The organism is Pseudomonas asiatica, from assembly GCF_040214835.1.
Taxonomy (GTDB): domain Bacteria; phylum Pseudomonadota; class Gammaproteobacteria; order Pseudomonadales; family Pseudomonadaceae; genus Aquipseudomonas; species Aquipseudomonas putida_Z.
Map to the genome: position 1 here is coordinate 5,461,180 of NZ_CP157874.1, position 57,671 is coordinate 5,518,850.

Below are 57,671 nucleotides of genomic sequence, written 5' to 3' on the forward strand. Positions count from 1 at the left end.
ACGCCGTTGACTTCGCGGATGATCACTTCAGGGCGGCCTACAGCCATCTCGAAGCCTTCACGACGCATGGTTTCGATCAGAACCGACAGGTGCAGCTCACCACGGCCGGAAACCTTGAACTTGTCAGCCGAGTCGCCCTCTTCAACGCGCAGTGCAACGTTGTACAGCAGCTCTTTGTCCAGACGTTCCTTGATGTTACGGCTGGTGACGAACTTGCCTTCCTTGCCGCAGAACGGCGAGTCGTTGACCTGGAAGGTCATCGAAACGGTCGGCTCGTCAACGGTCAGTGGCTTCATCGCCTCGACGTTGTTCATGTCGCACAGAGTGTCGGAGATGAACAGCTCGTCGAAACCGCTGATGCAGACGATGTCGCCAGCCTGGGCTTCTTCAACGTCGACGCGGTGCAGGCCGTGGTGGCCCATCAGCTTGAGGATACGGCCGTTACGCTTCTTGCCTTCGGTGTCGATGGCAACAACCGGGGTGTTCGGCTTGATACGACCACGGGCGATACGGCCAACGCCGATAACACCGAGGAAGCTGTTGTAGTCCAGAGCGGAGATCTGCATCTGGAACGGGCCATCGACGTCAACGTTCGGCGCCGGTACGTTGTCGACGATCGACTGGTACAGCGGGGTCATGTCTTCGGCCATGTCGGTGTGGTCCAGGCCGGCGATGCCGTTCAGGGCCGAGGCGTAGACAACCTGGAAGTCCAGCTGGTCGTCGGTGGCACCGAGGTTGTCGAACAGGTCGAAGATCTGGTCCAGAACCCAGTCAGGACGCGCGCCCGGGCGGTCAACCTTGTTGATCACGACGATCGGCTTCAGGCCAGCTTCGAAAGCCTTCTTGGTCACGAAGCGGGTTTGCGGCATCGGGCCGTCCTGGGCGTCGACCAGCAGCAGCACGGAGTCGACCATCGACATTACACGCTCAACCTCGCCACCGAAGTCGGCGTGGCCGGGGGTGTCGACGATGTTGATGTGGTAGCCGTTCCAGTTGATGGCAGTGTTTTTCGCCAGAATGGTAATGCCGCGCTCTTTTTCCTGGTCGTTGGAGTCCATCACGCGCTCGTCGTTGAGCTCGTTACGCTCCAGGGTGCCGGACTGGCGCAGGAGTTTGTCGACCAGGGTGGTTTTACCATGGTCAACGTGGGCGATGATGGCGATGTTACGCAGATTTTCGATCACAACTGTATCTCGATCAGAGGATTCGGTTGCCGCCAGTGTAGGCGGCGAATATGTACGGTTTGAGGCTCAGCGGGCCCGATGGTCGGGAGGGCGATGGCGGATGCTGCCGCCATACAGCCCTGGCGTCTTATGTCGGACGATAAACACGCACATTGGCATGTCCCTCACTGAGCAGGTGGTGTGCGTGCAGACGGCTCATCACACCTTTGTCGCAATACAGCAAGTACTGGCGGTTGGCATCCAGCTGCTTGAACTTGCTGTTGATGGCATAGAACGGCATGGCCTGGACTTCGATACCGTCGAGCACCAGAGGTTCGTCTTCCTGGGCATCGGGGTGACGAATGTCGATGACGATCTGGCCGGGCAGCGCCTCGGTCACTTCCTCGATTTCGATGTCCTTGCCCAGTTCGTCGATCACATGGTCGATGGAGATCAGCCGGGCGCGTTCCAGAGCGCGCTCCAGCACGGCCATGTCGAACTGCTTCTCTTCATGCTCCATGCGGTGGCGCTTGGCGTGGGTGGTCGGGTTTACCGAGATCACGCCGCAGTATTCTGGCATGTGCTTGGCGAAGTCGGCAGTGCCGATCGCATAGGCCTGGTCGATGATGTCCTGCTTGTGGCTGGCCAGCAGCGGGCGCAGCACCAGCTTGTCGGTGGCCGAGTCGATGATCGACAGGTTCGGCAGGGTCTGGCTGGACACCTGGGAAATCGCCTCGCCGGTGACCAGCGCGTCGATCTCCAGGCGGTCGGCCATGTGCGCGGCACCGCGCAGCATCATGCGCTTCAGGGTCACACCCATGTAGCTGTTGTCGACCTTGTTGAGGATCTCGCCGACCACTTCCTCGAACGGCACGCTGATGAACAGCACGCGCTGGCTGCTGCCGAACTTCTTCCACAGGTAGTGGGCCACTTCCATCACGCCCAACTCGTGGGCACGGCCGCCGAGGTTGAAGAAGCAGAAGTGGGTCATCAGGCCACGGCGCATCATCTGGTAGGCCGCCACGGTGGAGTCGAAGCCGCCGGACATCAGTACCAGGGTCTGCTCCAGGGCGCCCAGCGGGTAGCCGCCGATGCCCTGGTGCTGGTTGTGGATCACGTACAGGCGCTGGTCGCGGATTTCGATGCGCACCAGCACTTCCGGGTTTTTCAGCTCGATGCCGGCTGCGCCGCACTGCTGACGCAACTGGCTGCCGACATAACGGTCGACGTCCATCGAGGTGAAGTCGTGGTGGCCGCCGCGCTTGCAGCGCACGGCGAAGTGCTTGCCGGCCAGCAGATGACCGAAGTGCTGCTTGCACTTGGCGACGATGTCGTCGAAGTCGCCGAGCGGGTATTCCTCTACCTGCAGGAAGTGGGTGATACCCGGGGTGCAGGTGAGGCGCTCGATCATCTCGCGCTGGACTTTTTCGTCTTCGACGCGGGTGACCACTTCGAGATTGTCCCAGACACCATCGACCACGAGCTCAGGGTCAAGGTCCTTGAGCACGTTGCGGATGTTCTTGCCGAGCTGGCGGATGAAGCGCTTGCGCACCGGCCGGCTCTTGATGGTGATTTCTGGGAAGACTTTGACGATAAGTTTCATTGGTTAACAGCGCGCGCAGGGCCTGCCGAAAATGAGGGGCGCGAATTATAGCGGAAATTGCTCAGGATTTGACCAACTTTTGTACAGAAGGTCGGATTTATATTGCCTGCACCGGCCTCATCGCCGGCAAGCCAGCTCCCACAGGCCATCCGCAGCTCTCAAGACTTACGCCCTACCTGTGGGAGCGGGCGAGCCCGCAAAGAGGCCCTCAAAGAAAGCACATAATTCAAGCAATGCACACTATTGGTGCACAACTACCAAAATTCGCATCTTAAGGGTGCATTTTTACCCGCCAACTCTGCGCCCAATGCCCGCAAACGCCCCCTTTTATCCCGCCCTCGCCATTTTCGGGCACTGGCATGCAATTTGCTCCCTTGTGAGGCAGGTAAGCTTGGCCGACTATCCGCGCCCGGCAACACCCTTTTTCCAGGGCAGCGGCCCACCGCGCTCTAGACCATCCGGAGGACAACATGTCGAAGTCGGTTCAACTCATCAAAGATCATGACGTCAAGTGGATTGATCTGCGTTTCACGGACACCAAAGGCATTCAGCACCACGTGACCATGCCGTCGCGTGATGCGCTGGAAGACGACTTCTTCGAAGTCGGCAAGATGTTCGACGGTTCCTCCATCGCTGGCTGGAAAGGCATCGAAGCTTCCGACATGATCCTGATGCCGGTCGACGAAACTGCCGTACTGGACCCGTTCACCGAAGAGCCAACCCTGATCATCACCTGCGACATCGTCGACCCGTCGAGCATGCAGGGCTACGATCGTGACCCTCGCGCCATCGCCAAGCGCGCCGAAGAGTACCTGAAGAGCACCGGCATCGGTGACACCGTATTCGCCGGCCCGGAGCCAGAGTTCTTCATCTTCGACGAAGTTAAGTTCCAGTCGGACATCTCCGGCTCGATGTTCAAGATCTTCTCCGAGCAAGGCTCGTGGATGACCGGCGCTGATGTGGAAGGCGGCAACAAAGGCCACCGTCCAGGCGTGAAAGGCGGCTACTTCCCGGTTCCGCCGTTCGACCACGACCACGAAATCCGTACCGCCATGTGCAACGCACTGGAAGAAATGGGTCAGACCGTCGAAGTTCACCACCACGAAGTGGCGACTGCCGGCCAGAACGAAATCGGCGTCAAGTTCAACACCCTGGTGAAGAAGGCTGACGAAGTACAGGCACTGAAGTACGTCGTGCACAACGTTGCCGACGCCTACGGCCGTACCGCCACTTTCATGCCGAAGCCTCTGTACGGCGACAACGGCTCGGGCATGCACGTGCACATGTCGATCTGGAAAGACGGCAAGAACACCTTCTCGGGTGAAGGCTATGCCGGCCTGTCCGACACCGCCCTGTACTTCATCGGCGGTATCATCAAGCACGGTAAGGCCCTGAACGGCTTCACCAACCCGTCGACCAACTCCTACAAGCGTCTGGTCCCAGGCTTCGAAGCCCCGGTAATGCTGGCCTACTCGGCTCGCAACCGTTCCGCCTCGATCCGTATTCCTTACGTCGGCAGCCCGAAAGCCCGCCGTATCGAAGCTCGCTTCCCGGATCCATCGGCCAACCCATACCTGGCCTTCGCGGCCCTGCTGATGGCCGGCCTGGACGGTATCCAGAACAAGATCCACCCAGGCGATGCTGCCGACAAGAACCTGTACGACCTGCCGCCTGAAGAGGCCAAGGACATCCCGCAGGTTTGCGGCAGCCTGAAGGAAGCTCTGGAAGAGCTGGACAAGGGCCGTGCGTTCCTGACCAAGGGCGGCGTGTTCTCCGACGACTTCATCGATGCCTTCATCGAGCTGAAGAGCGAAGAAGAAATCAAGGTCCGCACCTTCGTTCACCCGCTGGAATACGAGCTGTACTACAGCTGCTGATCTGATCGGCGCCTGGCGCCGATGACATGATCACGAACGGCCTCCTTCGGGAGGCCGTTTTCGTTTCCGTGGCTGCCTCATCGATTTCATACAGAACCAGCAGATGCCGCTGACATTTCGCCGCCCCTTCAGCACGCAGGGTAGGCGTCCCTTCAGTCGACGGACATCACGCCATGCGCAAACTTCTACCTGCAATGATTACCGTATCCGCCCTCCTCGCCGGCTGCGCCAGCAACGGCACCGCGCCAGGCCAGGCAACGTCACAGGTGCTTCACCGCGCCACCGGCAGTTGGGACGGCACCCCCTATCGCGATTACCCCGAAGGACGACCAGTGCTGTCGCTGGTGAAAGTCAGCATCCCCGCCCACACAACCCTCGGCTGGCACTGCCATCAGGCCCTCAATCTGGGCTATCTGGCGGAGGGCAGACTTGAGGTGGAAACCCGCGACGGCAAGCGCACAAGCCTGGTTGCAGGCCAGACGCTGGCAGAACTTCAAGGGGAAGTGCACCGCGGGCACACCACCGCGCAGCCCGCCACTGTCATGGTGTTCCACGCAAGCAATGAAGACCTGGCGTTTTCAACGCCAGAAGCCGAATGCCCGCCAACTGTGCGATAAACCCTGAAACCACCTATGCTCCATATTGGTGCATTCTGAGAGCTAACGCCCCCGAATGCACCCCAAAAGCGATCACATGAACCGTTTAATCAGTTCATTCTGGTGCGGTTTTTCCCGTTTTCAGGGCTTTATCGGCAAATTCCGCTTCTTTTCGGAGCCTTGGTTTGGTTCTTGCATTTTTTGCCCAAAGACTGGAATCAGCGGATCCACCGCGCGCCCGACCATGGCCGCGCCCATGCCCGACACGCGCCAAAAGAGGTCGACGACGCCCTATGACCATCAGCGATGCCCAGCACCGTCTGCTTCTGGACAACCTGACCACCGCCACGCTGCTGCTCAACGCCGAGCTGCGCCTGGAGTACATGAACCCGGCCGCGGAAATGCTCCTGGCGGTCAGTGGCCAGCGCAGCCATGGGCAGTTCATCAGCGAACTGTTCACCGAGTCGACCGAGGCGCTCAGCTCGCTGCGCCAGGCGGTCGAGCAGGCGCACCCGTTCACCAAGCGCGAAGCGCAGCTCACCTCGCTGACCGGGCAGGCCATCACCGTCGACTACGCGGTAACGCCGATCCTGCACCAGGGCCAGACCCTGCTGCTGCTGGAGGTGCACCCACGCGACCGGCTGCTGCGCATTACCAAGGAAGAGGCCCAGCTGAGCAAGCAGGAAACCACCAAGATGCTGGTGCGCGGCCTGGCCCACGAAATCAAGAACCCCCTTGGCGGCATCCGCGGCGCAGCCCAGCTGCTGGCCCGCGAACTGCCTGAAGAAGGCCTGCGTGACTATACCAACGTGATCATCGAGGAAGCCGACCGCCTGCGTAACCTGGTCGACCGCATGCTCGGTTCGAACAAGCTGCCGTCGCTGGCCATGACCAACATCCACGAAGTGCTGGAGCGGGTCTGCAGCTTGGTAGAGGCCGAAAGCCAGGGCTGCATCACTTTGGTGCGCGACTATGACCCCAGCCTGCCGGATGTGTTGATCGACCGCGAGCAGATGATCCAGGCCGTGCTCAACATCGTGCGCAATGCCATGCAGGCGATCAGTTCGCAGAACGAACTGCGCCTGGGCCGCATCACCCTGCGCAGCCGTGCCCTGCGCCAGTTCACCATCGGCCACGTGCGCCATCGCCTGGTGGCGCGGGTCGAGATCATCGACAACGGCCCGGGCATCCCGCCGGAACTGCAGGACACCCTCTTCTATCCCATGGTCAGCGGCCGCCCGGACGGTACCGGGCTGGGCCTGGCCATCACCCAGAACATCATCAGCCAGCACCAGGGCCTGATCGAGTGTGAAAGCCATGCAGGCCACACCGCCTTCTCGATCTACCTGCCCCTGGAACAAGGAGCCACCGCCTCATGAGCCGAAGTGAAACCGTATGGATCGTCGACGATGATCGCTCCATCCGCTGGGTCCTGGAAAAAGCCCTGCAACAGGAAGGCATGACCACCCAGAGCTTCGACAGCGCCGATGGCGTGATGGGCCGCCTGGCACGCCAGCAACCGGACGTGATCATTTCCGACATCCGCATGCCGGGCACCAGCGGCCTCGACCTGCTGGCACAGATCCGTGAGCAGCACCCGCGCCTGCCGGTCATCATCATGACCGCCCACTCCGACCTGGACAGCGCCGTTGCGTCGTACCAGGGCGGTGCATTCGAGTACCTGCCCAAGCCATTCGATGTGGACGAGGCGGTCTCGCTGGTCAAGCGCGCTAACCAGCACGCCCAGGAGCAACAAGGGCTGGATGTGCCGCAGAGCCTGGCGCGCACCCCGGAAATCATCGGTGAAGCACCGGCAATGCAGGAGGTGTTCCGCGCCATCGGCCGCCTCAGCCACTCCAACATCACCGTGCTGATCAACGGTGAGTCCGGTACCGGCAAGGAGCTGGTGGCCCACGCCCTGCACCGCCACAGCCCGCGTGCGGCCTCACCGTTCATCGCACTGAACATGGCAGCCATCCCCAAGGACCTGATGGAGTCCGAGCTGTTCGGCCATGAAAAGGGCGCCTTCACCGGCGCCGCCAACCTGCGCCGAGGGCGCTTCGAGCAGGCCGACGGCGGCACCCTGTTCCTCGACGAGATCGGCGACATGCCCGCCGACACACAGACCCGCCTGCTGCGAGTGCTGGCCGATGGCGAGTTCTATCGCGTGGGCGGCCACGTGCCGGTCAAGGTCGATGTGCGCATCATCGCCGCCACCCACCAGAACCTGGAGTCGCTGGTACAGGCCGGCAAGTTCCGCGAGGACTTGTTCCACCGCCTGAACGTGATTCGCATCCACATCCCACGGCTGGCCGACCGCCGCGAGGATATCCCCGCCCTCGCCCGCCACTTCCTCGCCCGCGCCGCCCAGGAGCTGGCGGTCGAGCCGAAGATCCTCAAGCCGGAAACCGAGGAATTCATCCGCAACCTGCCGTGGCCGGGCAACGTACGGCAAATGGAAAACACCTGCCGCTGGATCACCGTGATGGCCTCCAGCCGCGAAGTGCTGATCGGCGACCTGCCGCCAGAACTGCTGAACCTGCCACAGGACGCCGCGCCGGTAACCAACTGGGAGCAGGCCCTGCGCCAGTGGGCCGACCAGGCGCTGGCGCGCGGGCAGACCAGCCTGCTGGACAGCGCAGTGCCGAGCTTCGAGCGGATCATGATCGAAACGGCGCTCAAGCACACTGCAGGCCGTCGGCGCGATGCGGCACTGTTGCTGGGTTGGGGGCGCAACACCCTGACGCGCAAGATCAAGGAGCTGGGGATGAATGTGGCGGGTGGCGATGATGAGGAAGGGGACGATCACTGAGTTCCAGGTAAACCCATAGTTCTTTGGGGCTGCTGCGCAGCCCATCGCGACACAAGGCCGCTCCTACAGGAGAATGCGATCCCCTGTAGGAGCGGCCTTGTGTCGCGATGGGCCGCAAAGCGGCCCCAAACATTTCAGCCCTTCGATGCACCGATCCTGTGCCCGATGCACCTCTCGAAGGCACAAATCCCCCGCAAAAACGGCCAAATCACCCTGAAAACCCATAATTGACGGGCTTTTCAAAACTGGCACGCCCCCTGCAATAACCCATACATATCCAGTTTCGGGGGCCCTGGTACAGGCAGGCCGGGTGAACCCCTCTTTTATTCGCAACATCGCCAGTTTTGGGGACCTCGGTACAGGCAGGCCGGGCCATCCCCCCTTTATACGCAGTACCCCTTTCGGGGACCCTGGTACAGGCAGGCCGGGATATCCCCTCTTTTATTCGTGCAGTTTCACCTGCAACCGCCAGCGCCCAGCGTCCTCTGCACCGGCCCACTCGCCGTGCAGGGGGCGCGCGGCCACCACCGTCAGCAACAGACCTTCCTTGCTATTCTGCACCCGCCAGCTCACAGGCTTGCCCTGCAGGCTCAGTTGCCCTTGCCGGGCCTTGCCCTGGGCCTGGAACAACAGTGCTACCGTACCTTCCACATTCTCGCCATGCAGCTGAGGCTCTTCGTTGAACCACAGCTCCAGGCCATCCTGCACCACCTCCACCTGCTGCAGCTCGCGCTCGTCGGGCGTGGTCAGGCGGCCAATCATCAGCCCCACCATCAAGCCGACGATCGCCAGCGACAGCATCACCCGCGGGAACGCCTTCGAACGCAGGTCCGGTTCGGGGGTAGAATGCCCGTCATCTTCACGCTTGGAGCCGTGCATGTTTCACGTCATCCTTTTTCAACCAGAAATTCCGCCGAATACCGGCAACATCATTCGCCTGTGCGCCAACAGCGGCTGCGACCTGCACCTGATCGAGCCCATCAGCTTCGAACTGGACGACAAGCGCCTGCGGCGCGCGGGGCTGGATTACCACGAGTATGCCACGCTCAAGCGCCACGAGAGCCTGGCCGGATGCCTGGAAAGCCTGGGCAACCCACGGCTGTTCGCCTTCACCACCAAGGGCTCGCACCCGTTCCACGAAGTGGCTTACCAGCCGGGTGATGCCTTCCTGTTCGGGCCAGAAAGCCGCGGCCTGCCGGCCGAAGTACTGGACAGCCTGCCGGCCGAACAACGCCTGCGCCTGCCGATGCGGCCGGGGTGCCGCAGCCTGAATCTGTCCAATACCGTGGCTGTGACGGTGTATGAGGCGTGGCGGCAGAATGGGTTTGCCGGGAGCTGAGCTGTAGCCTGTGCCGGCCTCTTCGCGGGTAAACCCGCTCCCACAGGAACCAAACCAACCTCAAGGGCGGCGCTGTACCTGTGGGAGCGGGTTTACCCGCGAAGGGGCCGGCACAGGCAACAAAAAAGCGCCCCTTGAGGCGCTTTCTTGATACCAGCAGCTATTACTGCACAGTCGGCGCTTCGCCGGCTTCCTGCATGCGCTGCATTTCCTGCGCGTACAGGGCGTCGAAGTTGACCGGCGACAGCATCAGGGCCGGGAACGAACCGCGGGTCACCAGGCTGTCCAGGGTCTCGCGGGCGTACGGGAACAGGATGTTCGGGCAGAACGCACCCAGAGTGTGGCTCATCGAAGCCGCGTCCAGGTTCTTGATCAGGAAGATACCGGCCTGCTGCACTTCAGCGATGAAGGCCACTTCGTCACCGTTCTTGACGGTAACCGACAGGGTCAGCACCACCTCGTGGAAGTCGCCTTCCAGGGCTTTCTGCTTGGTGTTCAGGTCCAGGGCAACGCTCGGCTCCCAGGTCTGGCGGAAGATCTGCGGGCTTTTCGGGGCTTCGAACGACAGGTCGCGCACATAGATGCGCTGCATGGAGAACTGAGGGCTGTTGTCTTCTGCAGCAGCGCCGTTGGTCTGTTGGTCAGTCATGGCAGATCCTTATCCTAATGTTTTTGAATGCAGTGCAAATCAGGCCGCCAGCAGCGCGTCGAGCTTGCCGGCGCGCTCCAGGGCATAAAGGTCATCGCATCCACCGACGTGGGTGCTGCCGATCCAGATCTGCGGCACAGATGTACGGCCGGCCTTCTGGCTCATCTCGGCACGAACCTGTGGCTTGCCGTCGACCTTGATTTCCTCGAAGGCCACGCCCTTGCTCTCGAGCAGGTACTTGGCGCGCATGCAGTAGGGGCAGTAGTCGCTGGAATAGACGATGACGGGCTTCATATCACTTCACCAGGGGCAGGTTATCGGCTTTCCAGCTGGAAACGCCACCGCTCAGTTTGGCGGCGTTGTAACCAGCCTTGAGCAGCTCGCGGCAGATGGTGCCGGACTGCTGGCCCATCGAGTCGACGACGATCAGGGTCTTCTCTTTGTGCTTGTCCAGCTCGCTCATGCGGTTGACCAGCTTGTCCTGCGGGATGTTCACCGCACCGACGATGTGACCGGCGGAGTATTCCTTGGTCGGGCGGATGTCGATGACCAGGGCTTTCTCGGCATTGACCAGGGCAGTCAGCTGGCCGTTGCTCAGGCTCTGGCCGCCGCGACGGATTTCGTTGACCAGCAGCGCGACCAGCAAAACAACGAAGATCGCCACCAGGATGTAGTGGTTTGTCGCAAATTGAATCAGGTTAGCAACCATCTGGGGTGTTCCACGCGATTGAAAATGCCGGCCAGTATACACAGCCCCCCAGTGCCACCAAAGCCCGACGGGCCGGCCGGAAAGGTACCTTCATGTTGCCGCATTGGCCACGCTGGTCAGGGAACAGGACGAATATTCGCCGCCGGTGGCGCATTTGCCCTAAAATGCGTGTCTTTATCATCTTTGAACAACCGTGAGTTTGATTGATGACGAGTACGCCCAAACCCCTGGTCCTGATCATCCTGGATGGCTTCGGCCACAGCGAAAGCCCCGAATACAACGCCATCTACGCCGCCAACACACCGGTCTATGACCGCCTGCGCGCCAGCCAGCCGCATGGCCTCATTTCCGGCTCGGGCATGGATGTCGGCCTGCCGGACGGGCAGATGGGCAACTCCGAAGTCGGTCACATGAACCTCGGCGCCGGCCGCGTGGTGTACCAGGACTTCACCCGGGTGACCAAGGCCATCCGCGACGGCGAGTTCTTCGAGAACCCGGTTCTGACCGGCGCCGTGGACAAGGCAGCCAGTGCCGGCAAGGCCGTGCACATCCTCGGCCTGCTGTCCGACGGCGGCGTACACAGCCACCAGGACCACCTGGTAGCCATGGCCGAACTGGCCGCGCAGCGCGGTGCGGAAAAGATCTACCTGCACGCCTTCCTCGATGGCCGCGACACGCCGCCACGCAGCGCACAGTCGTCCATCGAACTGCTCGACGCCGCCTTCGTCAAGCTGGGCAAGGGCCGCATCGCCAGCCTGATCGGCCGCTACTACGCCATGGACCGCGACAACCGCTGGGACCGCGTCAGCGCCGCCTACAACCTGATCGTCGACAGCGCTGCCGAATACACCGCCGACACCGCCCTGGCCGGCCTGGAAGCGGCCTACGCCCGCGACGAGAGCGACGAGTTCGTCAAGGCCACGCGCATCGGTGAAGCAGTCAAGGTCGAAGACGGCGATGCGGTGATCTTCATGAACTTCCGCGCCGACCGCGCCCGCGAACTGTCGCGCGTGTTCGTCGAAGCCGACTTCAACGAATTCCCGCGTGCCCGCCTGCCAAAACTGGCCGCCTACATCGGCCTGACTCAGTACTCGGCGAAAATCCCGGCCCCCGCCGCCTTCGCCCCGGCCAGCCTGAACAACGTGCTGGGCGAGTATCTGGCGAAGAACGGCAAGACCCAGCTGCGCATCGCCGAGACCGAGAAGTACGCCCACGTCACCTTCTTCTTCTCCGGCGGCCGCGAAGAGCCGTTCGAAGGCGAAGAGCGCATCCTGATCCCGTCGCCGAAGGTCGCCACGTACGACCTGCAGCCGGAAATGAGCGCACCGAAAGTTACCGACCGCATCGTCGAGGCCATCGAGCAGCAGCGTTATGACGTGATCGTGGTCAACTACGCCAACGGCGACATGGTCGGCCATACCGGCGTGTTCGAAGCGGCGGTGAAAGCCGTCGAAGCCCTGGATGGCTGCGTCGGGCGCATCGTCGAGGCGCTGGACAAGGTCGGCGGCGAAGCGCTGATCACCGCCGACCACGGCAACGTCGAGCAGATGGAAGACGAGTGCACCGGCCAGGCGCACACCGCGCACACCACCGAGCCGGTGCCGTTCATCTATGTCGGCAAGCGCAACGTCAAGGTGCGTGACGGCGGCGTGCTGGCCGATGTGGCGCCGACCATGCTGAAGCTGCTGGGGCTGGAAAAGCCGGTGGAAATGACTGGTACCTCGATCCTGGTCGACGCCTGATTCTGTATATTGGGGCCGCTCTGCGGCCCTTCGCGGGCATGCCCGCTCCCACAAAAGCAGGTTGTGCCGCTGATTCTGTGGGAGCGGGCGAGCCCGCGAAGGGCTGCACAGCAGCCCCAACAACACATGAATTCCAGACAAACGCCCCTCTGCACCCACAGCGAGGCGTTTTTTTTGCCCGCCCGCGCGGGCATACTAGGCCAGTCTCCATCCTTGGTACGCCAAACCCCATGCTTCGCGCCCTGATCCTCCTAGCCCTGTCTTGCCTGCTCAGCCCGGCCTTTGCCGATGAGCGTGCGCAGACCCAGCAGCAACTGGACGCCACCCGCCAGGATATTGCCGAGCTCAAGAAGACGCTGGGCAAGCTCCAGGAAGAAAAGGCCGGTGTGCAAAAGGACCTCAAAGCCACCGAGACCGATATCGGCAACCTGGAAAAGCAGGTGGAGGCCCTGCAGCAAGAACTAAAAAAGACCGAGGGCGAGCTGGAGCGCCTTGATACCGAGAAAAAAAAACTCCAGAGCGCCCGCGTTGAACAACAGCGACTGATCGCCATCCAGGCCCGTTCGGCCTACCAGAATGGCCGCGAGGAATACCTCAAGCTGCTGCTCAACCAGCAGAACCCCGAGAAGTTCGCCCGCACCCTCACCTACTACGACTACCTGAGCAAGGCGCGCCTGGAGCAACTGCGCACCTTCAACGAGACCCTGCGCCAGCTGGCCAACGTCGAACAGGAAATCGCTACCCAGCAGCAACAGCTGCTGGCCCAGCGCGCCGACCTCGACAGCCGCCGCCAGGCCCTGGAAACCGAGCGCGGCAAGCGCCAGCAGGTGCTGGCCAAGCTCAACAGCGACATGAAGGACCGCGACCAGAAGCTGCAATCGCGCGAGCAGGATCAGGCCGATTTGTCCAAGGTACTCAAGACCATCGAGGAAACCCTCGCCCGCCAGGCCCGCGAGGCCGAAGAAGCGCGCAAGAAGGCCTTGCTGGCTCAGCAGGAAGCGGAAAAACGCCGCCAGCAGGAAGCCTTGGCCGCCGCTGCCGCCCGCGAACAGGCCCGCGAACCGGTGGAGCCACCGAAAAAGGCCCGCACCACCCTGGGCCCGCTGGTTTCCAGCGACGGCGCGAACTACGGCGGCGCATTTTCTGCCGCACGGGGAAAACTTCCCTGGCCAGTCAATGGTCGATTGCTGGCACGTTTCGGTGATGCCCGCGGCAGTGATGCCCGTGCCAAGTGGGACGGGGTGATGATCAGCGCCAACCCGGGCACCCAGGTCCGTGCCGTGCACGGCGGGCGCGTGGTGTTCGCCGACTGGTTGCGCGGTGCCGGGCTTCTGGTCATTCTCGACCATGGCAACGGTTACCTGAGCCTGTACGGCCATAACCAGAGCCTGCTCAAGAGCGCCGGTGATATCGTCAAGGCTGGCGAGGCCATTTCCACCGTTGGCGACAGCGGCGGCCAGGACGCTGCCGGCTTGTACTTCGCCATCCGCCAGCAGGGCCGGCCTACCGACCCTTCGCAGTGGTGCCGGGGCTAGTCAAATTTCTACGGGGTAGCCCACGGGCTGCGCCGATGCTCCCCAGGGAGCGCTTACAGGATCAGGAGTTCGTTCGACATGCTGCACTCGCCTCGTCTCACCCAGCTGGCCCTGTCCATCGCCCTGGCGGTCGGCGCGCCCCTGGCCACTGCCGCGGAGCCGGCCAAGCCGGCCGCAGCACCGGCCACCGAGGTGACCGCCAAGGCGCCACTGCCGCTTGAAGAGCTGCGCACCTTCGCCGAGGTCATGGACCGCATCAAGGCGGCCTATGTGGAGCCGGTGGATGACAAGACCCTGCTGGAAAATGCCATCAAGGGCATGCTCAGCAACCTCGACCCGCACTCGGCCTACCTCGGCCCAGAGGACTTCCAGGAACTGCAGGAAAGCACCAGCGGCGAGTTCGGCGGGCTGGGCATCGAAGTAGGCCAGGAAGACGGCTTCATCAAGGTGGTCTCGCCGATCGACGACACCCCGGCATCGCGTGCCGGCGTGCAGGCCGGCGACCTGATCGTCAAGATCAACGGCGCCCCGACCCGTGGCCAGACCATGACCGAAGCGGTCGACAAGATGCGTGGCAAGGTGGGCGAGAAAATCACCCTGACCTTGGTGCGTGACGGCGGCACCCCCTTCGACGTGACCCTGGCCCGCGCGGTCATCCAGGTCAAGAGCGTGAAGAGCCAGCTGCTGGAGAACGACTACGGCTACATCCGCATTACCCAGTTCCAGGTCAAGACCGGCGACGAAGTAGGCAAGGCCCTGGCCAAACTGCGCAAGGACAACGGCAAGAAGCTGCGCGGCGTGGTGCTGGACCTGCGCAACAACCCGGGCGGCGTGCTGCAGTCGGCGGTGGAAGTGGCCGACCACTTCCTGACCAAGGGCCTGATCGTCTACACCAAGGGCCGCATCGCCAACTCCGAGCTGCGCTTCTCGGCCGACCCGGCCGACGCCAGCGACGGCGTGCCACTGGTGGTGCTGATCAACGGCGGCAGTGCCTCGGCCTCGGAAATTGTCGCCGGCGCCCTGCAAGACCAGAAACGCGCCGTGCTGATGGGCACCGACAGCTTCGGCAAAGGCTCGGTGCAGACCGTGCTGCCACTGGCCAACGACCGTGCCCTGAAGCTCACCACCGCGCTGTACTTCACCCCCAACGGCCGCTCGATCCAGGCCCAGGGCATCGTCCCCGACATCGAAGTGCGCCCGGCCAAGCTCACCGCCGAAGCCGACACCGACAACTTCAAGGAAGCCGACCTGCAGGGCCACCTGGGCAACGGCAACGGCGGTGCCGACCGCCCGACCGGCAGCGGCAAGCGCAAGGAGCGCCCGCAGGATGACGACTTCCAGCTGAGCCAGGCTCTGAGCCTGCTCAAAGGCCTGAACATCACCAAGGGCGACTGATCCACTCCATGCGTTATCTGCTGTGTCTGCTGTTCTGCCTGATGGCAGGGGTCGCGCAAGCGGCGCCGGCCGGCAAGGCCTACATGAGCATCATCATCGACGACCTCGGCCAGAGCAGCGAGCGCGACAGCCGCACCTTGGCCCTGCCCGGCCCGGTAACCCTGGCGATCATGCCGGACACTCCGCATGCCACCACGTTTGCCCGGCAGGCGCACAAGGCCGGCAAGACAGTTATCCTGCACATGCCCATGGACCCGGCCACCGGCCCTTACGCCTGGCACCCGGGCACGCCCCTGCCGGAGCTTGCCCACCGCCTGGACACCGCCCTGGCGCAGGTGCCTTACGCAGTCGGTATCAACAACCACATGGGCAGCCGCATGACCGCCCAACCCGAAGCGATGGCCATGCTGATGGCCGACCTGCAACGCCGACACCTGTTTTTTGTCGACAGCCGCACCAGCGCTGCCACGGTGGCTGCATTCCAGGCTCAGGCCCAGGGCCTGGCACAGGTATCCCGCGATGTCTTTCTGGACAACGTACGTACGGTCGAGGCCATCGGCAGCGAATTGCAGCTCGGGGTCGAACTGGCTCGCAAACAAGGCTCAGCCGTGCTGATCGGCCACCCTTATCCGCAAACCCTCGAAGTGCTCGAACGCGAACTGCCCCGACTGAAGCGCCAGGGCGTAGAGCTGATCGGCCTGGAACAGATGATTGCCGAGCGGGGCAATCAGACGATGCCCGCGCATGCCAAGCACCATCCCACCGCCCCCGTTGGCCGACTCAATGGAAAGGAATGATTCCTCGGGCCTGTGCCAGAGTAAGGGCTCCCCTGTGCAATCGCTGTTTCGAGTCTGCAGCGGCCTTGCTACTCAAACGACGCTGGCTCCAGGTCTTGAGGTGACCCACCGTGAAATCCTCTGCAAACGCATCTGGCGAGCTGAAATGAAAGTGCGCAGCCCAGAGGTTCCGCTTGCTCGGTAGACGAACGATCCGGTATTCGTCAAAAGCGCTGCCATCCTGCATGGTGCGCCGTTCCACATATTCGACCTGTATCAGGTGCTTTCCGTGGAGATACTGCAAACCTTCGGCCGACGGATACTTGGTGTCGGTATAGAGCCTGGTCATCTGAAATGTTTTATCCGCCTCCAACTTGTCCAGATCCACTTCCAGCGTCCTGATCAGCTTGTCGTTTCCTCCGGCATCACGCACCACACTGAGTGCCTGATTCAGCTTTTCCAGATGCTGATCGAACAACTGCTTGAGCAACGCCCCTTTGATGTCGTGCTTGACATAGTCCTTGGCCTGCTCCCTGACTGCATCGCTCTCGTCCAGAAGCGCCTGTACCCACATGGGCAGGTCAGTTGGAGCAGCTTCGTCCGCCAATGAAGGGCGCTTGCTTTCACGCTGTCGCCATTCCCCATCCACCAGGTCGAAGGTTGCCAGTACTTCTTCACTGAACGTCTCCCGCACTTCAACGATCTGGCTTTCGTCTATCGTCCTTTCCACCCCGATCATCAACTGCCCAGCAAGGTTGCGCACCACTCGCTGCTCTTCGGTAGACACCTTGTAGGGTCTGCGCTTTTGCGCGACCGTTCCACCCTCCTGCTCCGAGATCGCGGCAACCAGCCGCTGTCCTGCATCTTCCTTCAGTTGCTTTACATGGTTGCGATACCGCTCGAGCATCACGGGTTCGATCAGTTCGCCACCTTCACGGAGAATGCGGGCACTGTTGAGTAATGCGGCAGAGTACTCATCCCATGCCTCTTGCAGGATCACGATGCGGTCGTCTGCCGACAGATTGGCGAAGTCAAGCTCCCCATGAGTCTCTGCGGCATTGCGCAAGGCCATGCTGACCAGTTCGTCCCGGTAGCGGGCGACTGTCTGGAGGCCGCCGGGAGCATTGAGGTGCAAGGCCAGGTCTGCCAGGTTCTGCACCTGATGGAAGCGCATCTGCACGGTCGAAAACGGTCTTTCGTCGATCAGATGCCCCACTGTGCGATGGTCACCAGGGGGGTTGGAAGGTATGACAAGCTCAACCGGCGACTCGGCCAGCAAATTGTCCAGGTGCACTCGTATGGCAAGCATGCGGTCCTGATACTCAGCCACATGCTCCAGCTTGATACGAAACGCAGCATATTGTTCGCCGACTTCAGCCAATGGCTTACCATCAATAGCCCGTTGCAGCGCGGCAAGTTGCGGATAGTCCGTAAGGCTCCAGAGCTCGTTGTAAACGAAGACACAATCGCGAATCAGCTCTGTGCGAGCATTCTCTTCATGCTTGGCAACAGGCTTATCCAACCCATCTTTTTGGCGTTGCCCGGCATATTTGGGTTCCGCCATCGTGATCAACAGCTTTAGCTGTTCGTCTTCCTTGCCAATGGCCTCTTCAAGCAGCGAAACGATTTGCTCACGCTGCTGGGCGATACTTTCCCGCGCATCCATCGCTCGTTGTTCATACTGCGCGGTCAGTGACCGGAGAGCTGTCGTATCGGTACCTGCCGGGGCCGAATTCACATCCTCCTGCGCCTTTGCCTTCAACGCGTCCATTTTGACGAGGCTCTGGTGCAAAGCCATCATCTGCTGACTCGCTGCCTGAACCGTCGACTTCAACTTCGGGATTTCCGCATCCAACTGGACGACGCGGTCGTAAAGTTTCTTGAATCGGACCGATACCGAAGTTCTGGGGCTGGGAGCCCCTCCTGCAAGGCGCAATTTCGTATCCACCCGCCAAGCCCCGTCGACAAATGCCAACCAGGGCCCGTAACCGCCAGTCGCATCGACTACCCGAACTCCCTCAGCCAGCAACTCCACGCTATAGAGGTCACCAGCCATGGCCGCGTAGTAGTTCTTATCGATCTGGTACAGGCCTTCACCATCGCCCGCTGTCAAAGGCTTCAACCCATTGACAGAGACGCTGGAGCGCATGGCTTGCAACCTTTGCCGCTGTTGCGCGGGCAGCCAGTTGAACCCATGCTGGCCGCGCCAGGAAAAGTCCAGCACCTGGCTGCCCAGTTCGCCCAGCGTGCCTTCCGGTTCTTCACGCGCCTCGATAGCTAGTTCGGCAAACGCGCCGTTTTGCCGGTCAGGTCCTTCGAACAGTGAAACATCAGGCAGCCGCCTTGTGGGCACTGTCTCCTGCTTCGGTTGATGGGCATGCAGCAGCGTCATCCCGAGGTTGAGCAAAAAGTCGGCCACTGCAGCAGACCGATCGAACTCACCACCCTGCTCCAACGCGGTCAAGTCGTTTTGCAGCGAAGCCAGAAACTGTACCAACCAGGCCACAGACGCGACCGGACCGCGTATCGCCTGAGTCACCACATCGAACAACAGCCAGGCGCCTTCGCACAGGAGCTGCCAGCGGCTCTCGGCGTCAGATACCGATTCCAGCCCTGCCAGCTCGACCAGCAGATCTCGATTGGCCTGGTAGATTTTCTCGTCAACCTTGTTGCGCCACAGCTTCAGGTCGAGCATCGCCGGCTCCGGCTTGGCCGGGAGCGTATAAGGGTCGATACCAATACTCACAATGTGCGGCTCGCTGAAACCACCCTCTGCATATACGTCGCGCGCGGTCGGGTCGATCCAGTCAAGAATGCTCTCTTGGAAGAGAGCCGACTCACGAATATGTGCAAGCAAGGCCTCAAGGCTTGCGTACTCGCGAACCGTGTCCTGTCGATATAGCGGGCGGTACACCAGAACCTTTGCCGGCTCGGCGCAGAACAGCAAGTACATGCCGCGCACAGTGTCTTTCTTGCACGAATGGCGGCTGCGCCTGAAAGCCAAAGGGATCAGTGACATGCGCGGAACCAAGGGGTCCTGATGACCTGCGCAAAAATCGACCACGCACTGTAAACCCACCTCGGAGACTTTAGCGTCGAGCCTGGCCGAAATGGCGCTGGAAAGAAACGCGCTTCGCCACTCCCTGCCCAAAAGCTCGACGCGCTCGGCACGCATGGCCTGATCATCCAACTGTCCGGCAACATAGGCCGGGTAGCGGCCACCAATGTCTACCTGGGTGACCAATCGCTTCGCTGCATCGGCATTCAGCCACTTCGGAAGCTTGATGCTCTTCTGATGGCGGACCTGCTTGATGTACGCGCCCTTGAGCGAAGCAAGGTTACCAATGGCGAATTCGGTAAGCGACTTGGTGCCCACGAACGCCAGTGGCTCGCCACCGCCGGCTCCAGTCGCAGCGCCACCAGGCACACCCCGGGCGATGTACAGGTCAAGAAGCACCTGATCTGGAGAAATTTCGTCCCCGTGCTCGCTTTTTATCTGCTCGGTCAGTTGCTGCGCGGTATACGCCGTCAATGACTGGATGCCGTCCAGCACCGAAACACCTCCGGCATCCAGTTGGTCGAGGGAGAGTTGCAACAACGCGGCGCGACAGGCAAAGCTGTCCTGCGGGGCGCTGGCCCTGAGCCCCGGCGGGGCTACGGTGGCTGGCGTGTCGTCTTCGTAGCGCACGAACCAGGCCGCCGGGTCGCTCAGCTCGGCAAAACGTTGCTCCAGCGAAGCCAAATCCGCCAAGCCACTGAAGCGCATCTGGTCGAAAGCCAGGAACATGGACTCAAGCAACAGCGAAACCTGTTGGGCAAAGACGTTGCCCTCGACCGGCTGACGCGTCCACGACAGGCTTTGGAAGCTGTAGTGCCGCGCCAGTTCGTTGCGCAGCGCGTTACCGAAATCGATCAACGAGGCGAAGCTGCGCGTGATACCGGACGGGGCGCACCAGAGCACCACTTGCCGCTCATCGTAATCGGCAGTGACCAGCAGGTGACTGAGCATCTGGTCGTATTGAATCGACCCACAAGTCAGGCTGGCTTTGACGAAATAGACCGAGGGCTGGGCAGCGCCACCGCGGATCAACCCGCGGATGCAGGCCTGCTCCTGAACATCCAGCCCTTGCAGTGGCAGGCCGCGCAAAAGCGTAGTCTTGAGCAGTAATTGCAGCCACTGGTCACGGCTCACTCCCGCACTGCCCTTGTCACTCCAGTACTTGAGCTGTGCCTCGCAGAACAGCCGTGGCAACCGTTGCACCAGTTCGTCGAGTGCATCGGACAGGCCGCTCAGTTGACGGGTGTCGAACGCGCTGTCCGAGCCAGGAAAACGGTATGAGGAGGTCAATGCAAGATTGTGATGCCGCTCACCGACAGGCTCGATGTCCAGCGGCTGTGCTTCGAGCAATGCCTGGAGCACACGGTCGACCAGCGGTTGCGTGGTCCAGTAAGGCGTGCTGGGGTCGGGACTATCCAGCATGAGAGGGTCGGCGTTGGACAGCGCCGGCTTCACAAAGGCAAGCCAGGACAGCTTCTCCTGCAGCACGGTCCACAGCTGCTCGCTGGTCACCTGCCGCAATGTTGGCCGACCACTGAACTGACTGGCTGCAGCGTACTGAAAATCGAATGTGGGAATAACGGGACGTTTCATAAAGCATGCCTCCGGAAGAAAACCGGCAGGCTGAAGCAAACTTGTCCGTTACCCGGGCTAATTATTGCTTGCCCATGAAAAAGGCCCTGCGTCCTGCAGGGCCTCCTCACCGCTCAAGAATCAGCTGTACACACGCCCCAGCAACTGGCGGTGGCTTTCGAACTGGTCCAGCACATCACGCACGATCTGCTCCGGCGCAAAGCCCATCAGGTCGTACTCCTGGCTGCCATCGTGCAGGTATACCTCGGCGCGGTAGAAGCGCTGGCGCACCTCCGGCTCACCTTCCACCGGCGCTTCGCTCGGCGCGGCCAGGTAGCCATCCAGGCTCACTTCATAGACGAACGGGTTGCCCTCTTCCATCATCACCCGCAGGCCCATCATGTTGCGCGACTGGCCAACCCGGGTTTCCACCTCGAAGCCCAGGGTCTGCAACTGCGCGGCAGCTTCTTTCAGCGCCGGGCTGACCTGCTTGTCCATGAAGCGCTGTACAACGGCCTGGGTCGGCTGCAGCTCCAGCTGGGTCAGGCGCTCGCTGAAGCCACGACGGCCACGTGCGGCCAGCTCGGCACGCTCCTGCTCCACCGCCACGTCCTGCTTCATGGCCTTGTACAGGCCGAACATGAACAGCACCAGCACCACCGAGAACGGCAGACCCGCCAGCACCACCATGGTCTGCATGGCTTCGAAGTTACCGGCGAACAGTAGGCCGATGGTGACCAGGGTGATGACCACCGACCAGAACACCACCATCCAGTGCGGGGCGTCTTCGTCGACCTTGCCACCTTTGCACGACAGGTTGGCCATCATCACCGCGCCGGAGTCGGCCGGGGTGAGGAACAGCACGAAGCCGACGAACACCGCTACACCGATCACGATCTTGGCCGCCGGGAAGTATTCCAGCAGCTGGTAGATCGACATCGACGGCTGTTCAAGGGCGGTCTTGCCCAGTTCCACGGCGCCTTGGTTGATCACCAGGTCCAGCGCGGTGTTGCCGAAGATCGACAGCCAGGCCAGGGTGAAGCCCAGCGGGATCAGCAACACGCCGCTGACCAGCTGGCGCACGGTGCGACCCTTGGAGATACGGGCAATGAACATGCCGACGAACGGGCCCCAGGAAATCCACCAGGCCCAGTAGAACACGGTCCACAGGCCCAGCCAGCGTTCGGACTTGCCAGCTTCGCCTTCATATACGTAGAGGTCGAAGGTTTTCAGCACGATGCCGTTGAGGTAGTCACCGATGTTCTGCACGAAGCCGTTAAGCAAGTGCAGGGTTTCGCCGCCCAGCAGGACGAAGATCAGCAAGCCGCTGAACAGCACGATGTTGAGGTTGGACAGGCGGCGAATGCCGTTTTCCACACCCGAGACCGCCGCCACGGTGGCGACGCCGGCCATGACCAGGATCACCACCAGCAGGTTGGTCTTGCTGTGATCCATGCCGAACAGGTATTCCAGCCCGGAGGCCACCTGCATCGAGCCGATGCCCAGGTTGGTCACCAGGCCCAGCAGGGTTACGAACATGCCGAAGATGTCCACGGCATTGCCCGCAGCACCCTTGACCCAACGCTCACCGACCAGCGGGTACAGCGCCGAGCGCAGGGCCAGTGGCTGATTGTGGCGGTAGGCGAAGTAACCCACGGCCAAGCCGACCAGGGCGTAGATCGCCCAGCCGTGCAAACCCCAGTGCAGGAAGGTCAGCTGCAGGCCCTGACGCGCTGCGTCGAGGCTGGCAGAAGTGCCTTCCGGTGGGTTGAAGTAGTGGTCCAGCGGCTCGGAGGCGCCGAAGTACAACAGCGAAATGCCGATACCGGAGGAGAACAGCATGCCGGCCCAGGCGCCATAGCTGAAGTCGGGCTGGTCATCCTTGCCGCCAAGCTTGAGCTTGCCGTAGTCGGAGAAGGCCAGGTAGATGACGAACAGCAGGTAACCGCCGATCACCAGCATGTAATACCAGCCGAAGGTGCGCGTCAGCCATTTCTGGGCCACGCCCAGCACTTGGCCGGCGGTTTCGGGTACAGCGATAAGCAAGGCAGTCAAAACGAGAATCATCAGCGCGGAGGTGAAGAACACCACGCGGTTGACCCGTACCCTCTCGGCCGGAGGGTTGGTAAGTGAGGCAGAACTCATTGCACGAATGCTCCGGGCAGTGCGGCTGTGGAGGCTAATCAATCTTTCCCGAGCAATTGGTGGAATATCCCCACTGCATCAGGTGTTATAAAAGCACCCTTGGAAACCGTGATCCCGAATCGATACGTTGCAAAAAACAGACAGGTGGCCTGCTGCAAATGCCACGCCTCAGCTGAGGTGCGCGCATTGGTCACAGATCACCCCGCCCGCTCCAAGGGCCCGCCGCAGGGTCTAAGACCGCACGGCAGAATCTGCATTTCGCATCGCTCATGCCCGTCAACGCCTTGTATTCAGGGGGTTACGCGATTTCCTGGGGTGTCAATCCGTGCCTTCTCGACCGCCTTAAAAACTGTCAATGGCACAAATTGTCGCAGAGCTTATTCTTTATTGATTGAACGTTCAATCAAAACAAAATAGACTGGCCTTCGCCGAGTCAGCCGCCCGTCGTCTGCTCGCAGGCCTGAGGAGAACGCAAGATGCCCAAGGTCGGTATGCAACCCATCCGCCGCCAGCAGTTGATCGAAGCCACGTTGCAGGCGGTCGATCAGGTCGGACTGGGTGACGCCAGCATTGCGCTGATTGCCCGTTTGGCCGGTGTGTCGAACGGCATCATCAGTCACTACTTTCGGGACAAGAACGGCCTGATAGCAGCGACGATGGGTTACATCATGAACATGCTCAACGAAGGTGTCAGAGCACGTCGCCAGGCCCTGACGGACGACAGCCCGCGCGCCCACCTGAAAGTGATCATCGAGGGCAACTTCGATGCCAGCCAGGTAAACGGCCCGGCGATGAAAACCTGGTTGGCCTTCTGGGCTTCCAGCATGCACCAGCCCGATTTGCACAGGTTGCAGCGGATCAACGACCACCGCTTGTATTCCAACCTGTGCTGCCAGTTCCGCCGCGCGCTGCCGCTCTACCATGCGCGCAAGGCAGCCCGCGGCCTGGCAGCTTTGATCGACGGCTTGTGGCTGCGTGGCGCCCTGTCGGGTGATGCATTCGACACCGACCAGGCGATACGGATTGCTTACGAATACATGGATCTACAACTGGCTAAACAGCACACCCTGGGTACAAACGACCAGGCCGCTGAACAACCGCGCACGGCCCTTGCCAACCCAGCAGGAGCGTGACGCGCAAGCCAAACCACACACTGCACTTGCGAGGACACTATGGCCCGTTTCGGAACGCAAAAACTCTACATTGATGGCGCTTACGTCGACGCTGGCAGCGATGCCACCTTCGAAGCCATCAACCCGGCTACCGGCGAAGTCCTCGCCCACGTGCAACGTGCCACCGAGGCTGACGTCGAGAAGGCCGTCGAAAGCGCCGAGCGAGGCCAGAAGGTCTGGGCCGCGATGACCGCCATGCAGCGTTCGCGCATCCTGCGCCGCGCCGTCGAGATCCTGCGCGAGCGCAACGACGAGCTGGCCATGCTGGAAACTCTGGACACCGGCAAGTCGTACTCGGAAACCCGCTACGTCGACATCGTCACCGGCGCCGACGTGCTGGAGTATTACGCTGGCCTGGTTCCGGCCATCGAAGGCGAGCAGATCCCGCTGCGTGAATCGTCCTTCGTCTACACCCGCCGCGAGCCGCTGGGCGTGACCGCCGGTATCGGTGCCTGGAACTACCCGATCCAGATCGCCCTGTGGAAATCCGCCCCGGCCCTGGCCGCCGGCAACGCGATGATCTTCAAGCCGTCGGAAGTCACCTCGCTGACCACCCTGAAACTGGCCGAGATCTACACCGAAGCCGGCTTGCCGAACGGCGTGTTCAACGTCCTGACCGGCAGCGGCCGTGAAGTCGGCACCTGGCTGACCGAACACCCACGCATCGAAAAAGTCTCCTTCACCGGCGGCACCACCACCGGCAAGAAGGTTATGGCCAGCGCCTCGAGCTCGTCGCTCAAGGAAGTCACCATGGAGCTGGGCGGCAAGTCGCCACTGATCATCTGCGCCGACGCCGACCTGGACAAGGCCGCCGACATCGCCATGATGGCCAACTTCTACAGCTCGGGCCAGGTTTGCACCAACGGCACCCGCGTGTTCATCCCGGCTGATATGAAAGCTGCCTTCGAGGCCAAGATCGTCGAGCGCGTTGCCCGCATCCGCGCTGGCAACCCGGAAGACGAAAACACCAACTTCGGCCCGCTGGTCAGCTTCCAGCACATGGAAAGCGTGCTTGGCTACATCGCCAAGGGCAAGGAAGAAGGCGCACGCGTGCTGTGCGGTGGCGAGCGTCTGACCGCCGGTGATTTCGCCAAGGGTGCATTCGTGGCCCCGACCGTGTTCACCGACTGCACCGACGACATGACCATCGTCAAGGAAGAGATCTTCGGCCCGGTGATGAGCATCCTCACCTACGAAACCGAAGAAGAAGTCATCCGTCGCGCCAACGACACCGAGTACGGCCTGGCCGCCGGTGTCTGCACCAACGACATCACCCGCGCTCACCGCATCATCCACAAGCTGGAAGCCGGTATCTGCTGGATCAACGCCTGGGGCGAATCGCCGGCCGAAATGCCGGTCGGTGGCTACAAGCAGTCGGGCGTCGGCCGTGAGAACGGCGTCAGCTCGCTGGCTCAATACACCCGCATCAAGTCGGTCCAGGTCGAGCTGGGCGGCTACAACTCGGTCTTCTAAGGCCCTGTCCAGCCACGCCCGTGCCTCAGCGCACGGGCGTTCCTGCTCCCTGAACACCGCCAACACGAGGGTACTTTCATGTCCCAAGAATTCGATTACATCATCGTCGGTGCCGGTTCGGCCGGTAACACCCTGGCGACCCGCCTGACCGAAGACGCAGGCGTCACCGTATTGCTGCTGGAAGCCGGTGGCCCCGACTACCGCTTCGACTTCCGCACCCAGATGCCAGCAGCCCTGGCCTTCCCACTGCAGGGCCGCCGCTACAACTGGGCCTACGAGACCGATCCGGAGCCGTACATGGACGGCCGCCGCATGGAATGCGGTCGCGGCAAAGGCCTGGGTGGCTCGTCGCTGATCAACGGCATGTGCTACATCCGCGGTAATGCCCTGGACTTCGATGGCTGGGCAGAACTGCCAGGCCTGGAAGACTGGACCTATCTGGACTGCCTGCCGTACTTCCGCAAGGCCGAAACCCGCGACATCGGCCCGAACGACTACCACGGTGGCGAAGGCCCGGTCAGCGTGACCACGCCGAAAGCCGGCAACAACCCGCTGTTCCACGCCATGGTCGAAGCCGGCGTGCAGGCCGGTTACCCGCGCACCGAAGACCTGAATGGCTACCAGCAGGAAGGCTTCGGCCCGATGGACCGTACGGTGACCAAGAACGGCCGCCGCTCCAGCACCGCCCGTGGCTATCTGGACCAGGCCAAGAAGCGCCCGAACCTGACCATCGTCACCCACGCCCTGACTGACCGCGTGCTGTTCGACGGCAAGCGCGCCATCGGCGTGACCTACCTGGTCGGTGACAGCGAAGAGCGCGTTGAAGCCCGTGCCCGCAAGGAAGTCATCGTCAGCTCCGGCGCCATCGCTTCGCCGCAGCTGTTGCAGCGCTCCGGCGTTGGTCCGCGCGCCCTGCTGGAAAGCCTCGACATCCCGGTGGTGCACGATCTGCCAGGCGTTGGCGAAAACCTGCAGGACCACCTGGAGCTGTACCTGCAGTACGCCTGCACCCAGCCGGTGTCGCTGTACCCGTCGTTGCTGTGGTGGAACCAGCCGGCCATCGGTGCCGAGTGGATGTTCAACGGCACCGGCATCGGCGCCAGCAACCAGTTCGAGGCCGGTGGTTTCATTCGTACCCGCCCTGAATTCAAATGGCCGAACATTCAATACCACTTCCTGCCAGTGGCCATTAACTACAACGGCTCCAATGGCGTGAAGGAACACGGCTTCCAGGCACACATGGGTTCCATGCGCTCGCCTGCCCGCGGCCGCATCCAGGCCAAGTCGAAGGACCCGCGCCAACACCCGAGCATTCTGTTCAACTACATGTCCACCGAGCAGGACTGGCAGGAATTCCGTGACGGCATCCGCCTGACCCGTGAAATCATGGCCCAGCCGGCACTGGACCCGTACCGTGGCCGTGAGATCAGCCCCGGCGCGCACGTGCAGACCGATGAAGAGCTGGACAAGTTCATCCGCGAGCACGCCGAAACCGCCTTCCACCCGTCCTGCTCGTGCAAGATGGGCACCGACGACATGGCGGTGGTCGACGGCGAAGGCCGCGTGCATGGCATGAAGGGCCTGCGTGTGGTCGATGCGTCGATCATGCCGCTGATCATCACCGGTAACCTCAACGCCACCACGATCATGATCGCCGAGAAAATCTCGGACAAGATCCGTGGCCGCAAGCCGCTGCCGCGCAGCACTGCCAAGTACTACGTGGCGGGCGATGCACCGGTGAAGGGCAAGCCGATGCGTGAAATCAAGCAGGCGTAAACTGCACCGGCCCTTTCGCGGGCATGCCCGCTCCCACAGGACTCTCACAGAACTTGAGATTTGTGATTCACCTGTGGGAGCGGGCGCGCCCGCGAAGAGGCCCACCCAGGCAACACCCGAAAAGGCACCCACCGCGGTGCCTTTTTTTCATCTGCAGAAACGCTTTACAGCCTGCCAATTCATCAGGTTAGAATCATTTGGCACGCGACCTGCTAGCGTCATGCTATCAAGTCCCCTCCCCCGCGGTCCCCGGAGTACCTGCCTTTGGATGCAAGCACCATCAACAGCCTGTTCCTGATCGGCGCATTGCTGGTGGGCGCAAGTATCCTGGTCAGTTCGCTGTCGTCGCGCCTGGGCATCCCTATCCTGGTCATCATCCTTGCGGTCGGCATGATCGCCGGCGTCGATGGTGGCGGCATCATCTTCAACAACTATCCGACCGCCTACCTGGTGGGCAACCTGGCTCTGGCCGTGATCCTGCTCGACGGTGGCCTGCGCACACGGGTGGCGAGCTTCCGCGTGGCGCTGTGGCCGGCGCTGTCGCTGGCCACCATCGGCGTAATGATCACCACCGCCCTCACGGGCCTGGTCGCCGCCTGGCTGTTCGACCTGAGCCTGATCCAGGGCCTGCTCATCGGCGCCATCGTCGGTTCCACCGACGCTGCGGCGGTGTTCTCGCTGCTCGGCGGCAAAGGCCTGAACGAGCGGGTCACGGCCACCCTGGAGATCGAGTCGGGTAGCAACGACCCGATGGCAGTTTTCCTCACCGTCACCCTGATCGACATGATCGCCAGCGGCCAGACCGGCCTGCACTGGAGCCTGCTCACCCACCTGCTGCGCGAATTCGGCATCGGCGGGCTGGTGGGCCTGGGCGGCGGCTGGCTGATGCTGCAACTGGTCAACCGCATCAAGCTGGCTGGCGGCCTGTACCCAATCCTGGTGATCGCTGGCGGCCTGGTGGTGTTCTCGCTGACCAACGCCCTGCACGGCAGCGGATTCCTTGCCGTGTACCTGTGCGGCCTGGTGCTGGGCAACAAGCCCATCCGCAGCCGCCACGGCATCCTGCACATGCTCGACGGCATGGCGTGGCTGGCGCAGATCGGCATGTTCCTGGTGCTGGGGCTGCTGGTCACGCCCCATGACCTGCTGCCCATCGCCCTGCCGGCGCTGGGCCTGGCGCTGTGGATGATCCTGGTAGCGCGCCCGCTGTCGGTGGTCGCCAGCCTGTTGCCGTTCAAGGCCTTCCACGGCCGTGAAAAGGCCTTCATTTCCTGGGTCGGCCTGCGCGGTGCGGTACCGATCATCCTCGCGGTGTTCCCGCTGATGGCCGGCCTGCCGGACGCCCAGCTGTTCTTCAACCTGGCCTTCTTCATCGTGCTGGTGTCGCTGCTGGTGCAAGGCACCAGCCTGCCGTGGATGGCCAAGCTGCTGAAAGTGACAGTACCGCCAGACCCGGCGCCAATCTCCCGTTCCGCCCTGGAAGTGCACATCACCAGCGAGTGGGAAATGTTCGTCTACCGCCTGGGCGCCGAAAAATGGTGCATCGGCGCCGCCCTGCGCGAGTTGAAGATGCCCGAAGGCACGCGGATCGCCGCGCTGTTCCGGGGCGAGCAGCTGCTGCACCCGTCGGGCAGCACCGTGCTGGAAGTAGGCGACATGCTCTGCGTGATCGGCCACGAACATAACCTGCCGGCCCTGGGCAAACTGTTCAGCCAGGCACCACAACGTGGCCTCGACCTGCGTTTCTTCGGCGACTTCGTGCTCGAAGGCGATGCCGAACTGGGTGCGGTGGCAGCGTTGTACGGCCTGAAACTCGACGGCCTGGACGCGAAAATGCCGCTGGCCCAGTTCATCCGACAGAAGGTCGGAGGCGCTCCAGTAGTAGGTGACCAGGTCGAATGGCATGGCACGATCTGGACCGTGGCCACCATGGACGGGAACAAGATCCAGAAAGTAGGCGTCAGATTCCCCGAAGGAACGCGACCCGGACCAGGATTGTTCCTCTAAACTTCGTTTCTGCCGGATCCACAAGTAGTCTGCCTATGTCCCTGCGCGTGTACCTCCGCACAGCCCTGCTCGGGCTGTGCCTGTCTCTCTCGTTCGCCGCTGGTGCGGCCGAGCTTCCCACCACGACCAGCATCCAGAGCAGCCTGAACAAGATTTCCCAGCCCAAGGGTGCCGAGGCCGACCCCAAGGCTGCGCAACAGACACCGGAGCAGAAGGCCCAGCAACAGGTGCTGGAACAGACCCTGGCACTGCTGCTCAGCAAGGAAGACAGCGAAAAGAAGCTTGAGGCACTCAAGCAGCAATTGGCTGGCGCGCCCAAGGAAACCGCCGACAGCCAGCGCGAGCTGATCAAGCTCAAGGCCAGCAAGCCACTGCCGGTGGCCCAACGCTACGCCACCCTGAACGTGCCACAGCTGGAGCAGATGCTCAGCGAGCGCAGTACGCAACAAGGCGAACTGCAAAAGGCACTGTCGGATGCCAACAGCCTGATCATCAACTCGCAGACCCGCCCAGAGCGGGCTCAGGCAGAAATCAGCAACAACCAGACACGTACCCAGCAGATCAACCTCAGCCTCAAGAGCGGCAAGGAGAACGGCAAGCCACTCAACAGCGACCAACGCAACAAGCTCAATGCCGAGCTGGCGTCGCTAAATGCCCTGACCTCGTTGCGCCGCCAGGAACTGGCTGGCAACGGCCTGCTGCAGGACCTGGGCAATGCCCGTCACGACCTGCTGATCGAGCGCGCCACACGAATGGAGCAGGAAATCCAGGACCTGCAATCGCTGATCAACGAAAAGCGCCTGGCCCAGTCGCAGCAGGCGGTCACCCAGCAATCGATCGAAGCGCAGAAAGCCGGCGGCAGCACCCTGCTGGCCAACGAAAGCGCTGCCAACCTGAAACTGTCCGACTACCTGCTCAAGAGCACCGACCGCCTCAACGAGCTGACCCAGCAGAACCTGCGCAGCAAGCAGCAGCTGGACAGCCTGACCCAGGCCGACCAGGCCTTGGACGAACAGATCAGCGTGCTCAAGGGCAGCCTGCTGCTGTCCAAGATCCTCTACAAGCAGAAGCAGGCCCTGCCGCACCTGAAAGTCGACCGCGACCTGGCTGACCAGATCGCCGATATCCGTCTTTACCAGTTCGAAGTGAACCAGCAACGCGAGCAGATGAGCAGCCCCGCCGCGTACGTCGACAACCTGCTGCTCGGCCAACCGCAGGAGCAGGTTACCCCTCAGCTGCGCAAGGCGCTGCTGGAGGTGATGATTACCCGCGTCGACCTGCTCGAACGCCTCAGCCGGGAGCTGTCGGCACTGCTCAACGAATCGATCACCCTGCAGCTCAACCAGAAGCAGCTGCTCGGCACCGCCCAGGGCTTGCGCACCACGCTCGAAGAGCAGATGTTCTGGATTCCCAGCAACAAGCCACTGGACTGGGAATGGCTGAGCCTGGTGCCGGCACGCTTCGCCGACCAGGTAGCCAGCCTGCCCTGGGGTTCGGGCCTCAAGGAATTGGCCGATGGGCTGGGCCAGCGCCCGCTGCTGTTCCTGCCCTTGCTGCTGGTGATCGGCGCCCTGCTGTGGCGGCGCAAGTACCTGTACCAACGGCTGGGCAAGGTGCACCAGGACATCGGCCACTTCCGCCGTGACAGCCAGTGGCACACGCCACAGGCGATCCTCATCAACATCCTGCTGGCGATGCCGGTCAGCCTGGGCCTGGCCCTGTGCAGCTACGCCCTGCAGATCGACGCCCGCGGGCAGAATGCCAACCTCGGCGCCGCCCTCTGGCAACTGGCCCAGGCCTGGCTGGTGTTCTACACCGCCTACCGCATCCTAGCCCCGGGCGGCGTGGCGGAAATCCACTTCCGCTGGCACAAGCCGCAGGTCGAGTTCCTGCGCGGCTGGGTGCGCCGCCTGGGCACCGTGGTACTGGCACTGGTCGGCGTGGTGGCAGTGGCCGAACATCAGCCTTCGGCGCTGGCCGATGATGTGCTGGGTATCGGCGTGGTGCTGACCTGCTACGCACTGATGGCCTGGCTGCTCAGCCGCCTGCTGCTCAGCAGCCCGGCGCACCGCGACACCTCGCTGTTCCGCAAGGCCGTGGGCGTGGCCTTCACCGCCCTGCCCATCGCCCTGTTCGTGGCCGTGTGCTTCGGCTACTACTACACCGCACTGAAACTTACCGACCGGCTGATCTACACCCTGTACCTGCTGCTGTTCTGGCTGGTGATCGAAGCCGCGTTCGTGCGTGGCCTGTCGGTGGCGGCACGGCGCCTGGCCTACCAGCGCGCGCTGAGCAAGCGGGCGGCGGCCAAGGAAGGGCTGGATGGCGAAGTCATCACCGAAGAACCAACGCTGGACATCGAACAGGTCAACCAGCAGTCGCTGCGCCTGATCCGCCTGGCCCTGCTCGGCGGCTTCATCGCCGGCCTGTACTGGGTGTGGTCGGACCTGATTTCGGTGTTCGCCTACCTCAACAATTTCACCCTGTACGAGTACTCCAGCGGCACCGGTGCCACCGCCAGCATGGTGCCGATCAGCCTGGGCGACTTCCTCGGTGCGCTGGTCATCATCGGCATCACCTTCGCGCTAGGACGGAACTTGCCCGGCCTGCTCGAAGTACTGGTGCTGTCGCGGCTCAACCTGGCCCAGGGCAGTGCGTATGCCACTACTACCTTGCTGTCCTATGTCATCGTCGGCGTCGGTATCGTCAGCACCCTGTCGACCCTCGGGGTCAGCTGGGACAAGCTGCAATGGCTGGTGGCCGCGCTGTCGGTGGGCCTGGGCTTCGGCATGCAGGAAATCTTCGCCAACTTCATTTCCGGCATCATGATCCTGTTCGAGCGCCCGGTGCGGATTGGCGACACCATTACCATCGGCAACCTGTCGGGCACGGTGAGCAAGATCCGCATCCGCGCCACCACCATCACCGACTTCGACCGCAAGGACATCATCGTCCCCAACAAGACCTTCATCACCGGTCAGCTGATCAACTGGTCGCTGACCGACACGGTCACCCGGGTAACGCTGAAGCTGGGCATCGACTATGGCTCCGACCTGGACCTGGTCCGCGACCTGCTGCTCAAGGGGGCCCACGAAAACCCGCGCGTGCTCAAGGACCCGGAGCCGATCGTGTACTTCCTCAACTTCGGTGAGAGCTCGCTGGACCACGAGCTGCGCATGCACGTACGCGACCTGGGCGACCGCAACCCGACGCTGGACGAGATCAACCGCTACATCAACCGCGAGTTCAAGGCCCACAACATCAAGATCTCGGTGCGACAGGTCGAGGTGTTTCTGATGGATCCGAAGGGCGGCAAACAGCAGCTGATTCCGGTGGAGCAGCCGAAACCGGATGGCACTGCTTCGGCCTGAGTGGGCTCTAATACTTTATTCTGTGCAGAATCCCTGCGAGGGCTTCGCCCTCGTTCGCGGGCGCGCCCGCTCCCACAAGGGCCGCGCCGCTCTCAGGCACTGCGCAATACCTGTGGGAGCGGGCTTGCCCGCGAAGGGCCGCAAAGCGGCCCCAGTCCATCAATTTCTGGAGCCGGCCCCGTGAAAGCCCTCGACCAACTCACCTTCGACAATCGCTTCGCCCGCCTGGGCGACGCGTTCTCCACCCAGGTCCTGCCCGAACCCATCGCAGACCCACGCCTGGTGGTAGCGAGCGAGTCGGCCATGGCGCTGCTCGACCTCGACCCAGCCCAGGCAGACCTGCCGGTTTTCGCCGAGCTGTTCAGCGGCCACAAGCTATGGGAAGAGGCCGACCCGCGGGCGATGGTCTATTCCGGCCATCAGTTCGGCTCCTACAACCCACGCCTGGGTGATGGCCGCGGCCTGCTGCTGGCCGAAGTGCTGAATGACCAGGGCGAGCACTGGGACCTGCACCTCAAGGGTGCCGGACAGACGCCCTACTCGCGCATGGGCGACGGCCGCGCCGTGCTGCGTTCCTCGATCCGCGAGTTCCTCGCCTCCGAGGCCTTGCACGCCCTGGGCATTCCCAGCAGCCGGGCACTGTGCGTGATCGGCTCGAGCACCCCGGTGTGGCGCGAAACCCGCGAAAGCGCGGCCATGCTCACCCGCCTGGCGCAGAGCCATGTGCGTTTCGGGCATTTCGAATACTTCTACTACACCAGGCAGCCAGAACAGCAGCGCGTGCTCATCGACCACGTGCTGGAGCAGCACTACCCCGAATGCCGCGATGCCGAGCAGCCGTACCTGGCCATGTTCCGCACCATCGTCGAGCGCAATGCCGAGCTGATCGCCCGTTGGCAGGCCTATGGTTTCTGCCACGGGGTAATGAACACCGACAACATGTCGATCCTCGGCATCACCTTCGACTTCGGCCCGTACGCCTTCCTCGACGACTTCGATGCCAACTTCATCTGCAACCACTCCGACGACCGTGGCCGCTACAGCTACGCCAACCAGGTACCGATAGCCCACTGGAACCTCAGTGCGCTGGCCCAGGCGCTGACCACGGTGATCGAAGTCGAACCGCTCAAGGAGGCGCTGGGCCTGTTCCTGCCGCTGTACCAGGCACACTACCTGGACCTGATGCGCCGGCGCCTGGGCCTGACCACCGCGCAAGAGGACGACATGGCGTTGGTCGAGCGCCTGCTGCAGCGCATGCAGAGCGGTGGCGTGGACTACAACCTGTTCTTCCGCAAGCTGGGCGATCAGCCCGTGGCCGAGGCGCTGAAGGTGGTGCGTGACGACTTCATCGACCTGGCCGGTTTCGATGCCTGGGGGGCGGACTACCTGGCCCGCTGCGAGCGCGAAGCGGATAATGCCGAAGGGCGGCGTGAGCGCATGCATGCGGTGAACCCGCTGTACGTGCTGCGCAACTACCTGGCACAGAAAGCCATCGAAGCGGCCGAAGCGGGGGATTACAGTGAAGTGCGACGGCTGCATGAGGTGCTGAGCCGCCCGTTCGAGGAGCAGGCCGGGATGCAGGGCTATGCCGAGCGACCGCCGGAATGGGGCAAGCACCTGGAAATCAGCTGCTCATCATGAATCCAGGGGCCGCTGCGCGGCCCATCGCGACACAAGGCCGCTCCTACAAGGGTACGCGGACTCCTGTAGGAGCGGCCTTATGTCGCGATGGGCTGCAAAGCAGCCCCAAAAACCTCAAGGAAACGACATGTCCGACCCACTGGTAATCCCCTGCCCCCACTGCAACGGCCTCAACCGCCTGCCCGCCGAGCGCCTGGGCGACGCGCCGAAATGCGGCCGCTGCAAGCAGGACGTGCTGCTGAGCACCCCCTTCGAACTCACCGAAGCCAGCTACGCCAGCCAGATCAAAGGCGACCTGCCACTGCTGGTCGACATCTGGGCGGATTGGTGCGGTCCGTGCAAATCCTTCGCCCCCACCTTCGAACAGGCCGCCCGCCAACTGGCCGGCCGCTGCCGCCTGGCCAAGCTCGACAGCGAAGCCAACCGCAACCTGGCCGGGCAACTGGGCATCCGCTCGATCCCCAGCCTGCTGCTGTTCAAGAATGGCCGTGAAGTCAGCCGTCAGGCCGGGGCGTTTCCACTCCAGTCGTTGCTGGAGTGGTTGCGTAGCCAGGGAGTCTAAGCGTTCTCTTCGAGCAGCGAATGCAACTCGACAAACTGCTGGGTCAGCTTGTGCCTGGGCTCCAGGTGAATCAGCGGAAGGCTGGCATGGTGCGACTCACGCATCTTCACCGAGCTGCCCAGGTACACCGGTAGCACCGGGAGCCCTTCGGCCAGCAGCTCGTCGAGCATCTGCTGTGGCAGGCTGGCGCGGGACTGGAACTGGTTGACCACAATGCCTTCGACCACCAGGTCTTCGTTGTGGTCTTCCTTGAGTTCTTCGATCTCGGCCAGCAGGCCATACAGGGCCTGGCGCGAGAAGCTGTCGCAGTCGAAAGGGATCAGCACGCGATCGGCGGCGATCAATGCGGAAACCGCATAGAAGTTCAGCGCTGGCGGGGTATCGATGTAAATACGCTCGTAGTCCTCGTCCAGTTCGTCGAGCAACTTACGCAGCTTGTTGATCTTGTGCTTCGCCTCAAGCTTCGGCTGCAGATCGGCCAGTTCGGCCGTGGCGGTGACCACGTGCAGATTGTCGAACGGGGTTTCGTAGATATCGACCTGGTTCTTCTTGCTGAACGGCCCGCTGGACAGGCTTTGCTTGAAGAAGTCGGCGATGCCCATGGGGATATCGTCGCCGGTCAGGCCAGTCAGGTACTGGGTCGAGTTGGCCTGGGCATCCAGGTCGATCAGCAGGGTCCGATAACCTTCGCTGGCGCTCACCGCCGCCAGGTTGCAAGCGATGCTCGACTTGCCCACACCACCTTTCTGATTGAACACCACGCGCCGCATGATTGACCTCCGTGTATCAACGAATGCCCGAGTATGTGGCGCCGCTGCGGCAATGACCAGTGCCATTTGCCCGGAACAACAGCCTTGTGCTGCCTGTCCTGGCCCTATCGCCGGCAAGCCAAGCGCGTCCCCTGTGGGAGCTGGCTTGCCGGCGATGGGGCCCGATCAGGCAACTACACTGCCCCCGCCAGCCACCTGCCCTGTGAGCAACTCGGCAAATGCCCGTGCCATCGCCGACCCACCATGCTCGCGCTGCACCAGCCACACCGCCGACATCGCCCCTTCATCCAGCAGCGTGCGATAGACCACCCCCTCGATGCGCATACGCTGGAACGACGCCGGCAGCACCGACACCCCAAGCCCTGCCGATACCAGCCCGATGATGGTCATCGCCTCCCCCGCCTCCTGGGCAAAATGCGGGCTGAAACCCGCCTGGCGCGCCAGGCTCAGCAACTGTGCGTGCAACCCGCTGCCATAGCTGCGCGGGAAGAACACGAACGGCTCATTGGCCAGGGCGGTCATGTGCACGCCATGCTCCGTGCCCTCGGCCAATGGATGCGAGGCATTGATCACTGCCACCAGCGGCTCGCGAAACAACTCGGTGGCCACCAGCCCTTCCGGCAGCGGCATTGGCCGCATCAGCCCGACCTCGATGGACTCGTCGAACACCCCTTCTGCCACGTCGCGACTGCTCATTTCCTTGAGGTTCAGGTGCACCGCCGGGAAGCGCTGGCGAAACGCGTGGATGGCCTTGGGGATCTTCGAGGTGAACGGTGCCGAGGAGGTAAAGCCGATCTTCATCTCCCCCAGCTCCCCCAACTGCGCACGCCGGGCGACATCGGCGGCCTTTTCCACCTGCGCCAGCACCTGGCGGGCTTCCTCGAGGAACAACCGCCCCGCCTCGCTCAGCTCGACCCGACGATTGGTACGCTCGAACAGCCGGGCCCCCAGCTCCTGCTCCAGCGCCTGGATCTGCTGACTCAAGGGTGGCTGCGAAATGCCCAGCTGCTGGGCGGCGCGGCCAAAATGCAGCTCTTCGGCCACGGCGATGAAGTAACGCAGATGGCGCAGTTCCATGATCAGCTCCAAACAGGTCGTACAACGTCTCAAATAGGTCGAACAATATATTGGATCTAATCATTAGCCAGCTATATGCTTTTTTTCATTGCGCCAGAGGTACCCGCCCGTGAAAACTGCTGTAGCTCCCCTTCCCGCCGAGCCAGAACCTGCCCCGCTGAACGAAATGTGGATCGAAAAAGGCACCCCCGCCTTCATGAAGACCGTGCTGGCGCTATTCAGCGGCGGCTTCGCCACCTTCGCCCTGCTGTACTGCGTGCAGCCGATGATGCCGTTGCTGTCGAAGGAATTTGCCATCAATGCGGCGCAGAGCAGCCTGGTGCTGTCGGTCTCCACAGCCATGCTGGCGTTCGGCCTGCTGATCACCGGCCCTATCTCCGACCGCATCGGGCGCAAGCCGGTGATGGTGTTTGCCCTGGTCTGCGCCGCCCTTTCCACCCTGGCCAGCGCGGTGATGCCGAGCTGGGAGCTGGTACTGGCCACCCGCGCCCTGGTCGGCCTGTCGCTGAGCGGCCTGGCGGCGGTGGCGATGACCTACCTGAGCGAAGAGATCCACCCGCAGCACATCGGCCTGGCCATGGGCCTGTACATCGGCGGCAACGCCATTGGCGGCATGAGCGGGCGCCTGATCACCGGCGTGCTGATCGACTTCGTCAGCTGGCACACGGCGATGCTGACCATCGGCGGCCTGGCCTTGGTGGCGGCGCTGGTGTTTTGGAAGGTGCTGCCCGAGTCGCGCAATTTCCGCTCGCAGGCGATGAACCCACGCAGCCTGCTGGATGGCTTCGTCATGCACTTCAAGGATGCCGGCCTGCCCTGGCTGTTTCTCGAAGCCTTCCTGCTGATGGGCGCCTTCGTCACCCTGTTCAACTACATCGGCTACCGCCTGCTGGCCGAGCCCTATCACATGAACCAGGCGCTGGTCGGCTTGCTGTCAGTGGTGTACCTGTCTGGCATCTACAGCTCGGCGCAGGTCGGCGCACTGGCTGACAAACTGGGCCGGCGCAAGGTGTTCTGGGCCAGTATCGTGGTGATGGCAGGCGGCTTGCTGATGACCCTGGCCAGCCCGCTGGCGATGGTGATCGTCGGTATGCTGGTGTTCACCTTCGGCTTTTTTGGCGCGCACTCGGTGGCCAGCAGCTGGATCGGCCGCAGGGCATTGAAGGCCAAGGGACAGGCGTCGTCGCTGTACCTGTTCAGCTATTACGCCGGGTCGAGCGTGGCCGGTACGGCGGGCGGGGTGTTCTGGCACCAGTGGGGCTGGAATGGCATCGGGCTGTTCATTGGCAGCCTGCTGGCGGTGGCGTTGCTGGTGGCGCTGCACCTGAGCAGGTTACCACCGAAATCGGTGTGAAACATTCGCGGGCGTGCCCGCGAACTTGCCGTTGGATCAGTTGATGATCTCGACCATATCCACATCCACCTCCCGGCTCATCAGGTGCTTCTCCACCTCACCGGTCAGCTTGACCTTGGTCTTGTCGTTGAACGGCGTCGGCGGCAGGTCTTCATCATCGATTTCCACGGTGATGGTGCCGGTGTTGTCCTTGAACTCGTACTTGTCGTCGTTGTTGATCTTCTTGGTCACGAAGCCCTGCAGCACCACTGGGGTGTCGTCGGCAGCATCGTTGGCCGCAGCTACGGTGGTGACCGACTGGGCGCCGGGGCCGGTGTAACCGGCAGCCAGGGCGGCAGTGCTGAACAAGGGGGCGAGGATCAACGCAAGATAACGTGCTTTCATGAGGAACAGGTCCTGTTTCGGTTTCGATGGGACCAGATTAACGACGATCGCTGAATTAAAACTTAATGCAACAAAAAGCCCGGCACATGGCCGGGCTTTCGTGTTCAGAGATCAATTCACTGATGGTATTGCGCCGACAGCTCATGTACGGCGTTGATGAACACGCCAGCGTGCTCCGGGTCGACTTCCGGTGTGATGCCATGGCCCAGGTTGAACACGTGGCCTGTGCCGTGGCCATAGCTGGCCAGGATGCGCGCCACTTCCTTGCGGATAGCTTCGGGCTTGGCGTACAGCACGGTCGGGTCCATGTTGCCCTGCAGCGCAACCTTGTCACCCACGCGGCGGCGGGCATCGCCGATCTCGCAGGTCCAGTCCAGGCCCAGCGCGTCGGCGCCGGCTTCAGCGATGCTTTCCAGCCACAGGCCGCCGTTCTTGGTGAACAGGATCACCGGCACCTTGCGCCCCTCGTGCTCGCGGATCAGCCCGCTGACGATCTTGCGCATGTAGGCCAGGGAGAACTCCTGGTAAGCCGCCGCCGACAGGTTGCCGCCCCAGGTGTCGAAAATCTGCACGGCCTGGGCACCAGCGAGGATCTGGCCGTTGAGGTAGCTGGTGACCGACTGGGCCAGCTTGTCCAGCAGCAGGTGCAGTGCCTGCGGGTTGTCGTAGGCCATGGCCTTGGTCTTGCGGAAGTCCTTCGACGAGCCGCCTTCGACCATGTAGGTGGCCAGGGTCCACGGGCTGCCGGAGAACCCGATCAGCGGCACGCGGCCGTTGAGCTCGCGGCGGATGGTGCTGACCGCGTCCATCACGTAGCCAAGGTCTTTCTGCGGGTCGGGGATCGGCAGCGCTTCGATGTCGGCCGGGGTGCTGATGACCTTCTTGAAACGCGGGCCTTCGCCGCTTTCGAAGTACAGGCCCAGGCCCATGGCATCGGGGATGGTGAGGATGTCCGAGAACAGGATCGCCGCGTCCAGCGGGTAGCGGTCCAGCGGCTGCAGGGTGACCTCGCAGGCGAACTGCGGGTTCATGCACAGGCTCATGAAGTCACCGGCCTTGGCGCGGCTGGCGCGGTACTCCGGCAGGTAGCGGCCGGCCTGGCGCATCATCCACACCGGGGTGACGTCTACGGGTTGCTTGAGCAGTGCACGCAGGAAACGATCGTTCTTCAGGGCAGTCATGTCGGCATCCGGAAAAATAGTGCGGGCATTTTCTCAGACGCACAAAGAAAAGGCACGGCCGTTTGCCGTGCCTTTTCTCTATAGGTATGTCCTGGATCAATAGATTTTGTATACAAAATTCTAATGATGGGGGTGCCGATGGCCCTATCGCCGGCAAGCCAGCTCCCACAGGGTGAGCCGCAGCCCTTGTGGGAGCTGGCTTGCCGGCGATGAGGCCAGTACAGGCAACCTCAGACTTCCAGGTAGTCCAGGATACCCTCAGCAGCAGTACGCCCTTCGAAGATAGCCGTCACCACCAGATCCGACCCACGCACCATGTCGCCACCGGCAAACACTTTCGGGTTGCTGGTCTGGTGCTTGAACTTGCCCTTCTCCGGTGCCACCACGCGGCCCTGGCTATCCAGCTGGATGCCATGCTGCTCGAACCACGGCGCCGGGCTTGGGCGGAAGCCGAAGGCGATGACCACGGCATCGGCCGGCAGGATCTCTTCGGACCCCGGGATCGGCTCCGGGCTGCGGCGGCCACGGGCATCCGGCTCGCCGAGACGAGTCTCGACCACCTTCACGCCTTCGACCTTGTCCTCGCCGACAATGGCGATAGGCTGGCGGTTGTAAAGGAACTTCACGCCCTCTTCCTTGGCGTTTTTCACCTCACGACGCGAACCCGGCATGTTGGCCTCGTCACGGCGATAGGCGCAGGTCACCGACTTGGCGCCCTGGCGGATCGAGGTGCGGTTGCAGTCCATCGCGGTGTCACCACCGCCCAGTACCACCACCTTCTTGCCCTGCATGTCGACGAAGTCTTCCGGCGACTTCTCGAAGCCCAGGTTGCGGTTGACGTTGGCGATCAGGAAGTCCAGCGCGTCATGCACGCCCGGCAGGTCCTCGCCCGGGAAGCCGCCCTTCATGTAGGTGTAGGTACCCATGCCCATGAACACCGCGTCGTACTCGGCGAGCAGTTGCTCCATGGTCACGTCCTTGCCCACCTCGGTGTTCAGGCGGAACTCGATGCCCATGCCGGTGAACACTTCACGGCGGTTGCTGAGCACGGTCTTTTCCAGCTTGAACTCGGGAATACCGAAGGTCAGCAGGCCGCCGATTTCCGGGTTGCGGTCGAACACCACCGGGGTCACGCCGGCACGCACCAGCACGTCGGCACAGCCCAGGCCGGCCGGGCCGGCACCGATGATGGCGACGCGCTTGCCGGTTGGCTTGACCTTGGACATGTCCGGGCGCCAACCCATGGCGAAGGCGGTGTCGGTGATGTACTTCTCCACCGAGCCGATGGTCACCGCACCGAAGCCGTCGTTCAGGGTGCAGGCACCCTCGCACAGGCGGTCCTGCGGGCATACGCGGCCGCACACTTCCGGCAGGGTGTTGGTCTGGTGCGACAGTTCCGCCGCGGCCAGGATGTTGCCTTCGGAGACCAGCTTCAACCAGTTGGGGATGAAGTTGTGTACCGGGCACTTCCATTCGCAATACGGGTTACCGCAGCCCAGGCAGCGGTGCGCCTGCTCCACGGACTGCTGCGGCTTGAACGGCTCGTAGATTTCCACGAACTCCTTCTTGCGCTGGCGCAGCAGCTTTTTCTTCGGGTCCTTGCGGCCCACTTCGATGAACTGGAAGTCGTTGTTCAGACGTTCAGCCATTTTTCAAAACCTCTTTACCGCAGTTGCCAGCCTCAGGCTGCAAGCTGCAAGACGATCACTTGAGCACGACAGGCCCCGCGCACGGGGCCGTCACTTGCAGCTGTTGTTACTGCGGGTTGGCACGGGTACTGGACAGCAGTTGCTTCAGGTTGGCTGCCTTCGGCTTGACCAGCCAGAAGCGCCGCACGTAATCGTCCAGGTTCTCCGAGAGCTCACGCCCCCACTCGCTGCCGGTCTCTTCCACGTACTCGGCAAGGACCCGCGCCAGGTGGCTGCGGTAGGCCTCCATCGCTTCACCACTGATACGCTGGATTTCCACCAGCTCATGGTTGAGCTTGTCGACGAAGGTATTGTCCATGTCGAGCACGTAGGCGAAGCCGCCAGTCATGCCAGAACCGAAGTTGTAACCGGTCTTGCCCAGCACGCAGACAAAGCCGCCGGTCATGTATTCACAGCAGTGATCGCCAGTGCCCTCGACAACAGCGTGGGCGCCGGAGTTACGTACAGCGAAGCGCTCGCCAGCAGTACCAGCGGCGAACAGCTTGCCGCCGGTGGCGCCGTACAGGCAGGTGTTGCCCACGATGGCGCTGTGCTGGGTTTCGAACGGGCTACCGGCTGGCGGCACGATGGTGACCTTGCCACCGGTCATGCCCTTGCCGACGTAGTCGTTGGCGTCGCCTTCCAGGTGCAGGTTCAGGCCACCGGCGTTCCACACGCCGAAGCTCTGGCCCGCAGTACCCTTGAAGCGGAAGGTGATCGGCGCCGCGGCCATGCCCTGGTTGCCATGCAGGCGGGCGATTTCGCCCGACACCCGCGCACCGATGGAGCGGTCGCAGTTGCAGATGTCGAGGCTGAACTCGCCACCGGCCTGGTCGCGGATGGCCGGCATGGCCATTTCCACCATCTTCTCGGCCAGCTCGCCCTGGTCGAACGGCGGGTTCTTGTCGACTTCGCAGAACTGCGGCTTGTCAGCCGGGATGTGCGAGCTGCCCAGCAGCGGCGACAGGTCCAGGTACTGCTGGCGCTCGGTGTCGCCTGGCAGCACGTCGAGCAGGTCGGTACGGCCGATCAGCTCGCCGAGGCTACGCACGCCCAGCTTGGCCAGCCACTCACGGGTTTCTTCGGCGACGAAGGTGAAGAAGTTGATCACCATGTCGACGGTGCCGATGTAGTGGTCCTTGCGCAGCTTGTCGTTCTGGGTGGCCACGCCGGTGGCGCAGTTGTTCAGGTGGCAGATGCGCAAGTACTTGCAGCCCAGGGCGATCATCGGCGCGGTACCGAAGCCGAAGCTTTCGGCGCCGAGGATGGCTGCCTTGATCACGTCCAGGCCGGTCTTCAGGCCGCCGTCGGTCTGTACCCGTACCTTGCCGCGCAGGTCGTTGCCGCGCAGGGTCTGGTGGGTTTCGGCCAGGCCCAGCTCCCATGGGGCGCCGGCGTACTTGATCGAGGTCAGCGGCGAAGCACCGGTACCACCGTCGTAGCCGGAGATGGTGATCAGGTCGGCATAGGCCTTGGCCACACCGGCGGCGATGGTGCCGACGCCAGCTTCTGCCACCAGCTTGACCGAAACCAGGGCCTGCGGGTTGACCTGCTTGAGGTCGTAGATCAGCTGGGCCAGGTCTTCGATCGAGTAGATGTCGTGGTGCGGCGGCGGCGAGATCAGGGTCACGCCCGGTACCGCGTAACGCAGCTTGGCGATCAGGCCGTTGACCTTGCCGCCTGGCAGCTGGCCGCCTTCACCGGGCTTGGCGCCCTGGGCAACCTTGATCTGCAGCACTTCGGCGTTGACCAGGTACTCCGGGGTCACGCCAAAGCGGCCGGTGGCCACCTGCTTGATCTTCGAGCTCTTGATGGTGCCGTAGCGCGACGGGTCTTCACCGCCCTCGCCAGAGTTGGAACGCGCGCCCAGGCGGTTCATCGCCTCGGCCAGCGCTTCGTGGGCCTCTGGCGACAGAGCACCCAGCGAGATACCGGCGGAGTCGAAGCGCTTGAGGATCGCCTCCAGCGGCTCGATCTGCTCCAGCGGCAGTGGCTGGTCGGCCACTTTCACCTTCAGCAGGTCGCGGATCATCGACACCGGGCGCTGGTCGACCAGCGTGGTGTATTCCTTGAACTTGGCGTAGTCGCCCTGCTGCACGGCGGCCTGCAGGGTGTTGACCACGTCCGGGTTGTAGGCGTGGTATTCGCCACCGTGGACGAACTTCAGCAGGCCGCCTTGCTGGATCGGCTTGCGCGCGCTCCAGGCTTCGGCTGCCAGCAGCTTCTGGTCGCTTTCCAGGTCTGCGAAACGCGCACCCTTGATGCGGCTGGAAACGCCCTTGAAGCTCAGGCCCACCACTTCCTCGGCCAGGCCGATGGCTTCGAACAGCTGCGCGCCACGGTACGAGGCGATGGTGGAGATACCCATCTTCGACAGGATCTTCAGCAGGCCCTTGGAGATGCCCTTGCGGTAGTACTTGAAGACTTCGTCCAGGTCGCCCAGCACTTCGCCAGTACGGATCAGGTCAGCCAGCACTTCATAGGCCAGGTACGGGTAAACGGCCGAGGCACCGAAGCCCAGCAGCACGGCGAAGTGGTGCGGGTCGCGGGCGGTGGCGGTTTCCACCAGGATGTTGCTGTCGCAACGCAGGCCCTGTTCGGTCAGGCGGTGGTGCACCGCACCGACGGCCAGCGAGGCGTGCACCGGCAGCTTGCCCGGGGCAATGTAGCGGTCGCTCAGCACCAGCTGGGTCTTGCCAGCGCGCACGGCTTCTTCAGCCTGGTCGGCGATGTTGCGGATGGCCGCTTCCAGGCCGACGCTCTCTTCATAGTTGAGGTCGATCAGCTGGCGGTCGAAGCCTTCGCGCTCCAGGTTCATCAGCGAACGCCACTTGGCGGGCGAGATGACCGGCGAGCTGAGGATTACCCGCGAAGCGTGCTCCGGGGATTCCTGGAAGATGTTGCGCTCGGCACCCAGGCAGATTTCCAGGGACATGACGATCGCTTCGCGCAGCGGGTCGATCGGCGGGTTGGTCACCTGGGCGAACTGCTGGCGGAAGAAGTCGTACGGTGAACGCACGCGCTGCGACAGCACGGCCATTGGCGTGTCGTCCCCCATCGAGCCGACCGCTTCCTGGCCCTGCTCGCCGAGCGGGCGCAGCACCTGGTCACGCTCTTCGAAGGTGACCTGGAACATTTTCATGTACTGCTTGAGCTGGTCAGCGTCGTAGCTGGCCACGCCCTGGTCATCGGTCAGCGTCGCCTGGATGCGCGTGGCGTGCTGACGCAGCCAGCGCTTGTACGGGTGGCGCGACTTAAGACGGTTGTCGATGGCGTCGGTGTCGAGGATCTGGCCGGTTTCGGTGTCCACGGCGAAGATCTGACCCGGGCCGACGCGGCCCTTGGCGATGACGTCCTCGGGCTTGTAGTCCCATACGCCGATTTCCGACGCCAGGGTGATGTAGCCGTTCTTGGTGGTCACCCAGCGCGCCGGGCGCAGGCCGTTACGGTCGAGCAGGCACACCGCATGGCGGCCTTCGGTCATCACGATACCGGCCGGGCCATCCCACGGCTCCATGTGCATGGAGTTGTATTCGTAGAAGGCACGCAGGTCGGCGTCCATGGTCTCGACGTTCTGCCAGGCTGGCGGTACCAGCATGCGCACGCCACGGAACAGGTCGATGCCGCCAGTGACCATCAGCTCCAGCATGTTGTCCATGCTCGAGGAGTCGGAACCGACGCGGTTGACCAGCGGGCCGAGCTCGTCGAGGTCGGGGATCAGGTCGTTGGCGAACTTGGTGCGACGAGCCATGGCCCAGTTGCGGTTGCCGGTGATGGTGTTGATCTCGCCGTTGTGGGCGAGGAAGCGGAACGGCTGCGCCAGCGGCCATTTCGGCAGGGTGTTGGTGGAGAAGCGCTGGTGGAACACGCAGATCGCGGTTTGCAGGCGCTCGTCACCCAGGTCTGGGTAGAAGGCCGCGAGATCGCGCGGCATCATCAGGCCTTTGTAGATGATGGTCTTGTGCGAGAAGCTGCAGATGTAGTGGTCGGCGTCGTGGGCGTTGGCCACGGACGAACGGCGACGGGCACTGAACAGCTTGATGGCGAATTCCTGGTCGCTCAGGCCTTCACCGCCGATGAACACCTGCTCGATCTGCGGCAGGCGCTCAAGGGCCAGGCGGCCGAGCACGCTGGTATCGATCGGCACCTTGCGCCAGCCGACCAGCTTCAGGCCAGCAGCGAGGATTTCGCGGTCCATGTTGGCGCGAGCGGCTTCGGCTTTGACCGGGTCCTGGTTGAAGAACACCATGCCGACTGCGTACTGCTTGGGCAGCTCGACAGCGAAGTGCTCCTGGGCCACGGCACGCAGGAATTGATCGGGCTTCTGCATGAGCAGACCGCAACCGTCACCGGTCTTGCCGTCGGCGTTGATACCGCCGCGGTGGGTCATGCAGGTCAGTGCCTGCATGGCGGTTTGCAGAAGGTGGTGGCTCGGTTCGCCCGTCATATGGGCGATCAGGCCAAAACCACAGTTGTCCTTGAATTCTTCGGGATGGTACAGACCTGTTTTCATAGACACATTCTCACCAGGTTCACCTCTCAACGGAGGTAAATCTCTTTTTTAACAACCACTTACCATCCACGCCGATCAAACGCCAGCTTTTTTGCGGTGGCCATGGAAAACCATTGTTGCACAGCGACAGCGATGCCCACAAATTTTCATGTCTCACCATTGAAAATTTATGTCGCAATTTTGAATGTTTTTGCGCCATGCGCCGTGATAGCGGCTTGGCTCGAGTCTGAAGCGTTTCAGCCATGACTGCAAGTAAGGCTTGTGGCCGGCAGTCTGGGACAGAAAAGCCTGCCGCGTGACAACGCAGCAGGCTATTCGAAAGTCAGTAATCGCTCAGCAACTGGGCGGCGGGGTGGTGCCGCCCGGAAGGTATCAGCGGGCCGAGGCCAGCTCTTGTTGGACGCTGGCGACGGTACGTGGCCAAGGTTTACCAGCCTGGACCTTCGCTGGCAAGTTCTTGATTGCCGCAACCGCTGCGTCGCGGTTGGCGAAGTTGCCGTAAGTGACTACGTACAGCGGCTTGCCCTGCAGGTTTTTCTTGAAGTAGCGATAGTCGCCACCCTGGGCCTTGACGAACGCCTGGGCCGATGCCTCGGAGCTGGTACCCAGGATCTGCACCACGTAATTGCCCGGTTTCTGCCCGGCGTACCAGCCGCTGTTGCCGCTGCCACCGGCTGCCGGCTTCTCGACAGGCTTGGCGGCCGGCTTGGCCACGGCGACCTGGGTCGGTGCTGGTGCAGGCTTGGCTGGTGCAACCGGCTTGGCAGGCTGGGTTGCGACAGGCTTTGGTGCAGGCGCAACCGGCTGCGATTGCGGCTGTACCGGCTGGGCCGGCGCCGTGGCTACAGGCTGGGCAGGTACCGGTGCCGGGCCCGCCGGCACACCTTGCGGCGGTGCGATGGTGGTCACGGTTGGCGGCGGGTTGCCTGGCTGCAGGGCGGTATCACCGGCCGGGCTACCCTCTTCACCCTCACCCATGCCCGCGGCCTGGGCCAGCGGCTCGCGCATCACCGGCTGCGACTGGCCAACCAGCGGCAGCGGCATCGGCTGGGACGAACCCGAGAACTCGATGGCTGGGTTGCCACCATTGGCCTGGCCCTCGCCAAGCGGCAACTGGGCCTGGGCGGCCGGCGCTTCGGCAGGCGCCTTGTCACCTTTCTTCGGCATCAACACCGCGGCCGCAACGGCGACCACAACCACAGCGGACAGCGCGAGCACATGTTTTTTAGGCATCTTGAACCCCATGGATGGTCGCTTGGCCGTCGAGCGGCTGGCGATCATGGCTTCGATCAAAGTGTCACGGGCGACCTGGTTGATGTTGCCAGGCCAGCCGTCGGAGTTTTCATGGATATCGACGATCTGTTCACGGCTGAACACCTCGATGCCCCGGCCAGCACCTTCCAGGCGCTGCTCCAGGTACTCGCGGGTTTCTTCTTCACTGTAGGGGGCGAGTTCGATGATGTGGAAGCGTTCTTCCTCGACATTGATCTCGTCCAGCCCGGCAATCAGCGACGGCTCACCGAACAGGAACACATGCGGGCGCCCTTCCGGCACGCCCGCCGCCAATTCCAGCAACGCTTGGAGTGCCGACTCGTCGAGTTGTTCCGCATCGTCCACCAGCAAGTACACTTCCTGGCCGGTCAGTGCCAGTTGCACCACCTTGGCCAGGATCGCCTGCATTTCGGCCTCGGCCACATCCAGGCTCTGCGCAACCTGGCCGAGTACGCTGGCGGCATCGCTGGCGCCACGGGCGGACACCACCACGCTCTGCACCGCCTGCTTGTTGGTACTGGCCACCAGGGCCTGGCGCAGCAGGGTCTTGCCGCTGCCCAGCGGGCCGGTGACAACCAGCATCAGCTGGCTGTAGCGCGCCAGGTGGTGCAGTTGGCCGAGCACGGGCTTGCGCTGGGCCGGGAAGAACTTGAAGCCGGGCACGCGGGGCGCGAACGGATCGTGGCTCAACTGGTAATGGTCGAGAAAGGCCTCATCGGCATGCAAACTGGTCATTGCGCTGTCACAACCTCAAAGCTGGGCCACGATCGCGCGGTAATCCGCCGACAACGTGGCCTGTAGAATCTCTTTCGGATAGTCGTCGGTCACCACGGCCTCGCCCATCTGGCGCAGCAGCACCAGACGCAGACGGCCGTCGAGCACCTTCTTGTCGACCGCCATGTGCTCCATGAAATGCGCCGGGGTCATTTCCTGTGGTGGCACCACCGGCAAACCTGCGTCCTGCAACAGGCGGATTCCGCGATCGCGCTCGGCCTGGTCGATCCAGCCAAGGCGCATGGACATCTCCAGGGCCATCACCGTGCCCGCCGCCACGGCTTCGCCGTGCAGCCACACGCCATAACCCATGTGGGTCTCGATGGCATGCCCGAAGGTATGCCCCAGGTTCAGCGTGGCGCGTACGCCAGACTCGCGCTCGTCGGCACCCACCACCGCGGCCTTGGCCGCGCAGGAGCGGCGGATGGCTTCGGTCAGCGCCACCGGGTCGAGGGCACGCAGCGCCTGCATATTGTCCTCGAGCCAGGCGAGGAACGGCTTGTCGCAGATCAGGCCGTACTTGATCACTTCGGCCAGGCCTGCGGACAGCTCGCGCGCCGGCAGGGTCTTGAGGCTGGTGGTGTCGATCAGCACCGCATTGGGCTGGTAGAAGGCACCGACCATGTTCTTGCCCAGCGGGTGGTTGATGCCGGTCTTGCCGCCGACCGAAGAGTCGACCTGGGACAGCAGGGTTGTCGGCACCTGGATGAAGTCGACGCCGCGCTGATAACAGGCAGCAGCGAAGCCGGCCATATCACCGATCACGCCGCCACCCAGGGCGACCACGGTGGTGCGGCGGTCGTGCCGTGCAGTGAGCAGGCCATCGAAGATCAGTTGCAGGGTTTCCCAGTTCTTGTGGGCTTCGCCATCGGGCAATACCACCGGCAGCACCGAATAGGCACCCAGGGTCTTGCTCAGGCGTTCGAGATACAGAGGCGCGACGGTCTCGTTGGAAACGATGGCAACCTGCCGCCCGGCGATGTGCGGCGCCAGCAGCTCGGGCTGGTCCAGCAGGCCTTCGCCAATGTAGATCGGGTAGCTACGCTCGCCCAGGTCGACCTTTAGTGTCTGCATGTATCCCCACAATGTACTTGGGCGCGGCGCCGTTCAGGCACCCGCGCGGTAACGTTGAACCTCGCCTCGGCGCTGGTGGCCGAGAATAGTCCCGGGCTAACGGGGCGGCAACTGCTGCAAGCGCTCGAGAATATCGATCACCACCATGCGTGGCGGCCGCTCGTCGGTTTCCACTACCAGGTCGGCGATCTCGCGGTAGAGCGGGTCGCGGGTTTCCAGCAGGGCGCGCAAGGTCGCCTCGGGATTGGCGGTGCGCAGCAGGGGGCGATTGCGATCACGCGCGGTGCGGCCAACCTGCTGTTCCACCGAAGCATGCAGGTAGATCACCCGGCCACCCTGGTGCAGGGCCTGGCGGTTGGCTTCGCGCATTACCGCGCCACCGCCGGTCGCCAGGACCACGCCGTCGAGTGCGCACAGCTCGGCGATCATCGCCTGCTCGCGATCACGGAAACCCGGCTCGCCTTCCTTGTCGAAAATCCACGGGATGTTGGCGCCGCATCGCAGTTCGATTTCCTTGTCGGAATCCTTGAACAGCAGGCGCAGCTCTTTGGCCAATAGGCGTCCGATGGTGCTTTTACCAGCGCCCATGGGCCCCACAAGTATCAAATTTCGCACAGAATCAACGACTCACAGCAATCGCCTGGTCACTCATGATACGCGGAGTCAGGAAGACCAGCAGCTCGGATTTTTTCTCTTGTAATGCATCGCGTCGAAACAGCCGCCCAACATACGGCAGATCGCCGAAAAATGGCACCTTGTCGACCACATTGTTTTGCGAAGTCGAGTACACGCCACCAATCACGATCGTTTCACCGTCCACCACGCGAACCTTGGCATTGACCTCGTTCTTGCGGATCGGCGGTACGTTGTTCAAGGCATTGACGTAATCCGGCTCGTCCTTGGTCACCCTGACGGTCATGATCACCTTGTTGTCCGGGGTGATCTGCGGGGTCACCTCCAGCGACAACGAGGCTTCGCGGAACGCTACCGAGGTGGCGCCGCTCTTGCTGGTTTCCTGATACGGCACCTCGGTACCCTTGAGGATCCTGGCCGTTTCCTTGTCGGCCGTGACCACCTTGGGCTGCGAGATGATTTCGCCGTTGCCGCTCTTTTCCATGGCACTGAGCTCCAGGTCGAGCAGCACGTCGCCACGCAGCAGGCCCAGGCCGATGCTGCCGCCCACCCGCTCCACCCCGAGGTCGACGAACAGGTCCTTGCCCGGCAGCGGGTCTTCAACGTAAAGCGGCCCACCCCAGCGCACCCCCAGGCTTTTTTCGTAATCGACGTTGGCCTCGACGATACGCGCCTCGATCGCCACCTGGCGCACCGGTACGTCCAACTGCGCCACCAGTTGCCTCAGCTCGGCAAGGCGGTCGACCGGCAGGTGTACCACCAGCGTATTGGTGCGCTCGTCGACACTGAGGCTGCCCCGACCGGTGAGGATGCCGTCATCCGCCAGGCTCGCCAGCAGCAGCTCCGCCAGTTCGGCAGCCTTGGCGTGATGGATGGGCAACAGCTCCCGGCGCAACGGCTGCAACTGCGCATCCAGCGCCTGGCCCACACGGGCATCGACAGACTGCGCGGCAAACTCGGCCGCAGGCGCCACCAACAGCACATTGCCCTCCTGGCGCCGGGCCAGGCCCTTGCTGCGTAGCACCAGGTCCAGCGCCTGATCCCATGGCACATCCTGCAAGCGCAAGGTGACGCTACCCTGCACGGCATCGCTGGCGACCAGGTTGACGCCAGCATAGTCAGCCAGCACCTGCAGCACCGAGCGCACTTCCACATCCTGGAAGTTCAGCGACAGTGGTTCACCCTGATAAGGCGTCGCCGACGCCAGCGGAACCGGTAGCAGGGCTGCCAGCATCCATCTCATCAATGTTTTCATCGTCGTCCGGGGCCTCCTTGCCCAGGTGCTTTGCGAGTGTGATGAACGCCGTGCGTTCATGCCACACCCCTGCCATGAACAGCCGTTCGCGTACTTCGACCTGGGCTTGATCAACCCTCGCCACCACCCCCTGGTCACGCCCGACCCGGTCCCCAGGGCGCACGCGATAGAGCCTGCCGGCCGCCATCAGCAGTGCTTCGTGTACCGCCCCACGCGACAGGCTGCCGACCATCTCCAGTTGCGCCAAAGGCACGTCGGCCAACCCGCTGCCCGTCAATCGCGTCGCCCCGGGCGCAAACGGGTCCACCGGGGGCGCTGCCGTCACGCCCCTGGCCGGCATGCGCGCAAGCATCGCAGGCTCCGGCACTGGCGCCAGCGCCTGATAGGCATCAACCCGCAACTGCAGGCGCAGCAGGCCGGGCTTGCCATCGGCTGCGGCCAGCTGCAGGTCACCACTGCGTAGCACACGCGCCTGGCCCAACCAATCGCCCAGCCACTGGCGCAAGGCCGCATATCGCCCCACCACCTGTAGCTCCAGCGGTACCTTGCGCAAGCCAGCCTGTTGTTCATCTTCATGTACATCGAAGCGCTCGATGAGCAAGCCGTGCTCATGCCCCGACGCCGCCAGGCGCTCGAGCAGGTCGCTCATGCCCTCCCCGGCCGCCAGGTGCCAGTACGCCTCCCGCAAGCGTCGCTCGGCAATGGCCACAGACGCGTGGAGCTGCTCCAGTTCGGCCAGCTGCAGCGCGGCGGCTGAATGCTGTTCGTGCAACTCGGCGTGCCGGGCCTCCTCCTGCGCCTGCTGCTGCAGCGCTGCCGGGAGACGTATGGCGCAGCCCAGGCCGAACAACGCCAAGGCCACCAGCACTGGCGCCAGCTGCCTGAAGCGACTGGAGCGCTCAGCCATGGCCAGCCAGCCGAGCACCTGTGCAGCATTCACGACCAGAACGCCGAAACGCGCGCGCCCAGCAGGAATTCATCGCCGCCCGGCAGGCTCCTGATGCGCTTGAGCTCCAGACCAACCAGCGCACTCGAGCGGCTCAGGTCCCGCATGAACTGCGCGACCACGGCACCGGAGGTGGCCAGCCCGGTCATCTGCAGGCTGCCGTCTTCCAGGCTGAGGTCGAGCAGTTGCACACCCACTGGCAACGCCCGCTCGAGGTCAGCGAACACCCCGGCCAGCACATCCTGGTTGGCACGCAGGCCTTCCAGCGCCACCGCACGTGCCAGTAGCGCCTCATGCTGCGCACGCACATCGGCCAGCGGCTGCAACTGCTCGCCCAACACCTCAAGGGCCGCCTGGTGCCGGATATTGGCGAGCGCCTGCTGCTGCCCGCGCTGGCGGGCCAGCTGGTCGACCAGCGTCACGCCACACAGGGCCAGCAGCGCGCCGGCGACCAGTCGCCTGCGGAAAGACCGCAACGCAGCCTGGCGTTGCCGTTCGCGCCAAGGCAGAAGGTTCAGCCGCATCATCGGCGCAACCCTCCGAGAGCCAGGGCGCACGCCAGAATCATCGCGCCATCGACGTGTTCCAGGCGCGCCAGGTCGGGCACCAGGCGACACGGCAGGTTCAACCGGGAGCCGAGGCTCTGCAACTGGCCCGGCTCGATCGGAGAACGGCTGGCGATCAACAGACAATCGGGCAAAGGCTCACCGGCGAGCAGGGCCAGCAGGCGCTCCGGCAGCGCCCCGGCTATCGCCGACAGCCCCAGGTTCAGCTCACGCCGTTGCCGAGGCCGACCCGACTGCCAGCCATGAAGGGTGGTGCTTTGCGCCTCGATACGCAGCAACGCCGAGCTTTGGTGCCTGGCCAGCGGCAGCATGCGCCCCAAGGCAATGCTGTCGACCTCCACGGCCTCCAGTTGCAACCCGGCCTCCTCGACGATGCCCTCAAGTGGCGCCAGTGCACTCTGCCGACACGCAGCCACCATCACCTCGGCGCAGCCTGGCTGGACGCTAGAGCCTCCCAGCACCTGAAAATCCAGAGCCAGGTCTTCCAGCGGAAATGGAAACAGCCGTTCGGCGTCAGCCAGCAGCTGCGCCTCCATTTCTGCCCCGCCCTGTTCCACTGACAGGTGGCACAGCTTGCAGATCACCTGGTTGCCCGGCAGTGCCAGCGCGACCCGGCGCTGCCTGAGGCCGCTGCGTCGGTAGGCGCGCCTCAAGGCAGCCGCCACGGCGCCAGGCTCTGCCGCCCAGTCACTGCCAACCGGTGATTCGAACGGCTCTTGTACCGAGGCAAGCACCCGGCAGCGCCGGTTACGCCGCTGCAGTTGCACAATCCGAACGGAGTCGGGGGCAATTTCCACCCCCACGAGTGAACCGGCATCCTTGCCGAAGCGTCCTAGCATCGTGGCATCCTTGTTGTCTGTCGCCGCCATCTGTCGCGGCTACCTGCCCCAACCCCGCGTCAACACTAGGCCGCGCCGGCCCATCGAGGCGACGGGCAGCCTGGCCGGTAACCCGGAGAGGCGAAAAAATGCTTATAATGCCCAGCGTTTTTTGGTCCGCCGGACCTGCGTGCAATCCACTCCCAACCTGGACACCGAAAAGCCTTGATACGTCTGCTGAAGTTCTTCTGGTGGTCTTCCGTCGCAGTCATCTGCGCGCTCGTACTCGGTGTGAGCGGTGCGTTTCTGTATCTTAGCCCCAGCCTGCCCTCGGTCGAGTCGCTCAGAAGCATCCAGTTGCAGATCCCCCTCAGGGTGTACAGCAGCGACGGCAAGCTGATTGCCGAGTTCGGCGAAATGCGCCGCTCGCCGATCCGCTTCGCGGAAATTCCCCCACAATTCATCCAGGCGCTTCTGTCGGCCGAGGACGACAATTTCCTCAACCACTATGGTGTCGACCCCAGCAGCCTGATGCGCGCCGCGACCCAGCTGGTCAAAACCGGCCATATCCAGACCGGCGGCAGTACCATCACCATGCAGGTGGCGAAGAACTTCTTCCTCACCAGCGAGCGCAGCTTCTCGCGCAAGACCAACGAGATTCTGCTGGCCCTGCAGATCGAGCGCGAGCTGACCAAGGACGAGATCCTCGAGCTGTACGTGAACAAGATCTACCTGGGCAACCGCGCCTACGGTATCGATGCCGCCGCGCAGGTGTACTACGGCAAGTCGATCCGCGACGTGAGCCTGGCGCAGATGGCGATGATCGCCGGCCTGCCCAAGGCACCATCGCGCTTCAACCCGCTGGCCAACCCGGTGCGCGCCAAGGAGCGCCGCGACTGGATCCTCGGCCGCATGTACAAGCTTGGCAAGATCGACGAAGCCAGCTACCAGGCAGCCCTGGCCGAGCCGCTCAACGCCAGCTACCACGTGCCCACGCCTGAAGTGAATGCGCCTTACATCGCCGAAATGGCCCGCGCCGAAATGGTCGGCCGCTACGGCAGCGACGCCTACACCGAAGGCTTCCGCGTCACCACCACGGTGCCCAGCGACATGCAGGAAATGGCCAACAAGGCCATCCTCAACGGCCTCTCCGACTACGATGAGCGCCACGGCTACCGCGGCCCCGAAGCACGCTTCCCGGGCCGCACCCAGGCGGCCTGGCTGCAGGAACTGGGCAAGCAGCGCAGCCTTGGCGGCCTGGAGCCGGCCATCGTCACCCAGGTCGAAAAAACCGGCCTCAAGGTGCTGACCCGCAGCGGCCAGGAAGAGCTGGTAGCCTGGGACACCATGAAATGGGCGCGCCCGTTCATCAATAGCAACTCCCAGGGCCGTGCGCCGCAGTCGCCGGCAGACGTGGCCCAGGTCGGCGACCTGGTGCGCCTGCAGCGCCTGGAGGATGGCAAGTTCAAGTTCAGCCAGGTGCCTGGCGCGCAGAGTGCGCTGGTCACCCTCGACCCTTACAACGGCGCCATCCGCGCCCTGGTCGGCGGCTTCTCGTTCGAGCAGAGCAACTACAACCGCGCCATGCAGGCCAAGCGGCAGCCAGGCTCGAGCTTCAAACCGTTCATCTACAGCGCCGCCCTGGACAGTGGCTACACCGCATCCAGCCTAGTCAACGATGCACCGATCGTGTTCGTCGACGAGTACCTGGACAAGGTCTGGCGACCGAAGAACGACACCAACACCTTCCTTGGCCCGATCCGCATGCGCGAAGCGCTGTACAAGTCGCGCAACCTGGTGTCGATCCGCCTGCTGCAGGCCATGGGCGTGGACCGCACCATCGACTACATCGCCAAGTTCGGCTTCAACAAGCAGGACCTGCCGCGCAACCTGTCGCTGGCACTGGGCACCGCCACCCTGACCCCGATGGAAATCGCCACAGGCTGGAGTACTTTCGCCAACGGCGGCTACAAGATCACCCCGTACCTGATCGATCGCATCGAAAGCCGCAACGGCGAGACGCTGTTCACCGCCAACCCGGCCCGGGTACCGCAGGGTGCCGAGGACCAGGCAGGTGTGGCCGCGCCCGAACAGCCGATCAGCACCGCCGCCATGCCGGGCGAGGCACCCGCAGCCTTCAGCCAGGTGGCGCCTGCACCGCAGGTGCCGGCCGTGGCCGAGCAGATCATCGACGGGCGCACCACCTACATCCTCACCAGCATGCTGCAGGACGTGATCAAGCGCGGTACCGGCCGCCGGGCGCTGGCCCTGGGCCGCACCGACCTGGCAGGCAAGACCGGTACCACCAACGAGTCCAAGGACGCCTGGTTCTCCGGCTACAACGCCGACTACGTGACCACCGTGTGGGTCGGTTTCGACCAGCCCGAAACCCTTGGTCGCCGCGAGTACGGCGGCACCGCGGCACTGCCGATCTGGATGAGCTTCATGGGCGCGGCACTCAAGGACAAGCCTGCGCATGCGCCGGCAGAGCCGGAAGGCATCCTCAGCCTGCGCGTCGACCCGGTCAGCGGCCGTGCCGCTTCGCCGAGCACACCGAATGCCTACTTCGAGCTGTTCAAGGCCGAAGACTCGCCGCCGTCGGTGGACGAACTGGGCACTGGCGCAGCACCGGGCAGCCCGTTGCCGGCGGATGAAGCGGCGCCGATGGATCTGTTCTGAAGGTTAACGCCGTCCGTGTAGGAGCGGCCTTGTGTCGCGAAAGGGCCGCAAAGCGGCCCCAGCAATGTCTGCTTGATGCATGAACCCCGTGGGCGCTTCGCACCCCTTTCGCGACACAAGGCCGCTCCTACAAGGGACCGCATCATCAGTGCAGCGTGTAAACAAAAGCCCCGGCTCATAGGAGCCGGGGCTTTTTTGTGTCGCCAGGCAGCAATCAGCCTTTGAACACGTCATCCACGCTGGTCAGCGGGTAGTGCTTCGGATACGGCAGGGTAGCCACGCCGGATTCGATGGCGGCCTTGGCCACAGCGTCGGAAACGACGGTGATCAGGCGAGCGTCCAGCGGCTTCGGAATGATGTACTCACGGCCAAATTCCAGAGCCTGTACGCCGTAGGCGTCGCACACTTCCTTCGGCACTGGCAGCTTGGCCAGGTCTTTCAGGGCGATGGCGGCGGCGATCTTCATTTCTTCGTTGATGCGCTTGGCGCGAACGTCCAGGGCACCACGGAAGATGAACGGGAAGCCCAGTACGTTGTTGACCTGGTTCGGGTAGTCGGAACGACCGGTAGCCATGATCACGTCGCTGCGAGTAGCGTGCGCCAGCTCTGGCGAGATTTCCGGGTCCGGGTTCGAGCAGGCGAACACGATCGGGTTGGCAGCCATCGACTTCAGGCCTTCGGCGCTCAGCAGGTTCGGGCCGGACAGGCCTACGAACACGTCGGCACCGTCGAGGGCGTCAGCCAGGGTGCGCTTGTCGGTGGCGTGGGCGAACTGCGCCTTGTACTGGTTCAGGTCGTCACGGCCAGCGTGGATCACGCCGCTGCGGTCGATCATGTAGATGTTCTCGACCTTGGCGCCCATGCTCACCAGCAGCTTCATGCAGGAGATGGCAGCAGCGCCGGCACCCAGGCAGACGATCTTGGCGTCTTCCAGCTTCTTGCCGGCGATTTCCAGGGCGTTGATCATGCCGGCCGCGGTCACGATGGCGGTACCGTGCTGGTCATCGTGGAATACCGGGATGTCGCACTGTTCGATCAGGGTGCGCTCGATTTCGAAGCACTCAGGCGCCTTGATGTCTTCGAGGTTGATGCCACCGAAGGTGATCGAGATGCGGCGAACGGTGTCGATGAACGCCTGCGGGCTTTCCGATTCCACTTCGATGTCGAACACGTCGATACCGGCGAAACGCTTGAACAGAACACCCTTGCCTTCCATGACCGGCTTGGAAGCCAGTGGGCCGAGGTCACCCAGACCGAGGATGGCGGTGCCATCGGAAATCACCGCAACCAGGTTGCCTTTGCCGGTGTATTTGTAAGCCAGCTCTGGATCACGGCCGATTTCACGCACGGGCTCAGCAACACCTGGGCTGTAGGCCAGGGCGAGGTCACGGGCGGTGGCGGTGGGCTTGGAGAGTTCGACGCTCAGTTTCCCCGGACGAGGTTGAGCGTGATATTCGAGAGCGGCGGTTTTCAGGTCTGACATGGTGGGCATTCCGCTATTTACTGTTCTGACGGACCGCCGAGGATACGCAAAGAGCCGGGGAGCCACAAGACTGGTCGGTCACTTGTGTCAAGGCCTTTAGCCTACGACTTTACGCTATAACCCACGGGGCATACGGCTAACAGTGTGTACAATCCAATAGCGAAATGTCTACATCTTTTAGCCTGAAATGCGCTCCAACATGCTCGGATCGGTCAACGGCAACAGCCAGCG

General features: G+C 63.0%; 41 protein-coding genes (2 of these 41 only partly in view). 18 read left to right on the forward strand and 23 right to left on the reverse strand.

Translation table 11 applies throughout. From position 1 onward, the window contains the following. On the reverse strand, positions 1-1,184 hold the 5' portion of the coding sequence (gene typA / locus ABNP31_RS24355; protein ID WP_003259874.1) for a translational GTPase TypA. It extends 637 nt beyond the left edge of the window; only the first 1,184 of its 1,821 coding nucleotides appear in the window; its start codon is at positions 1,182-1,184; its stop codon lies off the left edge, out of view. A gap of 127 nt (positions 1,185-1,311) precedes the next feature. Then, a complete protein-coding gene (thiI, locus tag ABNP31_RS24360; protein ID WP_238067022.1) occupies positions 1,312-2,766 on the reverse strand; it encodes a tRNA uracil 4-sulfurtransferase ThiI in 1,455 nt (484 codons plus the stop codon). 470 nt (positions 2,767-3,236) lie between these two features. On the opposite strand from thiI, the gene glnA reads away from it, so the two are divergent. From glnA to ntrC, 4 genes are all read left to right on the forward strand, one after another. Further along, positions 3,237-4,643, forward strand: coding sequence for a type I glutamate--ammonia ligase (gene glnA, locus ABNP31_RS24365; RefSeq protein WP_025340936.1), 1,407 nt, complete (start codon positions 3,237-3,239; stop codon positions 4,641-4,643). Positions 4,644-4,816: 173 nt separating this feature from the next. Next, positions 4,817-5,260 (forward strand): cupin domain-containing protein, encoded by a 444-nt coding sequence (locus ABNP31_RS24370; protein WP_085663481.1) that lies wholly within the window; start codon positions 4,817-4,819, stop codon positions 5,258-5,260. Positions 5,261-5,532: 272 nt separating this feature from the next. Then, positions 5,533-6,618: a nitrogen regulation protein NR(II) gene (gene glnL, locus ABNP31_RS24375; protein ID WP_085663480.1), complete on the forward strand. Its 1,086-nt coding sequence runs from the start codon at positions 5,533-5,535 to the stop codon at positions 6,616-6,618. Beyond that, complete coding sequence (gene ntrC, locus ABNP31_RS24380) at positions 6,615-8,051, forward strand: nitrogen regulation protein NR(I) (protein ID WP_046613491.1); 1,437 nt, start codon at positions 6,615-6,617, stop codon at positions 8,049-8,051. Before glnL ends, ntrC begins: the two co-directional genes overlap by 4 nt. Positions 8,052-8,492: 441 nt before the next feature. Here ntrC and ABNP31_RS24385 read toward each other — a convergent pair whose 3' ends face one another. Then, the gene (locus ABNP31_RS24385) at positions 8,493-8,930 is read right to left on the reverse strand and encodes a hypothetical protein (RefSeq protein WP_075046617.1); all 438 of its coding nucleotides are present in this window, start codon (positions 8,928-8,930) and stop codon (positions 8,493-8,495) included. On the opposite strand from ABNP31_RS24385, the gene trmL reads away from it, so the two are divergent. After that, positions 8,929-9,390, forward strand: a complete 462-nt coding sequence (gene trmL, locus ABNP31_RS24390) for a tRNA (uridine(34)/cytosine(34)/5-carboxymethylaminomethyluridine(34)-2'-O)-methyltransferase TrmL (RefSeq protein WP_013974580.1) — start codon at positions 8,929-8,931, stop codon at positions 9,388-9,390. The genes ABNP31_RS24385 and trmL overlap by 2 nt on opposite strands. Positions 9,391-9,553: 163 nt before the next feature. On the opposite strand, the gene secB is transcribed toward trmL, so the two are convergent. From secB to ABNP31_RS24405, 3 genes are read right to left on the reverse strand one after another with little or no spacing between them, the layout of a single operon-like run. Continuing rightward, positions 9,554-10,039, reverse strand: a complete 486-nt coding sequence (secB, locus tag ABNP31_RS24395) for a protein-export chaperone SecB (protein ID WP_013974581.1) — start codon at positions 10,037-10,039, stop codon at positions 9,554-9,556. A 39-nt stretch (positions 10,040-10,078) separates the two neighbouring features. Further along, positions 10,079-10,333, reverse strand: coding sequence for a glutaredoxin 3 (gene grxC, locus ABNP31_RS24400; protein ID WP_003249204.1), 255 nt, complete (start codon positions 10,331-10,333; stop codon positions 10,079-10,081). 1 nt (position 10,334) lies between these two features. Then, the gene (locus tag ABNP31_RS24405) at positions 10,335-10,748 is read right to left on the reverse strand and encodes a rhodanese-like domain-containing protein (RefSeq protein WP_003259887.1); all 414 of its coding nucleotides are present in this window, start codon (positions 10,746-10,748) and stop codon (positions 10,335-10,337) included. 206 nt (positions 10,749-10,954) lie between these two features. Between ABNP31_RS24405 and gpmI the strand changes: the two genes are divergently transcribed. The 4 genes from gpmI (at position 10,955) to ABNP31_RS24425 (ending at position 16,217) form a co-directional block, all read left to right on the forward strand. After that, the gene (gene gpmI / locus ABNP31_RS24410; protein ID WP_350012841.1) at positions 10,955-12,490 is read left to right on the forward strand and encodes a 2,3-bisphosphoglycerate-independent phosphoglycerate mutase; all 1,536 of its coding nucleotides are present in this window, start codon (positions 10,955-10,957) and stop codon (positions 12,488-12,490) included. Between the two features lie 230 nt (positions 12,491-12,720). Continuing rightward, a complete protein-coding gene (locus ABNP31_RS24415) occupies positions 12,721-14,025 on the forward strand; it encodes a murein hydrolase activator EnvC family protein (protein WP_015272119.1) in 1,305 nt (434 codons plus the stop codon). A gap of 78 nt (positions 14,026-14,103) precedes the next feature. After that, positions 14,104-15,420 carry a S41 family peptidase gene (locus tag ABNP31_RS24420; protein ID WP_350012842.1) on the forward strand — a complete coding sequence of 439 codons (1,317 nt, stop codon included), beginning with the start codon at positions 14,104-14,106 and terminating at the stop codon, positions 15,418-15,420. 8 nt (positions 15,421-15,428) lie between these two features. After that, entirely contained in the window at positions 15,429-16,217 is a 789-nt protein-coding gene (locus ABNP31_RS24425) for a divergent polysaccharide deacetylase family protein (RefSeq protein WP_015272121.1), read from the forward strand. On the opposite strand, the gene ABNP31_RS24430 is transcribed toward ABNP31_RS24425, so the two are convergent. Further along, positions 16,201-20,847, reverse strand: coding sequence for a dermonecrotic toxin domain-containing protein (locus ABNP31_RS24430; RefSeq protein WP_350012843.1), 4,647 nt, complete (start codon positions 20,845-20,847; stop codon positions 16,201-16,203). The genes ABNP31_RS24425 and ABNP31_RS24430 overlap by 17 nt on opposite strands. Positions 20,848-20,967: 120 nt before the next feature. Next, positions 20,968-22,914, reverse strand: coding sequence for a BCCT family transporter (locus ABNP31_RS24435; protein ID WP_223998156.1), 1,947 nt, complete (start codon positions 22,912-22,914; stop codon positions 20,968-20,970). 533 nt (positions 22,915-23,447) lie between these two features. Between ABNP31_RS24435 and betI the strand changes: the two genes are divergently transcribed. From betI to trxC, 7 genes are all read left to right on the forward strand, one after another. Further along, positions 23,448-24,104: a transcriptional regulator BetI gene (betI, locus tag ABNP31_RS24440; protein WP_003259891.1), complete on the forward strand. Its 657-nt coding sequence runs from the start codon at positions 23,448-23,450 to the stop codon at positions 24,102-24,104. 39 nt (positions 24,105-24,143) lie between these two features. Beyond that, entirely contained in the window at positions 24,144-25,616 is a 1,473-nt protein-coding gene (gene betB / locus ABNP31_RS24445; protein WP_015272124.1) for a betaine-aldehyde dehydrogenase, read from the forward strand. A 78-nt stretch (positions 25,617-25,694) separates the two neighbouring features. Beyond that, entirely contained in the window at positions 25,695-27,392 is a 1,698-nt protein-coding gene (gene betA, locus ABNP31_RS24450) for a choline dehydrogenase (RefSeq protein ID WP_015272125.1), read from the forward strand. A gap of 264 nt (positions 27,393-27,656) precedes the next feature. Then, on the forward strand, positions 27,657-29,399 hold the full coding sequence (locus ABNP31_RS24455; RefSeq protein WP_013974590.1) for a potassium/proton antiporter: 1,743 nt from the start codon (positions 27,657-27,659) through the stop codon (positions 29,397-29,399). 35 nt (positions 29,400-29,434) lie between these two features. After that, the gene (mscK, locus tag ABNP31_RS24460; RefSeq protein WP_274119837.1) at positions 29,435-32,770 is read left to right on the forward strand and encodes a mechanosensitive channel MscK; all 3,336 of its coding nucleotides are present in this window, start codon (positions 29,435-29,437) and stop codon (positions 32,768-32,770) included. A gap of 180 nt (positions 32,771-32,950) precedes the next feature. Then, a complete protein-coding gene (selO, locus tag ABNP31_RS24465) occupies positions 32,951-34,411 on the forward strand; it encodes a protein adenylyltransferase SelO (RefSeq protein ID WP_350012844.1) in 1,461 nt (486 codons plus the stop codon). 127 nt (positions 34,412-34,538) lie between these two features. After that, a complete protein-coding gene (gene trxC, locus ABNP31_RS24470; RefSeq protein WP_025340948.1) occupies positions 34,539-34,973 on the forward strand; it encodes a thioredoxin TrxC in 435 nt (144 codons plus the stop codon). Here trxC and ABNP31_RS24475 read toward each other — a convergent pair. Together ABNP31_RS24475 and ABNP31_RS24480 are read right to left on the reverse strand one after the other, a co-directional pair. Then, complete coding sequence (locus ABNP31_RS24475; protein WP_025340949.1) at positions 34,970-35,743, reverse strand: ParA family protein; 774 nt, start codon at positions 35,741-35,743, stop codon at positions 34,970-34,972. The two genes, trxC and ABNP31_RS24475, sit on opposite strands and share 4 nt — an antisense overlap. A gap of 165 nt (positions 35,744-35,908) precedes the next feature. After that, positions 35,909-36,820 carry a LysR family transcriptional regulator gene (locus tag ABNP31_RS24480; protein WP_085663473.1) on the reverse strand — a complete coding sequence of 304 codons (912 nt, stop codon included), beginning with the start codon at positions 36,818-36,820 and terminating at the stop codon, positions 35,909-35,911. Positions 36,821-36,986: 166 nt separating this feature from the next. Between ABNP31_RS24480 and ABNP31_RS24485 the strand changes: the two genes are divergently transcribed. Continuing rightward, positions 36,987-38,174, forward strand: coding sequence for an MFS transporter (locus tag ABNP31_RS24485; protein WP_350013432.1), 1,188 nt, complete (start codon positions 36,987-36,989; stop codon positions 38,172-38,174). A gap of 36 nt (positions 38,175-38,210) precedes the next feature. On the opposite strand, the gene ABNP31_RS24490 is transcribed toward ABNP31_RS24485, so the two are convergent. The 11 genes from ABNP31_RS24490 to pilM all read right to left on the reverse strand — a co-directional run bounded on the left by ABNP31_RS24490 (position 38,211) and on the right by pilM (position 53,299). Beyond that, entirely contained in the window at positions 38,211-38,558 is a 348-nt protein-coding gene (locus tag ABNP31_RS24490; protein WP_039612521.1) for a NirD/YgiW/YdeI family stress tolerance protein, read from the reverse strand. A gap of 116 nt (positions 38,559-38,674) precedes the next feature. After that, entirely contained in the window at positions 38,675-39,739 is a 1,065-nt protein-coding gene (gene hemE, locus ABNP31_RS24495) for a uroporphyrinogen decarboxylase (protein ID WP_025340953.1), read from the reverse strand. 230 nt (positions 39,740-39,969) lie between these two features. Further along, entirely contained in the window at positions 39,970-41,388 is a 1,419-nt protein-coding gene (locus ABNP31_RS24500; RefSeq protein ID WP_013974599.1) for an FAD-dependent oxidoreductase, read from the reverse strand. A gap of 106 nt (positions 41,389-41,494) precedes the next feature. Then, positions 41,495-45,940, reverse strand: a complete 4,446-nt coding sequence (gltB, locus tag ABNP31_RS24505; protein ID WP_025340954.1) for a glutamate synthase large subunit — start codon at positions 45,938-45,940, stop codon at positions 41,495-41,497. A 372-nt stretch (positions 45,941-46,312) separates the two neighbouring features. Then, complete coding sequence (locus ABNP31_RS24510) at positions 46,313-47,947, reverse strand: AAA family ATPase (RefSeq protein WP_085663471.1); 1,635 nt, start codon at positions 47,945-47,947, stop codon at positions 46,313-46,315. Between the two features lie 15 nt (positions 47,948-47,962). Further along, complete coding sequence (gene aroB, locus ABNP31_RS24515) at positions 47,963-49,060, reverse strand: 3-dehydroquinate synthase (protein WP_015272135.1); 1,098 nt, start codon at positions 49,058-49,060, stop codon at positions 47,963-47,965. Between the two features lie 96 nt (positions 49,061-49,156). Further along, complete coding sequence (gene aroK, locus ABNP31_RS24520; protein WP_025340956.1) at positions 49,157-49,675, reverse strand: shikimate kinase AroK; 519 nt, start codon at positions 49,673-49,675, stop codon at positions 49,157-49,159. Between the two features lie 4 nt (positions 49,676-49,679). Beyond that, positions 49,680-50,948, reverse strand: coding sequence for a type IV pilus secretin PilQ (locus ABNP31_RS24525; RefSeq protein WP_238067027.1), 1,269 nt, complete (start codon positions 50,946-50,948; stop codon positions 49,680-49,682). Continuing rightward, positions 50,872-51,873 carry a pilus assembly protein PilP gene (locus ABNP31_RS24530; protein WP_350013433.1) on the reverse strand — a complete coding sequence of 334 codons (1,002 nt, stop codon included), beginning with the start codon at positions 51,871-51,873 and terminating at the stop codon, positions 50,872-50,874. Before ABNP31_RS24530 ends, ABNP31_RS24525 begins: the two co-directional genes overlap by 77 nt. Positions 51,874-51,884: 11 nt before the next feature. Continuing rightward, entirely contained in the window at positions 51,885-52,421 is a 537-nt protein-coding gene (locus ABNP31_RS24535) for a PilN domain-containing protein (RefSeq protein WP_085587737.1), read from the reverse strand. Further along, the gene (pilM, locus tag ABNP31_RS24540) at positions 52,418-53,299 is read right to left on the reverse strand and encodes a type IV pilus biogenesis protein PilM (RefSeq protein ID WP_350012845.1); all 882 of its coding nucleotides are present in this window, start codon (positions 53,297-53,299) and stop codon (positions 52,418-52,420) included. Before pilM ends, ABNP31_RS24535 begins: the two co-directional genes overlap by 4 nt. A gap of 207 nt (positions 53,300-53,506) precedes the next feature. On the opposite strand from pilM, the gene ABNP31_RS24545 reads away from it, so the two are divergent. Next, the gene (locus ABNP31_RS24545) at positions 53,507-55,957 is read left to right on the forward strand and encodes a penicillin-binding protein 1A (protein WP_371915762.1); all 2,451 of its coding nucleotides are present in this window, start codon (positions 53,507-53,509) and stop codon (positions 55,955-55,957) included. Between the two features lie 214 nt (positions 55,958-56,171). Here ABNP31_RS24545 and ABNP31_RS24550 read toward each other — a convergent pair whose 3' ends face one another. Together ABNP31_RS24550 and ABNP31_RS24555 are read right to left on the reverse strand one after the other, a co-directional pair. Further along, positions 56,172-57,440 carry a malic enzyme-like NAD(P)-binding protein gene (locus ABNP31_RS24550; RefSeq protein ID WP_024087853.1) on the reverse strand — a complete coding sequence of 423 codons (1,269 nt, stop codon included), beginning with the start codon at positions 57,438-57,440 and terminating at the stop codon, positions 56,172-56,174. Between the two features lie 177 nt (positions 57,441-57,617). Next, a protein-coding gene (locus ABNP31_RS24555) for a thermonuclease family protein (RefSeq protein WP_085663465.1) crosses the window boundary here: on the reverse strand, positions 57,618-57,671 show its end. It continues 768 nt past the right edge of the window; only the last 54 of its 822 coding nucleotides appear in the window; its start codon lies off the right edge, out of view; it ends in the stop codon at positions 57,618-57,620.

Excerpts from the sequence above, each read along its gene's own strand:
- thiI (WP_238067022.1), bottom strand. The coding sequence starts at position 2,766 with ATGAAACTTATCGTCAAAGTCTTCCCAGAAATCACCATCAAGAGCCGG.
- glnA (WP_025340936.1), top strand. The coding sequence starts at position 3,237 with ATGTCGAAGTCGGTTCAACTCATCAAAGATCATGACGTCAAGTGGATT.
- ABNP31_RS24370 (WP_085663481.1), top strand. The coding sequence starts at position 4,817 with ATGCGCAAACTTCTACCTGCAATGATTACCGTATCCGCCCTCCTCGCC.
- glnL (WP_085663480.1), top strand. The coding sequence starts at position 5,533 with ATGACCATCAGCGATGCCCAGCACCGTCTGCTTCTGGACAACCTGACC.
- ntrC (WP_046613491.1), top strand. The coding sequence starts at position 6,615 with ATGAGCCGAAGTGAAACCGTATGGATCGTCGACGATGATCGCTCCATC.
- trmL (WP_013974580.1), top strand. The coding sequence starts at position 8,929 with ATGTTTCACGTCATCCTTTTTCAACCAGAAATTCCGCCGAATACCGGC.
- ABNP31_RS24385 (WP_075046617.1), bottom strand. The coding sequence starts at position 8,930 with ATGCACGGCTCCAAGCGTGAAGATGACGGGCATTCTACCCCCGAACCG.
- secB (WP_013974581.1), bottom strand. The coding sequence starts at position 10,039 with ATGACTGACCAACAGACCAACGGCGCTGCTGCAGAAGACAACAGCCCT.
- grxC (WP_003249204.1), bottom strand. The coding sequence starts at position 10,333 with ATGAAGCCCGTCATCGTCTATTCCAGCGACTACTGCCCCTACTGCATG.
- ABNP31_RS24405 (WP_003259887.1), bottom strand. The coding sequence starts at position 10,748 with ATGGTTGCTAACCTGATTCAATTTGCGACAAACCACTACATCCTGGTG.
- gpmI (WP_350012841.1), top strand. The coding sequence starts at position 10,955 with ATGACGAGTACGCCCAAACCCCTGGTCCTGATCATCCTGGATGGCTTC.
- ABNP31_RS24415 (WP_015272119.1), top strand. The coding sequence starts at position 12,721 with ATGCTTCGCGCCCTGATCCTCCTAGCCCTGTCTTGCCTGCTCAGCCCG.
- ABNP31_RS24420 (WP_350012842.1), top strand. The coding sequence starts at position 14,104 with ATGCTGCACTCGCCTCGTCTCACCCAGCTGGCCCTGTCCATCGCCCTG.
- ABNP31_RS24425 (WP_015272121.1), top strand. The coding sequence starts at position 15,429 with ATGCGTTATCTGCTGTGTCTGCTGTTCTGCCTGATGGCAGGGGTCGCG.
- ABNP31_RS24430 (WP_350012843.1), bottom strand. The coding sequence starts at position 20,847 with ATGAAACGTCCCGTTATTCCCACATTCGATTTTCAGTACGCTGCAGCC.
- betI (WP_003259891.1), top strand. The coding sequence starts at position 23,448 with ATGCCCAAGGTCGGTATGCAACCCATCCGCCGCCAGCAGTTGATCGAA.
- betB (WP_015272124.1), top strand. The coding sequence starts at position 24,144 with ATGGCCCGTTTCGGAACGCAAAAACTCTACATTGATGGCGCTTACGTC.
- betA (WP_015272125.1), top strand. The coding sequence starts at position 25,695 with ATGTCCCAAGAATTCGATTACATCATCGTCGGTGCCGGTTCGGCCGGT.
- mscK (WP_274119837.1), top strand. The coding sequence starts at position 29,435 with ATGTCCCTGCGCGTGTACCTCCGCACAGCCCTGCTCGGGCTGTGCCTG.
- trxC (WP_025340948.1), top strand. The coding sequence starts at position 34,539 with ATGTCCGACCCACTGGTAATCCCCTGCCCCCACTGCAACGGCCTCAAC.
- ABNP31_RS24475 (WP_025340949.1), bottom strand. The coding sequence starts at position 35,743 with ATGCGGCGCGTGGTGTTCAATCAGAAAGGTGGTGTGGGCAAGTCGAGC.
- ABNP31_RS24480 (WP_085663473.1), bottom strand. The coding sequence starts at position 36,820 with ATGGAACTGCGCCATCTGCGTTACTTCATCGCCGTGGCCGAAGAGCTG.
- ABNP31_RS24485 (WP_350013432.1), top strand. The coding sequence starts at position 36,987 with ATGTGGATCGAAAAAGGCACCCCCGCCTTCATGAAGACCGTGCTGGCG.
- ABNP31_RS24490 (WP_039612521.1), bottom strand. The coding sequence starts at position 38,558 with ATGAAAGCACGTTATCTTGCGTTGATCCTCGCCCCCTTGTTCAGCACT.
- hemE (WP_025340953.1), bottom strand. The coding sequence starts at position 39,739 with ATGACTGCCCTGAAGAACGATCGTTTCCTGCGTGCACTGCTCAAGCAA.
- ABNP31_RS24500 (WP_013974599.1), bottom strand. The coding sequence starts at position 41,388 with ATGGCTGAACGTCTGAACAACGACTTCCAGTTCATCGAAGTGGGCCGC.
- gltB (WP_025340954.1), bottom strand. The coding sequence starts at position 45,940 with ATGAAAACAGGTCTGTACCATCCCGAAGAATTCAAGGACAACTGTGGT.
- ABNP31_RS24510 (WP_085663471.1), bottom strand. The coding sequence starts at position 47,947 with ATGACCAGTTTGCATGCCGATGAGGCCTTTCTCGACCATTACCAGTTG.
- aroB (WP_015272135.1), bottom strand. The coding sequence starts at position 49,060 with ATGCAGACACTAAAGGTCGACCTGGGCGAGCGTAGCTACCCGATCTAC.
- ABNP31_RS24525 (WP_238067027.1), bottom strand. The coding sequence starts at position 50,948 with ATGAAAACATTGATGAGATGGATGCTGGCAGCCCTGCTACCGGTTCCG.
- ABNP31_RS24535 (WP_085587737.1), bottom strand. The coding sequence starts at position 52,421 with ATGATGCGGCTGAACCTTCTGCCTTGGCGCGAACGGCAACGCCAGGCT.
- pilM (WP_350012845.1), bottom strand. The coding sequence starts at position 53,299 with ATGCTAGGACGCTTCGGCAAGGATGCCGGTTCACTCGTGGGGGTGGAA.
- ABNP31_RS24550 (WP_024087853.1), bottom strand. The coding sequence starts at position 57,440 with ATGTCAGACCTGAAAACCGCCGCTCTCGAATATCACGCTCAACCTCGT.